Source organism: Enterobacter sp. UPMP2060, from assembly GCF_053709655.1.
Genome location: NZ_JBSKJQ010000012.1, coordinates 1 through 57,052 on the forward strand (window position 1 = coordinate 1; position 57,052 = coordinate 57,052).

Here is a 57,052-nt window from a genome sequence, read left to right on the forward strand (position 1 = left end):
ATTACATCACAAAAAACCAACCGGAACTCACAATATTCTTAAAGCATTCATATCACCAACAATATATAAAGAGCATTACGAAAAATATAACCAAATAAAGCCAAAGCATCCAGCGCGACATGCTACAATTAATTAAAACAAACAAGTTATTACATATATTAAGGAGAATCACAATTTAAACAACCAGGACAAAAAATTAAAAACAAATTACAAAATGGCACAACAAAAATATGAGTATCGAAATTATTTCGCAATCAGCCTGATGGCATATCAAAAAATCAACACCAGGAATACAATGTTAAAAATCAAGTTACCAATAAAATATTTATTTATAAAAAACTCTCACATGGAAAAATCATCGAGAAACTATATTTTTTTATAAATTCTATTAAAGCCGTATATTTTCCATATATCCCAGTAAAAACACCTAACATGAAAAATAATGATTTGACATTTATGGTTTTAACATAAAAATTGAAAGAAGATAAAACCCGTATACATTTACCTAAGATTTTATATCTTTTGGTGCCGAAGGCCGGACTCGAACCGGCACGTATTTCTACGGTTGATTTTGAATCAACTGCGTCTACCGATTTCGCCACTTCGGCACTGAAGGGGATGCGGAAACGTTGTGGATTATACCTGTCGCGCGCCGCCATGCAAGCGACGACGCGCTAAACCCGCGCTAAGTGCCCAAAAAACCAGCGCTATCGTCAGTCCAGCTCAGACACCGCCAGCCGAATCACCCCCGCCGCCTTCTGCTCCGGCAGCGCCAGCACCTTCGCCCACATCTCCTGCACCATATCGCAGGAGAGCTTCTCTTTGCCCGCCGCCTTCTCCGGCATCTGCAGCAGCTGAATGTCCTCGCCGTACTTATCGGCAAGTGCCTTCATAATCGGCCGCACGTCCTCGACGGCCGCCTCGCGTTCGGCCGGGGTCACGGTGTGGCGGTTTTTGCCGTAGGCCGCGCGCATCATGTCGGCATCGGCCTGCATGCGCCGCGTCATCAGGTCTTTATCCAGCATGCGCATCGGGTTCACGCCGCCCTTCACTGTCGGGTAGAGGAAGCGGAAGCAGGCGTCGTCGCTCACCTTCTGGATGGCGGCGGTCTGCTCCATGTTGATGGTCATGTAGTTCACCACGTTGGCGTCCGGGGCGTTTTGCAGGCGCGACATCTGCAGATGCAGGAGCTGCGGCTGGATGGTGTCGATAATCTGCTGCTCCGGCTCGCCCGCTTTTTGCAGGGCGGCCATCTGGTCGAGGATGCGCTGATGCAGCGCGGGCTCCTGCTCCTTAATCACCTGCCAGGCGGGCATCGCGTTGAGGGCGTTATCCATCTGCTGTTCAGGGGCGCGCTGCCTGTCGAAAAACACCCAGAACGCCACGGCGGCGGCCACCACAACAACCATCACGGTACGGGTCCACATTTTATTCATCTCGCATCCTTATCCTTGAGTTGTGCCGGTTTACACCGGCACGCCGCTGTGGAAGCGAAACTCGTTGTCCGGTGTCGAGATAAGTGTGGCTTCAATTTCGCCAAAAAGCTGTATGCGCGGTGAGATATCGTCATCGCTCACCTGCCGGGCAAGCGTCAGGTAGTCCTGATAGTGGCGCGCTTCCGAGCGCAGCAGCGAGAGATAGAACTTCTGCAGGTCGTCGTCGAGGAACGGGGCCAGCGCGGCGAAGCGTTCGCAGGAGCGGGCTTCGATGTAGGCGCCGCAGATGAGCTTGTCGATCAGCGTCAGCGGTTCGTGAGTGCGCACTTCCTTCAGCATCCCTTTGGCGTAGCGGCTGGCGGTGATTTTGACGTACGGAATGTCGCGGGCCAGCATCGCCTCGCGCACCTGCCAGAAGTGGTGCAGCTCCTCTTTAATCAGCAGCACCATGCTGTCGATGAGCGCCTGGCCCCACGGATCGTCGGTTTTGGGCATCACGCTTTTGCCAATCTGCTTATGCAGGGCGATGAAGTCCGGCTCCGGGCCGTCGCGGAAGGTGAACTGTTCGTAGGGTTTGAGCCAGTCTAGCAGCGCGTCGGCACCGCTTTCGTCGGCGACGTATTTACGCACCAGCAGCAGCGCGGTCTGGGCGGCCTTGAGCTCGCACACCATGTGGTCGGTCAGCAGCAGCGGCAGGTTCGCCGGGTCGCGGGCTTTATCAATCCATGCTTGCGGGGTCGGGCACTGGAGGAAGTTGAGTACGGGGGCGAGTATCTGCGGGTAATCCATGGTTCTGCCTTGAAAAAGCGGTGGCGCGCGCCACCGCCTGAAACGCTTAGTGACGCACGCCGTCGTCGTCTTCGTCGACGTAATCTTCGTCGTCGCCTTCTTCGCCGTCTTCACCGTTCGGATCTTCGAAGTAGGTTCCCCAGCCGTCGTATTCCACTTCAAACTTCTCGGCCAGGTTCATCAGCTGTTCTACCTGCGCGTCGATCAGCTCCGCCTTCAGCGCGCCTTCGCTCAGGATGTCGCAGCAGATGACGGTGTCACCCTCTTCCACTTCCAGCTCTTCCGGCTCGGTCACTTCGTAACCCAGCTTGAAGGCTTCCACGGCCAGCTTTTCCAGCGCGTCGAAATCATCCGCAGAGAAATGGTGCTCGATGGTGTACAGCGCGTCCGGATCGCTACCGTCTTCCAGCAGTTCTTCAATAATCAGACGCGTCTCTTCGCGTTGCTCTTCCAAGTGTTCCGGGTTTGCCATGGCTCAATCCTCTTTAAAGTGCGGCAGATACTTCTATTTTCACACACGGACGGGTTTGCCTCCACCTTTGTAAGAAAGATTTGTGAAACGGGGTTGCAAATGAATAATTACACATATAAAGTGAATTTTAATTCAATAAGTGGCGTTCGCCATGCGAGGATAAAATGTCCGATTTATACAAGAAACACTTTCTGAAATTGCTCGACTTTACCCCTGCACAGTTCACTTCTCTGCTGACCCTTGCCGCACAGCTCAAAGCCGATAAAAAAAATGGCAAGGAAGTACAGAAGCTTACCGGTAAAAACATTGCGCTCATCTTCGAAAAAGACTCGACCCGTACACGTTGCTCTTTCGAAGTTGCCGCATTTGACCAGGGCGCGCGCGTCACGTATTTAGGGCCGAGCGGCAGCCAGATTGGGCATAAAGAGTCAATTAAGGATACCGCGCGGGTTCTCGGGCGGATGTACGACGGCATTCAGTATCGCGGCCACGGCCAGGAAGTGGTCGAAACGCTGGCGCAGTACGCGGGCGTGCCGGTGTGGAACGGGCTGACCAACGAGTTCCACCCGACGCAGCTGCTGGCGGACCTGCTGACCATGCAGGAGCACCTGCCTGGCAAGGCGTTTAACGAGATGACGCTGGTCTACGCGGGCGACGCGCGCAACAACATGGGCAACTCGATGCTGGAAGCAGCGGCGCTGACCGGGCTGGATCTGCGCCTGGTGGCCCCGAAAGCCTGCTGGCCGGAAGAGAGCCTGGTGGCGGAGTGCAGCGCGCTGGCGGAGAAGCACGGCGGGAAGATCACCCTGACGGAAGACGTGGCGGCGGGCGTGAAGGGCGCGGACTTTATCTATACCGACGTGTGGGTGTCGATGGGCGAAGCCAAAGAGAAGTGGGCGGAGCGGATTGCGCTGCTGCGCGGGTATCAGGTGAATGCGCAGATGATGGCGCTGACCGGCAACCCGAACGTGAAGTTCCTGCACTGTCTGCCGGCGTTCCATGACGACCAGACCACGCTCGGCAAGCATATGGCGAAAGAGTTCGATCTGCACGGCGGGATGGAAGTGACGGACGAGGTGTTTGAGTCGGCGGCGAGCATCGTGTTCGACCAGGCGGAAAACCGGATGCATACGATTAAGGCGGTGATGGTGGCGACGCTTGGGGAGTGATGGACTCTTCTGCGGTCTGATGCCCTCACCCCGGCCCTCTCCCACAGGGAGAGGGAGTAAACCCGATTAGCTAATCAGCATCTTCACAACAACCTTGCGCACCTTCGCAGGCGTCCCCACCGCGCACAGCGGCTTGTGCACTTCGCCCGGCCAGAACACCACAAAATCCCCTTCGCTCAGCACCACGGTTTTCTCCTGCTCGCCTTCCGGCAGGAACGCGATGTCTTTGTCCGCCAGCCAGTCGGTGTCGGGCGCGCCGTGCGGCAGGGTGCTGAAGGTCATCCCTTCCTGGCCCTTCATAATTATCTGGATGTCCAGATAGCGCGCGTGGTACTCGGCGCGGCGCTCGGCGAACGGCTGGGTCATATCTTCCGAGACCAGATAGAACAGGCTGCTGCCGTTGATGTCGTGTTTCCCGAGCGGCGTGGCGTCAGTGACGTGGGCTTTAACGTGCTCAATCGCCTGGCGCAGCGCGTCAGGCAGCCAGTGCTGCAGATGGTGGATGTTGCCGATAATCATGTGAAATCCCTCAACGTAAAACAACGTTTCATTTTTATCTTTTATACGAGAGTTAAGACTGCCATACCAGCCCTTTTTCGAAGAGGTTTGCGCGAGCGCATGTTTATCGGGAAAGGTGTTAATTCACTGTTAATCCTGTCCAGGCAATTATGCAGGGGTTATGCATAACCTCGATCAACGCTTATCGGACGACTCTTCTAACCTCTTGATCATGCTCTCTAATTAACAAAACCCGTTGCCGTCTCACACTTTACTGTTTTGATAATTTGCTCTAAAAAACCATAATTATTTATTGATTTTCCTTAAGTCTAAAATAGTTAATTACGTTAATTGCATAGCCATTCTTGCTCATGATGTTTTTCATTTAAAATCAGATACATAACAATGTATTTCAAAAGATTAAAATCTACAAAATAATAACAACCTCGAATAATGCCAGCGGATCCTGCTTAGCTATTCACCCCTCAATAATATGAAATCAATCATTATCTGACGCGAATCATGCAAATGAAAACAAACCCCTTAATATCCAGTTTCGCGTGAGCGATATCACAATACGGATTATTTAACTGCCTAGTATGAATCACGAAATCAATTGAGCTTAGCCGCCATGAAATTAAACACATCACATGGCGCATGCCCTTTTTATTCTGAAAAACAGTTAAAGGAATAATTATGGAAAAGCATTACGTCGGTTCTGAAATTGGTCAATTGCGTAGCGTTATGCTGCATCGTCCTAATTTAAGTCTGAAACGTTTAACGCCATCAAACTGTCAGGAGCTGCTTTTCGATGACGTGCTCTCGGTTGAGCGGGCGGGTGAGGAGCATGACATCTTCGCCAACACGCTGCGCGAGCAGGGTGTGGAAGTCCTGCTATTGACCGACCTTCTGACACAAACCCTTGATATTGCAGAAGCGAAAGCCTGGCTTCTGGATACCCAAATCTCTGACTATCGCCTCGGCCCGACCTTTGCCGGCGACGTCCGCGGCTGGCTGGCGGATATGCCGCACCGCGAACTGGCGCGCAGATTAAGCGGCGGATTAACCTACGGCGAAATTCCGGCGGCCATTAAAAATATGGTGGTGGATACCCACACGGCGAATGATTTTATTATGAAGCCGCTGCCGAACCATTTATTTACCCGCGATACCTCGTGCTGGATTTATAACGGCGTCTCTATTAACCCCATGGCGAAACCGGCCCGTCAGCGTGAAACGAATAACCTGCGGGCAATATATCGCTGGCATCCGGCGTTTGCCGACGGCGATTTTATTAAGTATTTCGGCGACGAGAATATTAATTACGACCACGCCACGCTAGAAGGCGGCGACGTACTGGTGATTGGCCGCGGGGCGGTATTAATCGGCATGTCCGAGCGCACGACGCCGCAGGGCGTGGAGTTCCTCGCCAACAGCCTGTTCAAACACCGTCAGGCCGAGCGCGTGATCGCCGTTGAGCTGCCAAAACACCGCTCCTGCATGCACCTCGACACCGTGATGACCCACATCGACGTGGACACCTTCTCCGTCTACCCGGAAGTGGTGCGCAAGGACGCCCAGTGCTGGACGCTCACCCCAGACGGACGCGGCGGCCTGTTGCGCACCCAGGAAACCGACCTGCTGCACGCCATCGAGAAAGCGCTCGGCATTAACCAGGTGCGCCTGATCACCACCGGCGGCGACGCCTTTGAAGCCGAACGCGAGCAGTGGAACGACGCCAACAACGTGCTGACCATTCGCCCGGGCGTGGTGATTGGCTACGAGCGCAACGTCTGGACCAACGAGAAGTACGACAAAGCGGGTATCACCGTGCTGCCCATCCCGGGCGACGAGCTCGGACGCGGTCGCGGCGGCGCGCGCTGCATGAGCTGCCCGCTGGAACGCGACGGAATTTAAAGGAGCCATCATGGAACGAAAACCCACTCTGGTTGTGGCCCTTGGCGGCAACGCGCTGCTCAAGCGCGGCGAGCCGCTGGAAGCCGAAATCCAGCGTCAGAACATCGAGCAGGCCGCCCGCACCATCGCCGGATTAACAGAACAGTGGCGCGTGGTGCTGGTGCACGGCAACGGGCCGCAGGTCGGGCTGCTGGCGCTGCAGAACAGCGCCTACGACAAAGTCACACCCTACCCGCTGGACGTTCTCGGCGCCGAAAGCCAGGGAATGATCGGCTACATGCTCCAGCAGGCGCTGAAAAACAATCTGCCGCAGCGCGAGGTCAGCGTCCTGCTCACGCAGGTGGAGGTGGACGCCGCCGACCCGGCCTTCAGCAACCCCACCAAATACATCGGCCCGGTGTACAGCGAAGCCCAGGCGAAAGCGCTCGCTGCGGAAAAAGGCTGGGTGTTCAAGGCCGACGGCAGCTACGTCCGCCGCGTGGTGCCGTCACCGCAGCCGAAGCGCATCGTCGAGAGCGACGCCATCACGGCGCTGATCCAGCGCGATCACCTGGTGATCTGCAACGGCGGCGGCGGCGTGCCGGTAGTGGAGAACGCCAACGGCTATCGCGGCATTGAGGCGGTGATCGACAAAGACCTCTCCGCCGCCCTGCTGGCGCGCCAGATCGAGGCCGACGCCCTGCTGATCCTGACCGATGCCGACGCGGTGTACCTCGACTGGGGCAAGCCGAGCCAGCGCCCGCTGGCGCAGGTGACGCCGGAGCTGCTCAGAGGCATGCAGTTCGACGCCGGATCGATGGGGCCGAAAGTGGCCGCCTGCCGCGAGTTTGTTGAAGCCTGCAACGGCATTGCCGGGATCGGCGCGCTGGCCGACGGCGCGGAGATCCTGGCGGGCGAGAAAGGCACGTTGATTCGTAATTGAGCACACTCTCCCCTCACCCTAACCCTCTCCCCAAAGGGGAGAGGGGACTTGAAACACCCTCTCCCCTTTGGGGAGAGGGCTGGGGTGAGGGGTAAGGTTTTAGACACTAATTTTAAAAAGGATTTACCCATGACCATCAACCTGAAAAACCGCAACTTCCTGAAACTGCTGGACTACACCCCGGCGGAGATCCAGTACCTGATCGACCTCGCCATCGAGCTGAAGGCCGCCAAAAAAGCCGGACGTGAAAAGCAAACCCTGGTCGGGAAAAACATCGCCCTGATTTTTGAAAAAACCTCCACCCGCACCCGCTGCGCATTCGAAGTGGGCGCGTTCGACCAGGGCGCGCAGGTGACCTATCTCGGCCCAAGCGGCTCGCAGATCGGCCATAAAGAGTCGATGAAAGACACCGCCCGCGTGCTGGGCCGCATGTATGACGGCATCGAATACCGCGGCTACGGCCAGGCCATCGTCGAAGAGCTGGGCGAATACGCGGGCGTGCCGGTGTGGAACGGCCTGACCGACGAGTTCCACCCAACGCAGATCCTCGCCGACCTGATGACCATGCTGGAGCACGCGCCGGGCAAAACCCTGCCGGAGCTGAGCTTTGCCTACCTGGGCGACGCGCGCAACAACATGGGTAACTCGCTGATGGTCGGCGCGGCCAAGATGGGGATGGATATCCGCCTCGTCGCACCGAAATCCTTCTGGCCGGAAGCCGGGCTGGTTGAGCAGTGCCGCGCCATCGCGAAAGAGACGGGCGCGCGCATCACCCTCACCGACGACGTGGAAGAAGGCGTGCAGGGGACCGATTTCCTCTACACCGACGTGTGGGTCTCCATGGGCGAACCGAAGGAGGCCTGGGCCGAGCGCGTCAGCCTGATGAAGCCGTATCAAATCAACGCGGACGTGATGAAAGCCACCGGCAACCCGAACGTCAAGTTTATGCACTGCCTGCCGGCGTTCCACAACGAACACACCAAAGTGGGCCGCGAGATCGAGATGGCCTACGGCCTGAAGGGGCTGGAGGTGACGGAAGAGGTCTTCGAATCACCGAACTCCATCGTCTTCGACGAAGCAGAGAACCGCATGCACACCATTAAAGCGGTCATGGTGGCGACACTCGGCGACTAATCACCGCCCGGCGCGCCGCGGGGTGCGCCGGGTTTAAGGAGAACATCATGGGCAAGTTTAAGTTTCCCTCCGCTTACACCATTCTCTTTTTCCTGATTGCCGTTGTGGCGGCGCTGAGCTGGGTCGTCCCCGCCGGTCAGTACCAGATGGCGATGAACGAGACCCTCGGTAAAGAAGTCCCGATTGCCGGAACTTACGCGCACGTGGCGGCGCATCCGCAGGGGCTGGTTTCCGTCCTGATGGCGCCCATCGCCGGGCTGTACGATCCGGTCTCCGGCCAGGCCGGGGCGATCGACGTCGCGCTGTTTATCCTGATCATCGGCGGTTTTCTCGGGATCGTCACCAAAACCGGGGCGATTGACGCCGGGATCGAACGCGTAACCACCCGGCTGCGCGGACGCGAGGAGTGGATGATCCCGATCCTGATGGCGCTGTTTGCCGCGGGCGGCACCATTTACGGCATGGCCGAAGAGTCTCTGCCGTTCTACACCCTGCTGGTGCCGGTGATGCTGGCCGCCCGGTTCGATCCGGTTGTCGCCGCCTCTACCGTGCTGCTCGGGGCGGGGATCGGCACGCTCGGCTCTACCATTAACCCGTTTGCCACGGTGATCGCCGCCAACGCCGCCGGGATCCCCTTCACTAACGGCATCGCCCTGCGCGTGGCGCTGCTGGTCATCGGCTGGATCATCTGCGTGGCGTGGGTGATGCGTTACGCCCGTAAGGTGCGCCAGGATCCGTCGCTGTCGATCGTCGCAGACAAACAGGAAGAGAACCGCGCCCACTTCCTCGGCGACAAGGGCGAACAGTCGCTGGAATTTACCCCGGTGCGCAAAATCATCCTGGTGATTTTCGCCCTCGCCTTCGCGGTGATGATCTACGGCGTGGCGGTGCTGGGCTGGTGGATGGCGGAGATCTCGGCGGTGTTTCTCGCCAGCTCGATTATCGTCGGCCTGATTGCCCGCATGAGCGAAGAGGAGCTGACGTCGACGTTTATCAACGGCGCGCGAGATTTGCTGGGCGTCGCGCTGATTATCGGCATCGCGCGCGGTATCGTAGTCATCATGGATAAGGGCATGATTACCCACACCATTTTGCACAGCGCGGAAGGGCTGGTCAGCGGGTTGTCCACGGTAGCGTTTATCAACGTGATGTACTGGCTGGAGGTCGTGCTGTCGTTTCTTGTGCCTTCTTCATCCGGCCTGGCCGTTCTGACGATGCCGATCATGGCGCCGCTTGCCGATTTCGCTAACGTCAACCGCGACCTGGTGGTGACGGCTTACCAGTCGGCCTCCGGCATCGTTAACCTCGTCACGCCCACTTCTGCCGTCGTGATGGGCGGGCTGGCTATCGCCCGCGTGCCCTACGTGCGCTATCTGAAATGGGTGGCGCCGCTGCTGGGCATTTTAACGGTGGTGATTATGGTGGCGTTAAGTCTGGGTGCCTTGTTGTGATTTGCCGGATGGCGCTGCGCTTATCCGGCCTACGGATCGGTGCGGTGCCACCGGTTATTTCAGGAACTGATATGGGAACTATGATGGATTACGAAGAGTACTCTCCCAAAGAGCAACTACAGCTGACGGTCTGCCAGCGCCTGATCGCAGAAAAGAGCTATCTCTCTCAGGAGGAGATCCGCCGGGATTTGCAGGAGCGTGGTTTTGAGACCATCAGCCAGTCCACCGTTTCACGTCTGCTTAAATTGCTCGGCGTCATAAAAATTCGAAATGCCAAAGGGCTAAAGATTTATTCGCTGAATCCCCAGCTGCGCCCTGCCCCCGACGCCGCGCGTACCGTGTCCGAAATGGTGGTCAGCGTCGAGCACAATAGCGAGTTTATCCTTGTTCATACCGTCGCCGGATATGGCCGCGCGGTGGCGCGTATTCTGGATTATCACCAGCTACCGGAAATTTTAGGCGTGGTGGCCGGCAGCAGTATCGTCTGGGTCGCTCCCCGGGTCGTGAAGCGCACCGCCCTGGTGCATAAGCAAATTAATTATTTACTCAGAACGCATTAATATTCATAAAGAACCGTTTGCATTGAGTAAAGCGTGCATTAAATCGCTTGATCCGAAAAGCGAGCTGCGTATAATGCCCGACAATTTGCCGGGAGGAAGCATGGTCAAGCGTGTACGACATAACGTCTTACCGCGTCTGAAATCAGACGCTGGCCTGCCGTTTTTCTTCCCGTTGCTAAACCTATTCCCAGAGCCCCTCATTTGAGGGGCTTTTTTTTGCCCGGCGTCAGGAGATAAACATGAATCCGCTTTATCAAAAACACATCATTTCCATAAGCGACCTCAGCCGCGAAGAGCTGGAACTGGTTCTGGAAACCGCGGCAAAACTGAAGGCCAATCCGCAACCGGAGCTGCTGAAGCACAAGGTGATTGCGAGCTGCTTCTTCGAAGCCTCGACCCGCACCCGCCTCTCCTTTGAAACCTCCATGCACCGCCTGGGCGCGAGCGTGGTGGGCTTCTCGGACAGCAGCAACACGTCGCTGGGTAAAAAAGGCGAAACCCTGGCGGACACCATTTCAGTTATCAGCACCTACGTCGACGCGATTGTGATGCGTCATCCGCAGGAGGGCGCGGCGCGCCTGGCGACCGAGTTTTCCGGCGGCATTCCGGTGCTGAACGCCGGTGACGGTGCCAACCAGCACCCAACGCAGACCCTGCTGGATCTGTTCACCATTCAGGAGACGCAGGGCAAGCTCGAGAACCTGAATATCGCCATGGTCGGCGACCTGAAATATGGCCGCACCGTCCACTCCCTGACCCAGGCGCTGGCGAAATTTAACGGCAACCGCTTCTTCTTCATCGCCCCGGACGCGCTGGCGATGCCGCAGTACATTCTCGACATGCTGGACGAAAAAGGCATTCAGTGGAGCCTGCACGCCAGCATCGAAGAGGTGATGAGCCACGTGGATATTCTGTACATGACCCGCGTTCAGAAAGAGCGTCTGGATCCGTCCGAATACGCCAACGTGAAGGCACAGTTCGTGCTGCGCGCCAGCGACCTCGAGGGCGCGCGCGACAACATGAAGGTACTGCATCCACTGCCGCGCATCGATGAGATCACCACAGACGTGGATAAGACGCCGCACGCCTGGTACTTCCAGCAGGCCGGAAACGGCATCTTCGCCCGCCAGGCGTTACTGGCACTGGTTCTGAATCGCGAATTGGCACTGTAAGGGGAAACGACCATGACACACGATAACAAACTCCAGGTTGAAGCCATCAAGCGTGGCACCGTGATTGACCACATCCCTGCGCAGGTGGGCTTTAAGCTGCTGACGCTGTTCAAACTGACCGAAACCGACCAGCGCATCACCATCGGCCTGAACCTGCCGTCGGGCGAGATGGGCCGCAAGGACCTGATCAAAATCGAGAACACCTTCCTGACCGACGAGCAGGTCAACCAGCTGTCGCTGTACGCGCCGGACGCCACCGTCAACCGCATCGACGAGTATGAAGTGGTCGGCAAATCCCGTCCGAGCCTGCCGGATCGCATTGAAAGCGTGCTGGTCTGCCCGAACAGCAACTGCATCAGTCATGCTGAGCCGGTTTCTTCCAGCTTTGCAGTGAAAAAACGCGCCGATGACATCGCGCTCAAATGCAAATACTGCGAAAAAGAGTTTTCTCATTATGTGGTGCTGGCCAACTAATTGAGGTTGGTAATGAAATCCCGGCTGTTATAATGGCCGGGAACATTCTTAACGCTGTAATTCTGGAGAAAACATGAGCAAAGTACTCGCGACGGAAAATGCACCAGCGGCTATCGGCCCTTACGTTCAGGGCGTTGATCTGGGTAGCATGATCATCACTTCCGGTCAGATCCCGGTGAACCCAAAAACCGGCGCGGTGCCGGAAGACGTCGCGGCACAGGCCCGTCAGTCGCTGGAAAACGTGCAGGCTATCGTTGAATCTGCCGGTCTGAAAGTGGGCGATATCGTGAAAACCACCGTTTTCGTGAAGGATCTGAACGATTTCGCGACCGTTAACGCCACTTACGAAGCGTTCTTCACCGAGCACAACGCCACCTTCCCGGCGCGCTCCTGCGTGGAAGTGGCCCGTCTGCCAAAAGACGTGAAAATTGAAATCGAAGCGATTGCGGTACGTCGCTAATTCGCTTTGGCGATAAAAAAGGCAGCCCAGGCTGCCTTTTTTGTTGCTTGCTACTGATTCCGCGTCGCCCTGAGCAGCGTCTCCAGCGGATAGACCGCCGCAATCACCACTTCGTCCTGAACCTTCGCCGCGTTATCCAGCTCGCTCTGAATCGACGCTATTTCTTTATCATCCAGCGTGCCCTGGCGCGCCACCAGATCCGTCAGCCTCAGGCCAATGGAGGCCAGCTTATCCACCTCCTGTATCACCGGCTTCATCGCCTTAAGCTGATAGCTGTTTTCGCTTAGCGCCAGCGCGTCGCTGGTGTTGCTCTGCCAGCGGTTAAAGACGTGGCGCAGCGCGTCGGCGCTTTCCGCGTCTTCCGCATCGCTCACCAGGCGGTCCGCCCATTTGTTCATCTGGCGCACGGTGGCGCTTTCGGCGTTCAGCGCATCGGCGAAGCGGTTGAGCGGTTCGAACTGATGATAATTTCCCGCCTGAAACTTCAGGTGCTGGCGGGTGTAATACTGCGCGGGCTCTACCGCCTGAGCGAGGATCTGCAGCGGCAGCGTGTCGGCATTACCGGCAAGGCGCGTGAACTGCACCTGCTGCTGGGTATGCTGCTGCAGCCCGACAGACACCGTCGACCAGCTGTCCATCGCCTGCAGGCGGGTGTACATGTTGTCGACGTCGTTGACGTCCTGCGCGGACCACAGCCGCTCCGCCACCGCAAAGGTGCGCGGCCACAGTCGGATATCCAGCACCGGCGCCACCACGTTTTCCGCCCACAGCGCGGCTTCCCCGCCGAGCAGGTTGGCCTGATTCGCCACGTCCGGCACGACCGGCGGAATGCCTTTCGGCACCGCGTCCAGACGCGTGCCGCTGATTGGGTAACGCGTATTCCCCACCAGGAAATAGCCGGTGAGTTTGTCGTTATCAACGGAAACCACCGGGCGCGTCTCGCCCATCCAGGTGTCGACGGTGAACGTCACCTGGCTGTCATCGCGCCATTCAATATCCTGCACCGCGCGGCGCGATTTCCCGGCAAAATCAATAAACCCGCGCCAGCCTGAATCCCCTTTCACCAGCGTAAAGCTCCCCTCCACCGGCTTGCCCTTCAGGCGCGGCATGGAGAAGGCCCAGCTCTGGACGCTGTCGCTGTCTGCAATCACATCCACGCCGTTCAGCCCCTGCGGGACAATTTCGTTGCGGTAGTGATAGGCGGTGGACTGGGGCTGGTCGAGATAGAAGCCCGTCGAGAGAATGCCCTTGTAGCCGTTCTGCGCCACCTGCCCCAGCGCGTCCTGCCCCTGCCAGGACTGGATCAGAATGCTTTTCGGCAGGTCGGGATGGTAGATCTCATCCCAGCCGACCATCTGCCGGTGATGCTTCTCAAGGATTGTTTCCAGCCTGCGGTTGAAATACGCCTGCAGCGCGTGGCTGTCCGCCAGCCTGTTGTCGCGCATGAAGTTCTGGATCGCGGCATTCGCTTTCCACTGGCTATCGTCCACCTCATCGCCGCCGATATGCAGATACGGATCGGGGAAGATCGCCGCCAGTTCGCTGACCATCGCGTCAGCAAAGGCGTAGGTTGCCTCTTTAGTGGGATCTAACACCGGCTTCAGCACGCCCCAGCGGCGCTCCATGGCGTACGGCCCCGGGGCGCTCATCAGCTCCGGATAGGCTACGGCAATCGCCGAGGCGTGGCCCGGCATGTCGATCTCCGGCACCACGCGGATACCGCGTTCGGCGGCGTAACGCACCACCTCGCGCATCTGTTCCGGCGTGTAGTACAGCCCGTCGCTGGCAAGCTGCGTCAGCTTAGGGTAGCGCTTCGAGCTGAAGCGCCAGCCCTGATCGTCGGTCAGGTGCCAGTGCAGGACGTTGAGCTTCGCCGCGGCCATGCCGTCGATCTGGCGCTTGATATCCGGCAGCGGAATAAAGTGACGAGCCGAGTCGAGCAGCAGCCCGCGCCACGGGAAGCGCGGCGAATCTTCAATGGTGACCCACGGCAGCGAGGTGTTTTCCGCCCCGTTCTGCATCAGCTGGAGCAGGGTTTCCATGGCGCGCAGCGCGCCGAAGCGGGTGTTGGCGGAGATATCGACGCCGTTAGCATCCACCGTGAGCTTATAGCTTTCATCGCTGTCCGGCAGCGGCAGCGGCTTGACCTTTTTGGTAATCGCGATACGGATGGTCGGTTTATCTGGTTTTTCAGCCTGAGGCTGCAGCGTCCAGCCGGTTTGCAGGGCAATGCGCTGGCGCAGGCGGTTGACGGCGTCACCGAGATCGTCCCCGCTGACGCTAATGGATACGTTGTTGTTGAGCACCAGCGCGCCCTGGGTCGTCGGGCGTTCGACCTTCGCAGGCCAGGGCATCAAAGGGAGATCGCCTGCCGGGGCGGCAAACGCAGAGGCGCCGAGCATCAGCCCGGCGGTTAAGAGACTGTACCGTAACATGAATGTTCCTTATCGACGGGCCAAATAAAGGCAAAACATTCTGTTAACATGCGCTCAATTTGTCGTCAAGCGAATGCGCCGACGGAGATCACAGGTTGTTGAATTTGGGAGGAAAGCCAGCCCCCTCACCCCGGCCCTCTCCCCAAAGGGGCGAGGGTGAAAGGCGGCACCAAGCGGTCCCCTCTCCCTTTCAGGGAGAGGGTTAGGGTGAGGGTAAAAAATTACTGCCACCCATACCGACGCGCATAGAATCCTTTCACCATCTGCGTCAGCACCATATAGCCCGCGAGGATCGCCACCAGCCACGGGAAGTAGCTCAGCGGCAGCGCCTGCAGCTGCAGGTAGCCTGCCAGCGGCGAGAACGGCAGCGCGATGCCGAGCGCCATCACAATGCCCGTCATCACAATCAGCGGCCACGCGGCGCGGCTCTGGATGAACGGAATGCGGCGGGTACGGATCATATGCACAATCAGCGTCTGCGACAGCAGACCTACCACGAACCAGCCGGACTGGAACAGCGTCTGGTGTTCCGGGGTGTTGGCGTGGAACACAAACCACATCAGGCAGAAGGTCAGGATGTCGAAGATGGAGCTGATAGGCCCAAAGAACAGCATAAAGCGCCCGAGATCCGCCGGGTTCCAGTGCTGCGGCTTCTGGATCTGCTCGTCGTCGACGTTATCAAACGGGATCGCTACCTGAGACACGTCGTACATCAGGTTCTGGATCAGCAGATGCAGCGGCAGCATCGGCAGGAACGGCAGAAACGCGCTCGCCACCAGCACGCTGAAGACGTTACCGAAGTTGGAGCTGGCGGTCATCTTGATGTACTTGAGCATATTGGCGAAGGTGCGGCGCCCTTCGATCACGCCCTCCTCCAGCACCATCAGGCTCTTTTCCAGCAGGATAATATCCGCCGCTTCGCGGGCGATATCCACCGCGCCATCGACGGAGATACCGATGTCCGCCGCACGCAGCGCGGGCGCGTCGTTGATGCCGTCGCCCATAAAGCCCACCACGTGCCCTTCGCGCTTGAGCAGGGTGACGATCCGCTCTTTGTGCATCGGCGTCAGGCGGGCAAACAGCGTGGTACGTCGGGCAAGCTTCGCCAGCTCATCGTCGGACAGGTGCTCAATATCGCTCCCCACTACCACGTCGCCCGCGTCCAGCCCTACTTCATGGCACACTTTGGCCGCCACCAGCTCGCTATCGCCGGTGAGAATTTTGACGGTAATACCGCTCGCCTTCAGCGCTTTCAGCGCCGGCGCGGTGGTCTCTTTCGGCGGATCGAGGAAGGCGATGTAACCCTCGAGGATCAGATCGGATTCGTCGATACGCTGATAGTCCCCCTCGCGCGCGGGCAGGAACTTGCTCGCGACCGCCACCACGCGCAGCCCCTGACGGTTCAGGTTGTCGGTGACGCGCCTGATGCGGCGCAGCATGGTGTCGTCCAGCGGCACGATGTCGCCGTTATAGCGAACCTGCGTCGACACGTTGAGGATCTCCTGCAGCGCCCCTTTGCAGATCAGCTGATGCACGTCCGTCTGCTCGCTCACCACCACCGACATGCGGCGGCGCTCGAAGTCGAACGGGATCTCATCCACCTTCTGCCAGCGGCCGGAGAGCGTGCGGGCGGATTCCTCGTCCACCCCTTCCAGCACCGCGACGTCGAGCAGGTTTTTCAGCCCGGTCTGGTAATGGCTGTTCAGCCACGCGCTGTGCAGGACGCGCTCGCTGGTTTTGCCGGAGATATCGGTGTGGTTCTCCAGCACGATTTTGTCCTGCGTCAGGGTGCCGGTTTTATCGGTGCAGAGGATGTCCATCGCGCCAAAGTTTTGAATGGCGTCGAGGTGTTTAACGATCACTTTCTGTTTAGAGAGCTTCACTGCCCCGCGCGCCAGCGTGGAGGTGACGATCATCGGCAGCATTTCCGGCGTCAGGCCAACGGCCACGGAGAGCGCGAACAGCGCCGCTTCCCACCAGTCGCCTTTGGTGTAGCCGTTGATCAGCAGCACGATCGGCGTCATCACCATCATAAAGCGGATCAGCAGCATGCTGACGCGGCCAATTCCTTTCTGAAAGGCGTTGGGCTCGCTCTCCTGCTCGCTGACGCGCCCTGCAAGCTGACCAAACCAGGTGTCGCCCCCGGTGGCGGTGACAATCGCCTGCGCCGTACCGCTGACGACCGTGGTGCCCATAAAGCACAGGGTGTCACATTCAAGCGGGTTCATCTGCTGCGGGTCGCGGCTGCGCGCCACCTTTTCAACGGGCAGCGATTCCCCGGTCAGGGAGGCCTGCGCCACGAACAGATCGCGCGCCTGGATAATGCGTAAATCCGCCGGGATCATGTCCCCCGCGGCCAGCTTCACCAGATCGCCCGGCACCAGCTGGTCGATAGGCAGCTCCACCCAGGCGTTTTCGCCGAGATCGTTAATCACGCGCGAGACGGTCGCGGTGTTGCTGACCATCGCCTTCAGGGCATCCGCCGCTTTGGTGGAGCGGGCTTCCTGAATAAAGTTCAGCAGCGTGGAGATACCCACCATCAGGGCAATTACGCCTGCGGCAAACAGATCTTCCGTCGCGTAGGAGATGAGGCCGAGCACGGTCAGCAGCAGGTTGAACGGGTTGCGGTAGCAGAGCCACAGGTGCACCCACCACGGAGACGGCTTTTGCGCCGGGATCTGGTTATCGCCGTGCACGGCGCGGATTTTTTCCACTTCGGCCGCGTTTAGCCCTTCCGGGTGTCCGCCGAACGCGCGCCAGACTTCGTTTTCATCCATCGCCGCCACGTTCAGGCAGCGTTCGGTCAGGGACGCGGGGATCGCCGCCCCCGCCATGTTTTTGGCGTTTGGCAGCGGGTCGCGCTGAACAAGACGGTGTGGCAGGTGGCGGCTCAGCAGGGCCTGCAGCTGCCGGGTGATATTTTTAAACATAGTCATTCCTCCGCATCCGCCTGGGCGGACGCAGCAATTCCTTCAGGCGTGGCAAAGCCGTACCTGAGAGGCACTCAATTTTTCAAGCAGGAACGTTTAAGACGTTGCTGCCTCACGCCGGTGAGACAGCAAAAGCTGGCTTACCGGAAAGAACGCATTCTCCCGTTCAGGAGAGGTGTGGGATCGGGATCCATGAAGCCTCCGGTAAGTAAAAAAACAGGGTGTCGCCGCGCAGTATAAGGATTTAAGCGTACCCTTTATGACGATTCGGGCGGTATTATACCCCCCTGCAAATAAACCGAACGTAAACCAGACTTTGCCCATAGCGAAATCGCGCTATAGCATTAGGCTCAATTCACTACATTGTCGTTGTTACAGGGAATACAGCATGCAGAACCGCCTAACGATTAAAGACATCGCGCGTTTAAGCGGCGTGGGGAAATCGACCGTCTCACGCGTGCTGAACAACGAAAGCGGCGTCAGCGAACGCACCCGCGAGCGCGTTGAGGCGGTCATGAATCAGCACGGTTTTTCCCCTTCCCGCTCCGCGCGCGCCATGCGCGGGCAGAGTGACAAAGTCGTCGCCATCATTGTTTCTCGTCTGGACTCTCTGTCTGAAAATCTCGCCGTGCAGACCATGCTGCCCGCCTTCTATGAGCAGGGGTATGATCCGATCATGATGGAGAGCCAGTTCTCTGTGCAGCTGGTTGAAGAGCATCTGGGGATGCTCCAGCGGCGCAACATTGATGGCGTGGTGCTGTTCGGTTTTACCGGCATTAAGGACGAGATGCTGAAACCCTGGCAGCCTTCGCTGGTGCTGCTGGCGCGCGATGCACACGGTTTTGCCTCCGTCTGCTATGACGACGAGGGCGCGATCATTACCCTGATGCAGCGCCTGTTTGACGAGGGCCATCGTCACATCAGCTTCCTCGGCGTCCCGCACGCGGACGTCACCACCGGCAAGCGTCGCCATGAGGCGTATCTGGCCTTTTGCAAAAAGCACAACCTCTCCGCCGTGGCCTCCCTGCCGGGGCTGGGCATGAAGCAGGGCTACGAGCAGGTCGCCAGCGTTCTGACGCCGCAGACCACGGCGCTGGTGTGCGCCACGGATACCCTGGCGCTGGGTGCCAGCAAATATCTGCAGGAGCAGCGTATCGATAACCTGCAGGTGGCGAGCGTCGGCAGCACGCCGCTGATGAAGTTCCTGCACCCGGAGATCATCACCGTCGATCCGGGCTACGCCGAGTCCGGCAGACAGGCCGCCGCGCAGCTGATCGAGCAGATAAACGGGCGTTCAGAGCCTCGTCAGATCGTCATTCCCGCTCACCTTTCGTAACCCCTCTAAAACAGATTATTGTGATCTTCGCCTGATTTCGGGAACGTTCCCATTTTCGCCGTCACGCTGAAGGAGTAGGCTTGCGCTCAGGTCATTACACCCCCTCACCATCTGTCATGAGGTTTCATGATGAGTAAAGTCAAACAAGCAGATATCGATCGGCTGATCGTCCTGGTCGGCGGACGCGAAAACATCGCCACCGTCAGCCATTGCATTACCCGCCTGCGCTTCGTGCTGAACGATCCGGCCAAAGCCAACCCGAAGGCCATTGAAGAACTTTCCATGGTCAAAGGCTGCTTCACCAACGCCGGGCAGTTCCAGGTCGTTATTGGTACCGAAGTGGGCGATTACTATCAGGCTCTGCTGGCGACAACCGGGCACTCTTCTGCCGATAAAGAGCAGGCGAAGAAGGCCGCGCGCCAGAATATGAAGTGGCACGAGCAGCTGATTTCCCACTTCGCGGAAATTTTCTTCCCGCTGCTGCCCGCGCTGATCAGCGGGGGCTTAATCTTAGGCTTCCGTAACGTCATCGGCGATGTGCCGATGAGCGACGGCAAAACCCTGGCGCAGATGTATCCGGCGCTGAAAACCGTTTACGATTTCCTGTGGCTGATTGGCGAGGCGATCTTCTTCTATCTGCCGGTCGGGATTTGCTGGTCCGCGGTGCGCAAAATGGGCGGCACGCCGATTCTCGGTATCGTGCTGGGCGTCACGCTGGTCTCTCCACAGTTAATGAACGCTTACTTACTTGGTCAGCAGGTGCCTGAGGTGTGGAACTTCGGCCTGTTTACTATCGCCAAAGTGGGCTATCAGGCGCAGGTCATTCCGGCCCTGCTGGCGGGTCTGGCGCTGGGCTTTATTGAAACGCGCCTGAAGCGCATCGTGCCCGATTACCTCTATCTGGTGGTGGTGCCGGTCTGCTCGCTGATCCTGGCGGTGTTCCTGGCGCACGCCTTTATCGGTCCGTTTGGCCGCATGATCGGCGACGGCGTAGCCTTCGCGGTGCGTCACCTGATGACCGGCAGCTTCGCGCCGATTGGAGCCGCGCTGTTTGGCTTCCTGTACGCCCCGCTGGTGATCACCGGCGTGCACCAGACCACGCTGGCCATTGATATGCAGATGATCCAGAGCCTCGGCGGCACGCCGGTCTGGCCGATTATCGCCCTGTCTAACATTGCACAGGCGTCGGCGGTCACTGGCATCATCATCGTCAGCCGCAAGCACAACGAGCGTGAGATCTCCGTTCCGGCAGCCATCTCTGCTTACCTCGGCGTCACCGAACCGGCGATGTACGGTATCAACCTGAAATACCGCTTCCCGATGCTCTGCGCGATGATCGGTTCCGGTCTGGCGGGCCTGGTGTGTGGTCTGAACGGCGTGATGGCGAACGGGATTGGCGTCGGCGGCCTGCCGGGCATCCTCTCCATCCAGCCCGCTTACTGGCAGGTGTTTGCCCTGGCGATGGCCATCGCGATTATCGTCCCTATGGCGCTCACCACCGTGGTTTACCAGCGTAAGTTCCGTCAGGGCTCGCTGCAGATTGTTTAACTTCTTCTTTCGGGGCGCAGTTGCGCCCCTTCGCATTTGCAGGAACGCACTATGAATACCCTTCCTCACTGGTGGCAGAACGGCGTCATCTATCAGATTTACCCAAAGAGCTTCCAGGATACCACCGGCAGCGGCACCGGCGATCTGCGCGGCGTGACGCAGCGTCTGGACTACCTGAAAACCCTCGGCATCGACGCCATCTGGCTGACGCCGTTTTATATCTCCCCGCAGGTGGATAACGGCTACGACGTGGCGAATTACACCGCCATCGACCCGGCTTACGGCACGCTGAATGATTTCGACGAGCTGGTTGCCCGGGCGCACGAGCGCGGCATCCGCATCGTGCTGGATATGGTGTTTAACCACACCTCCACGCAGCACGCCTGGTTCCGCGAGTCGCTGAACAAAGCGAGCCCGTACCGCCAGTTCTACATCTGGCGCGACGGCACGCCGGAGCAGCTTCCCAACAACTGGCGCTCCAAGTTTGGCGGCAACGCCTGGCGCTGGCACGCCGAGAGCGAGCAGTATTACCTGCATCTGTTCGCCCCGGAGCAGGCGGATCTCAACTGGGAGAACCCAGAAGTGCGCGCCGAGCTGAAAAAGGTGTGCGAGTTCTGGGCCGATCGCGGCGTCGACGGCCTGCGTCTCGACGTGATTAACCTGATTTCGAAAGATCAGGATTTCCCGGACGACAACACCGGAGACGGCCGCCGCTTCTACACCGACGGGCCGCGCATTCACGAATATCTGCAGGAGATGAGCCGCGACGTCTTCACCCCGCGCAACCTGATGACGGTGGGCGAGATGTCCTCGACCTCGCTGGAGAACTGCCAGCAGTACGCCTCGCTCGACGGACGCGAGCTGTCGATGACCTTTAACTTCCACCACCTGAAGGTGGACTACCCCGGCGGCGAAAAATGGACGAAGGCGAAGCCGGACTTCGTGGCGCTGAAAACCCTCTTCCGCCACTGGCAGCAGGGGATGCACAACAGGGCGTGGAACGCGCTGTTCTGGTGTAACCACGATCAGCCGCGCATCGTGTCGCGCTTTGGTGACGAAGGGGAATACCGCGTACAGGCCGCGAAGATGCTCGGCATGGTGCTGCACGGCATGCAGGGCACGCCGTATATCTACCAGGGCGAGGAGCTGGGGATGACCAACCCGCACTTCAGCCGCATCACCGACTATCGCGACGTGGAAAGCCTGAACATGTTCGCAGAACTGCGCGCCAACGGCCGCGAACCGGAGGAATTACTGGCGATTCTGGCGAGTAAGTCCCGCGATAACGGGCGAACCCCAATGCAGTGGGACGCTTCGCACAATGCGGGCTTTACCGAGGGCGAGCCGTGGATTGGCGTCTGCGACAATTACGAGACGGTGAACGCCCGCGCCGCGCTCGACGACCCGGATTCGGTGTTCTACACCTACCGGTCGCTGATCGGCCTGCGTAAAACCCTGCCGGTGCTGACGTGGGGAGATTATGAGGATCTTCTGCCGGAACATCCTTCTCTTTGGTGCTACCGTCGTCAGTGGCAGGGGCAGACGCTGATGGTGGTGGCAAACCTGAGTAATATACCGCAGGAATGGCAGACAGACGCCCTCAGCGATAAGTCGCAGGTGCTGATGGTGGTGGCAAACCTGAGTAATATACCGCAGGAATGGCAGACAGACGCCCTCAGCGATAAGTCGCAGGTGCTGATGAGTAACTACCCGGCACCGCAAACAACGTCGCTGCGTCCGTTTGAAGCCGTCTGGTGGTTGCAGCAGTAACTCTCTCTACCGGGTGCGGCTCAGCACCCGGCTTACTTTACTGTTTTTGTTGAGTAAATAATCAGATTTTTCTCTCGCGCCTTTACAATCGCTGAAGCGCCCGTCGTTTGTACTCTCGTCTTTTTACTTTGTTCTGCATCAAATAAATCGCAAACATGTTTGATGCAAATCACTATATGTAGCACTTAAAATGCACACCGACCCAACATCTTGTATTTATCGTCTACTATTCCAACAACAAGACGGCGCTTACGCTGGCCGGAATTGTGGATAACACGAGCTGGGAACGCGGGAAGTCTTTGGCCCGGCGGGGAATATGCCCGGTTATGACTTCTCCACCTCTGTGGATAACCTGTTTTCAAAAAATGGAGTGATCATGACACCGCATGTGATGAAACGTGATGGCTGTAAAGTGCCGTTTAAATCAGAGCGCATCCAGGAAGCCATTCTGCGTGCAGCTAAAGCAGCGGGAGTCGATGACGCAGATTACTGCGCCACCGTCGCAGAAGTCGTTAGCAGCCAGATGAACGAACGCAGCCAGGTCGATATCAGTGAGATCCAGACCGCGGTTGAGAACCAGCTGATGGCGGGGCCCTACAAGCAGCTGGCGCGCGCCTACATTGAGTACCGTCACGATCGTGACGTGCAGCGTGAGAAGCGCGGTCGTCTGAACCAGGAGATCCGTGGCCTGGTGGAGCAGACCAACTCCGCCCTGCTCAATGAAAACGCCAACAAAGACAGTAAAGTGATCCCGACTCAGCGCGACCTGCTGGCCGGTATCGTTGCCAAACACTATGCCCGTCAGCATCTGCTGCCGCGCGACGTGGTCTCGGCGCACGAGCGCGGTGAAATTCACTACCACGATCTCGACTATTCGCCGTTCTTCCCGATGTTCAACTGCATGCTGATCGACCTGAAAGGCATGCTGACCCACGGTTTTAAAATGGGTAACGCCGAGATTGAACCGCCTAAATCAATCTCCACGGCCACCGCCGTCACCGCGCAGATTATCGCTCAGGTCGCCAGCCATATTTACGGCGGCACCACGATTAACCGCATTGATGAAGTGCTGGCCCCGTTCGTGACGGCAAGCTTCAACAAGCATCGTAAAACGGCCGAAGAGTGGCAGATCCCGGACGCCGACGGCTATGCGCACTCCCGCACCGAGAAAGAGTGCTACGACGCCTTCCAGTCGCTGGAGTATGAAGTGAACACGCTGCATACCGCCAACGGCCAGACGCCGTTTGTAACCTTCGGGTTTGGTCTGGGCACCAGCTGGGAATCGCGCCTGATCCAGCAGTCCATTCTGCGCAACCGCATTTCCGGCCTCGGCAAAAACCGCAAAACGGCGGTGTTTCCGAAACTGGTGTTCGCCATTCGCGACGGCCTGAACCACAAGTTTGGCGATCCGAACTACGACATCAAACAGCTGGCGCTGGAGTGCGCGAGCAAACGCATGTATCCGGACATCCTGAACTACGATCAGGTCGTCAAAGTGACCGGTTCGTTTAAAACGCCAATGGGCTGCCGCAGCTTCCTCGGCGTGTACGAAGATGAAAACGGCGAGCAGATCCACGACGGGCGCAACAACCTGGGCGTCATCAGCCTGAACCTGCCGCGCATCGCGCTGGAGGCGAAAGGCAATGAAGCGGAATTCTGGACGCTGCTGGACGAGCGCCTGCAGCTGGCGCGTAAGGCGCTGATGACCCGCATCGCGCGCCTTGAAGGGGTCAAGGCCCGCGTCGCGCCGATCCTCTATATGGAAGGAGCCTGCGGCGTACGTCTGAAAGCGGACGATGACGTGTCGGAGATCTTCAAAAACGGTCGCGCATCCATTTCGCTGGGCTATATCGGTATTCACGAGACCATCAACGCCCTGGCGGGCGATACGCATATGTACGACAGCGAGGCCCTGCGTGAGAAAGGCATCGCGATTGTTCAGCGCCTGCGCGACGCGGTAGACCAGTGGAAAGAGGAAACCGGCTACGGGTTTAGCCTCTACAGCACGCCGAGCGAGAACCTGTGCGACCGCTTCTGCCGTCTGGACACCGCCGAATTCGGGATTGTGGAAGGCGTGACCGACAAAGGGTATTACACCAACAGCTTCCACCTCGACGTGGAGAAAAAGGTGAACCCGTACGACAAGATCGACTTCGAAGCGGCCTATCCGCCGATCGCCAGCGGCGGCTTCATCTGCTACGGCGAGTACCCGAACATTCAGCACAACCTGAAGGCGCTGGAAGACGTGTGGGATTATAGCTATCAGCACGTGCCGTATTACGGGACCAACACGCCAATCGACGAGTGCTACGAGTGCGGCTTTACCGGTGAGTTCGAGTGTACGAGCAAAGGCTTTACCTGCCCGAAATGCGGCAACCACGATGCGGCTCGCGTCTCCGTGACCCGTCGCGTGTGCGGCTATCTCGGCAGCCCGGACGCGCGTCCGTTTAACGCCGGCAAGCAGGAAGAGGTGAAGCGTCGCGTGAAGCATTTGGGGAATGGGCAGATCGGGTAAGTTCTGCGCAGGGTTCTCCCCCTCACCCTACCCCTCTCCCTCAAGGGAGAGGGAACTCTTCCCCCTCTCCCTGTGGGAGAGGGTCGGGGTGAGGACATCAGCGCGCACAAATTCTCTGGACATTTTCTATGCGATATCATCAATACTACCCCGTCGACATCGTCAACGGCCCCGGCACCCGCTGCACCCTGTTCGTTTCAGGCTGCGTCCACGAATGCCCCGGCTGCTATAACAAAAGCACCTGGCGCTTAAATTCCGGCATGCCGTTCACCGCCGAAATGGAAGACCGGATCGTCAACGACCTGAACGACTCGCGCATCAAACGCCAGGGGATTTCGCTCTCCGGCGGCGATCCGCTGCACCCGCAAAACGTGCCGGAGATCCTGAAGCTGGTGAAGCGCATTCGGGCAGAGTGTACGGGAAAAGATATCTGGGTCTGGACAGGCTACAGGCTGGATGAGCTGAACGCGCAGCAAAGAGAAGTAGTGGATCTGATTAACGTCCTGGTCGACGGCAAGTTCGTGCAGGATTTAAAAGACCCGGCCCTGATCTGGCGCGGCAGCAGCAATCAGGTTGTGCATCATTTGCGATGAACAAAGGCGGATGTTATCCGTCCGCCCTTACCTCAAAACCGACTCAAACTCTCCATCGCCACCGCCTTAAACCCGGCAAAATCTCCGCAGCCACACAGCCGCGACATCGCCCGTTCACGGAGGAAAGTGACGAAAATATCGTAGATCGCCATCGCCTCTTCGTATTCGCTTTTGCTGATGGCGAGCAGGAAGATGACGTGCGCGGTTTCATCTCCCCACTGAACGCCGTGCGGGGCGAGCACGGTATAGACCACCGTTTTCTGCGCTAAAAGGCCGAGGGAGTGCGGCAGCGCGATGCCGTCGCCGAGCATGGTGCTGACGATGGCTTCACGCTCGACGACAGAATCCAGGAACTCCGCGCCGACAAACCCCTCGCCTTCAAGCTGCGCGCACAGTTCACGGAACAGCGTTTGCTGGTCAACGGGCTTGTCGATAATGCGGAAATGGGCCGCGTCGAAGTATTTATCCAGCATCCACGGGCGGGTGCGGTCCACCAGCACCAGCTTGCCGATCTGTTCTAACTGGTAATCGGTCGGGAACGGGGCGATCATCACCACCGGTTTAGATTTTTCGCTCACGCGGGCGGTGGAAATGACAAAGTCCTCGCCGATGGAATCCGCCAGCTCGTACTCGCGCAGGGTGAGCGTGCGGGCCACCTCAATCTGCGGGTACTTGCGCTGGAGCACCGCCTCGATCATGCGGACCATAGCATTCCCGGCGTCGCATACCAGCAGCACCCGCGGCTGGCGCTGGTAGCCGATGTTGTAATGGCGCTCCAGCCCGACGCCGATATGCAGCACCAGGAAGCCGATCTCGTTTTCGCTGATCACATACGGCGTGTATTTTCCCCAGCTCGACACCGCCGCGAGGGTCATATCCCACGCCATCGGGTAGTGCTGCTTGATGTTATCCAGCAGCGGATTGGGGATCATGATTTGATACCGCACCCGGGTGATCATGGTTTTGATGTGCGTGAGCAGGTCCGCGTGCAGCTGCGCGTCGCTGAGCAGGTTGTAGTTATAGTGGGTGTTGATGTAGCGCAGGATGTAGTTGACCAGCGCTTCGTCGTCATCCGCGTTAATTGCGCTCGGGGCAATCTCCTGAATCTGCCGCGCCGCAATGTGCACGCACAGCCAGCTCTCCTCCGAAGGTGAAAGCGCTTTGCCCGCCAGCTGCTGGATAGTGACGGCGATATTCTTCGCCGCCTCGCGCACGTTCTCTTCCACGTCTTCGGCGTGGAATTCCGGCAGCGGATAGCCCTCGCTGATGCGCCGCACCGACACCGCGCAGTACAGGCGCAGGAACAGCTCGCCTTCATCGGTCAGACGGATGTGATGACGCGTCAGCGCCTCGTGCAGCACGGGCACCATCTGCTCCGCCACGCCTGCATTCAGCGCCACGTCGGTCACCAGCGGGTTCAGGCTGTCCTGCTGCGCAAGCTCCCAGAGCAGATCGGTCAGGCAGGCGCGGGTCGACATCTCGCTGCCAAACAGCTTCATCCCGTGGCGCGGGCGCGTTTCCAGCGTCAGGTTATAGCGGTGGAACCACTCGCGGACTTCGGTCATGTCGCTCTGCAGCGTGGCGCGGCTGACGAACCACTCGTCCGCCAGATCCTCCAGCTTAAGAGAAAATGCCGAAGTCAGAAAACGCACCACCAGATAGTGCACGCGCTCCGGCCCGGTCCGGGGAATACGCAGCGCGCGTGGGTGGGATGCCTGCAGCTGCTGGTAGCGCTGGGCATCATCAATTTTGAGCTGGTAGCCATTGCCCCGGCTCAATATAAACTGCGCGCCGTGGCCTGCCAGCAGCGCGTTCAGGGCGGTGATATCGGCACGGACGGTTCGCGTGGAGACCGACAGCCGCTGCGCCAGCTCGTCCTGCGGCAGCGTCTCGTTTTGCAACAGATCGAAAAGTTGCGCTAAACGTTGGTTCGGAAATCGCACGGGTTTGTCCTCTTACAGCTTAAGGTGAAATGACCATCTGGGATGGGCTGCCGACCGGGGTATAGTCTGGCTCGAAGCTGAGCTTACCGTCCTGACCGACGCGGAAACGGGTAATGTTGTCGCTGCGCTGGTTCATGACGTACAGCCAGCGTCCCTGCTTATCGAGCGTCAGGGTGCGCGGGTAGTCGCCGCGCGTCCACACGTCGTCCTGATGCGTCAGCGTGCCCTCTGCTGTTACGGTAAAGTGCCCGATGCTGTTATGCAAACGGTTAGCCACATACAGCTGTTTACCATCGGCGCTTAATGCGAGCCCGGCAGCAAAGCTGGTGCCTTTGTAACCTTCCGGCAGGGCTGAAAGCGTTTTGCCCTCTTTCAGGGTGCCGTTGGCGCTCACGGTATAATGGGTGAGCGTAGACGCCTCTTCGTTAATCAGCCACAGGGCATCGCCTTTTGGCGTAAAGACAAAGTGGCGCGGCCCGGCGCCTTTTGAGGAGGCGCTGATAAACGGCGGATCGTTCGGCGTCAGCTTCCCTGTTCGATCGTCAAAACGGTACTGGTAGAGGCGATCCAGCCCAAGATCGGTAGAAAACACGTATTTCCCGCTCGGATCGGCGGCGATCATGTGCGCGTGGGGGCCGTTATGATCGCTGATGGCAAAGCTTCCTTCGACAGCCGCTTCCGGCTTCGCCGCGCCCGGTTCGCCCTGATCCTGACGTTTATCCGTAGCCTCACCCAGGCTGCCGTCTGCGTTGACTGGCAAAACGGCGATCGATCCGCTGACATAGTTAGCCACCAGCAGATGTCGACCGTTCGGCGTCAGCGACAGGTAAACCGGCCCCGCGCCGCCGGAGGCCACCTGATTCAGCTCGCTCAGCGCGCCGTTATCCCCCACCCGCAGCGCCTGCACCACGCCCTGCTCCACTTCACTTGCCAGATAGAGCGTTTTGCCGTCGTGCGAGACGGCCAGCTGCGCGGCGTTCGGCAGCCTGCTCACCAGCGTTTTATTCGCCAGCACGCCGCTTTGCGGGTCAACGGTAAAGCGGTACAGCCCTTCGCCGTTGGGGTTGTAGGTGCCCACCCAGGCGTACTGCGGCTGGGCGATAGCGGCGGTGGCGAGCATTGAGAGTGAAGCAACAAGCAGGGTACGGGTGTGCATGGTGGCTCCTTTATATTTGTGCGGTTTGTTTTCCCTCACCCCGGCCCTCTCCCAAAGGGAGAGGGGGTAAAAGTTCCCTCTCCCTTTGGGAGAGGGTTAGGGTGAGGGCAGATACTACTTCACTAGCTTCTTCGTCATCGCAAGCAGCGTACGCACGTCTTCCGGGCGCGTGTCGCCGCTGGCTTTGTCGATAATCGAGCTGTAGATATGCGGGATGATTTTGCTCACGCCCGCGTCGAGGGCGATCTGCAGGATCTCCTCATAGTTTTCCAGATCGATACCTCCGGTCGGCTCCAGCCAGAAGTCGTGACGGGCGCAGGCTTCCGCCACCGCGTTGTACTCATCACGGTACTTGAGGCCGCCCATCGGGAAGTATTTGATGGAGCTGCCGCCGAAATCCTTCAGCAGGGCAATCGCGGTTTCAACCGGTACGATGCCGTCCGGTGCGTTGCTGCTCAGCGGTCCGGTAGAGATTTTCACCATGCCCACGATGCCGGTCGGAGAGACCAGGCCGTTGACCACCGACTCATTCTGCCCCAGCAGCGCGCGGCTGGTGGCCACGCCGGTGAAGACCTGGTTGACGTGCTGCGGCTGCACCTGACGGGAGATCTCGCTCACCATCGCCGACTGGTTCGGATCCCCCGCGCCGAGGCCGACGGAGAGTGCGTTATCGATCAGCGCGGCATATTCACGCATATCGGCAACGGCGCTCGCCACGTCCGGGTAATTTTTGGAGAGCACGCCCACCAGCACGTGACCTTCCGCCGCCTCGTAAATGGCGCTGGCGTTGGCTTTCGATCCTGCCAGCACGTTCAGGCAGACGCGGTCACGGTAAAAGTTGGGGGTCAGTTTCATGCTTTTTTCTCCTGTCCTAATACTTCGCTAATGCGGCGATACACGATGTTCAGCTGGTCAGCATTCACGCTGCGCACGTCCGCCTCGATAATCCCTTCGTTGGCCTTGTAGCCACGGAAGTAAATGGCGTACTCCCCCTGCTTGAGCTTCGCCACCAGATCGCCCGTGCCGACGCCCGTTGCGGCTTCGTCAAACTTAATCTCGGTGCGCGCGATATCGCGACCGGCGCTGTCCCAGACCACGCGCGCGGTCACGCCGTTCAGGGTATTGAGCGCCTCGATAAACGGCGTCATCTTCGCCACCATCTCGGCCCCGCTCTCTTTGGTCGCGGTCAGGTAGTGTTCGATGGCGCAGGTCAGGCCAAGAATGCCCTCTTTGCCCACCTTCATCGCGCGGCCAATGCCCGCGGTCTGGCGCTTCACCCACTCAACGTACTGGGTTTTGCCGATCACCAGCCCGCTGGTTGGGCCTTCAATCGCCTTCGCGCCGCTGTAGATCACCAGATCGGCACCGGATCGGTAGTACGCGTGCAGATCTTCTTCCGCCGCCGCATCGACGATCAGCGGGAGATCGTGCTTGCGCGCCACCACCGCCGCCTGCTCGACGCTGAGCATGCTTTTCTGCACGCAGTGGTGCGATTTGATGTAGAGGATCGCAGCCGTGCGCGGGGTGATCGCCGCCGCCAGCTGTTCGGCGGAGCATTCGTTGGCGTAGCCCGCCTCCACCAGCTTGCCGCCGCCCAGCGCCACCATGGTGCCCACCGGCGCGCCAAAGTTCACGTTGTGGCCTTTCGGCAGGACGATTTCGTTGTTCTCAATCGGGGTCACGTGCAGGTTTTCCAGCAGCCAGTCGCTGTCTTTGACCAGCACCGCCGCCACGGACTGGGCAATGCCCGCAGACGCGCAGGAAACCACCGTCGCGCCTTCCACATCCAGCAGCTTCGCGATGTATTCCCCGGTTTTGTTGACCAGATCCTTCATCTCGAAATAGTGATTCATGCCGTCCATCGCCACCTGCACCACTTCCGGGCGCGGCGTGGAGACGCCCAGCGCCGTCATGCGGCCAGAGGTGTTGATAACCTGCTTTAAATGGTACTTCTCATAAATCGAAGGCATGTTCCGTGCTCCCTTGTTCGGTCATGTAGCCCTTGCCCGCGCGGATCGCGGCAAGCGGCACCAGAATGTGTTCAGCCTGCAGGCTGTCGTTTTCGGCGTCCGTCAGCACCGTCGGCTGGCGTTTAATCGTGAACAGCGTCAGGTCGGCGTCGAGACCCGGCTGGATGCGGCCCTTGCGCGCCAGGCGCAGGCCGTCGGCGGCGTTCGCGGTGACGCAGTCAATCACCTGCGGCAAGGACATGCCGATGGCGAGAAACTTCGACATCACGCTTGCCAGCGAGCCGACCGGCCCGTTGATGCGGTTGCGGCAGTAGATATCCGAGCTGATGGTGTGCGGCAGAATGCCCATCGCGATGGCGCGTTTCGCCACCTCAAAGCTGAAGCTCGCCGTACCGTGGCCGACGTCCAGGCGCACGCCGCGTTTCAGGGCGGAGGTGATGGAGGCGCGCAGCTCGCCGGAGGGCGTCAGAATGCGGTTGGGTTTGCCGTTATAGCAGTGGGTGATGATGTCGCCGGAACTCAGCAGCTCGGCGATTTCGTCGAGGTTCGGCGGGTTGTTGCCGATGTGCACCATCAGCGGCAGGTCGCCGTTCTCTTTCTGAATGGCTTTAGCGCGCTCCAGCGGCGTAATGCCGTTTTCACCGACCACGCTGCTGCTCATGCGCGCCTTCAGGCCGACGATAAAATCAGGGTGGCGCTTCACCGCCTGCTTCACCGCGTCGGCGTCAATATTCGCCATGTTGGCCAGTTCGTTCTGGGCAATCAGCCCCACCCGGGAGATGTTCAGCAGGGCAAACACCTCGGTGGAGGCTTTACGGGTGATTTCGTAGAAATCGTCCACATCGTCGGCACCGGTACTGCCCGCGTCCACCACGGAGGTGACGCCGGTGGCAATGCCCACGCTGTCCGGCTCGTCGTGGTAAATCGGGGAGTTCGGGTAGCAGTGAACGTGGGAGTCAATCCAGCCTGCGCTGACGAACACGTCGCCGTTCAGCTCAACCGTTTTATGCGCGGGGGCGTCAATCTTGCCCAGCGCCGCGATCTTCCCGTCCTGAATGGCGATATCGGTCAGGGTATCGTCGGCAAGGCGCGCACGGCGCAGGAGTAAATCAAACATGAGGATCTCCTGATAAGGCGGGCGCCTGAGCGCCCGCGGGTATTAAAGGGCGACCGGGAACAGCCAGCCCAACAGCATTGCGCCGAGGATCGCGCCACCGGTGATCGGCTTCTGCCAGATGTAGAACACCAGCGCACCCAGCAGGGAGCCGACGCCGATAGGAATGGAGGCGGTCATGGCGCTGAGGATAATCAACGGCCCGAGGAAGCGGCCGGAGGCGTTACCCGCGCCCATCATCACGTCTGCACCGTAGGTGGAGTTGCTCTGGTTGATGGTGAACTTACGCGCCAGGATGATGACGTAGCCAATCGCCAGACCAATCACCAGGCCGGTAATCAGCGCGGCAATGAAGTTGGTCACCGGGAACATGATGCCCGCGCCCAGCAGCAGCGCCGGAACGCCGAGGCCCACGCCGGTCTGGATGGCGCCGCCGATGTCGAGAATACCCACCAGCGACCCTTCGATAATGCGGGCGAACAGGAAGCTCGCGCCGAACGCCGCCACCGCGCCGTAAACCCCGGTATCGATCCCCGCTTTCAGCATCGCCACGAAGGCCACTTCGTTAAACGCGCCGATGCCGTAGAGGTAGTACATGTGCGTCCCGGCGAAGACGCCGGAGGAGAGCAGGCCAACGAAGATCGGGAACGACCAGTCGGCATACCAAAAACCTTTATTCTGTTCCATTTAGAGGCTCCTGTTATTTACCGCTGAGCGAGTTGTGGATCATGTCGAGCCAGTTCGGCACGGTCAGATGGAAGGATTCGATCATCTTCATGTCGAAGCCGCGGAAGAAGCCGCTCAGCACGAAGAGCAGGACGATCGCCGCCATCATCACTTTGGTGACGTGGTTCCAGCCGCTCTCTTCCACGCCTTTACCGATCAGGATCCCCAGCACCAGGCCCGGTACGGCGTTCCCCATAATCAGCTGCGCCGCGCCGCCAAAGATGGTGGCCCAGAAGCCCGATTTTTTACCCGCGTCGATAGCTGCCAGCCAGAAGATCACCGGCATCACGGTGTTCACCAGCAGGTTTGCCGCCGGTACCAGAACCTTCACGGCGGTGACCTGAAGCGCTGCCGGCACGGAGGAGGCGGTCAGGTTCAGGAAGGTGACGACGAGCATGCCAATCACGCCGCAGGCAATCGCCATTTTGCGCGGGTCGTGCAGCGTTTCGCCGACGTTACGGTTTTTGATCATCAGCGCAGCAGCACCCCAGTTCGGGATGATGCGGTGGTCAACGTCCTGTGTGAAAGCCCCTGCGGCCACGGAAGAGGCCCAGGCGTTAAAGAAGAAACCTAACCCAAAGGAGAAGTGGGACGCCGGATCCCCTTCGCAGGAGTTCAGTTCCCCCAACGTACGAAACGCGCCCATACCCTGAGTGGTAGGCGCATGAAACATGCGTGCAGCCCCGGCTCCGACACCGACGCCAACCAGGCCGCCAATGATGAGCGATTTTATTAATATAATTAAGAACATCAGTCTGCCCTTTTATGAATAATCAGCGTTGCGTGACGAAATCCACCTGGTCAAGATTGATAGCGGTCACGTTGACGGTCACATCCAGCTCCACGCTGTAGGTGCGTCTTTCCCGGCGCAGAAAGAAGAACAGAAACGCTTCTTTTCGCACCGCTTCTTGCGCCTGAACGACCTGCACATCCTGTGGCTCAATACGCAGTAAGATATGCGGTGAGGCTTTCATCACCGCGGCCTGAACGTGGTTGAGCGCGTCGGCAAAGGCGCGCGCTTTGGCGTCGCCTTTGCCCTTCACTCTCACCGTGGTTGTGAACTGTTCTTTCATGCTTATGCGCCGTATTTCTTCTGCCACGCCTGCACCAGACGCTCGCCCAGCTCTTCTTTATCCATAAAGCCGAAGCCCAGCACGTTGCAGCCTTCGTTGATGGCGGTCACGCCCTCTTCCACGGAACGCATGCCGTATTTGGCCTTGTAGCCATATTTGGTTTGGGCAGTGATGGCACCCGCGCCGCCGCTGCCGCAGAAGGAGATGCCGAAGGTGGCGTTTTCCGCTTTCATCACGTCGCCGAGCTTCATGTCCGCCGCCATGCCCGGTACAACCACCGCGCGTCCACCTGCTTTTTCCACACCGGCAGCCACTTTCTGACCTTTACCCAGGCGATCGCCAATCACGACTGTAATCTGTTCCATGTGTTGCTCCTTAAAGGTTGTCTTTCGCGACTTCAAAGTGAACGGAGAGCAGCCAGGCTTCTTCATCAGGAAGATTGCCAAACTGCGCGACCACTTCACGGGCAAGCCGCATTGAATCCGGTGAAATTTCGTCAAACAGCTCTGCTTCAACCTCCGGCAGCGGCTCGCCGGTCACGGACCGGTGCGCCATTGCGCGCACGTGGGAGGTGAGCATCTGCTCCTGTACCGCATTGGGGATGATGTTGTTCCGGGCCAGCAGGGCATAAACCTGCTGCAGCATGGTGTTCGCGAGCTGTTCTGTTTGCTCTGCCTGTTCCCCAACGTCGTTCATTACCGCTCCGTTAATCACTGGTCTTACCCCGTTAATGGCTCTGGAATAAAACTAACGTTGGGGGGGAATTGTTTGTAGCGAGTTGTTTTCCACTTCGAAGTGGAAAGGCGAGCCGCAGCAGTGATCTGTGCCACATAAATGCGGTGAATCTGAATTAATCCCGGTATTTGCGTGATGAATATCACGTATTCCAGCGGCAAAACGCGCGCCGGGGAAACGAAACGTTCAGGCGCGGTGACGCAAAAATGTGATGGCGATAGGGTTTACTTATTACCGCATAAAAAAAAACGGGGGCCGCTGGCCCCCGCTGGTTGTTTGTCAGATGCGCGATCGGTTAACGGTATTTCTTGTGATAGGTGTTACGGGTCGTCACAAACTGCTCGGCCGCCGCCTGGGCTTCCTTCACTTTGCCTTCGTTAGCCAGCTTCAGCGCGCCGTCGATCTGGCCGACCAGCACGTCAAAGCCGTGGCGGTAGTCTTTCATCTCTGCGCTGTCTGCCGCTTTGCTTTCCAGCTTCGGAGGCGTCGCTTTTTGTGCGTCGAGCGCCGCTTCACGCATTTTGGTCAGCGCGTCTTTCATTTCAGCCGCATTGTCGGTTTTCTGCACCACCTTCAGGTTTTGACCGAGGATGCCCATGTCGTCTTCAAGATCGGCAGCAAACGCAGAAGAGCCAAGAACCAGCGTTGAAGCCGCGACGATCGCTAACAGATGTTTACGCATTGCTCACTTCCTTTTTTATTATTAAAACGCCTTTACGGGTATTACTGACCGGCGATTTTCATTTCCGGCAGAAGTACAGAACCACACTGTATATTGCTACGTGTTTCAATATCGTTACCGACCGTAACGATATTGCGCCACATGTCCTTCAGGTTGCCGGCGATAGTAATTTCGCTCACCGGATACTGAATTTCGCCGTTTTCCACCCAGAAGCCCGCCGCACCGCGCGAGTAGTCTCCGGTAATGCCGCTTACGCCCTGGCCCATCAGCTCGGTGACCACCAGACCGGTGCCCATCTCTTTCAGCATCTGCTCAAAGTTCAGGCCCTGTCCGGCAATGCGCCAGTTGTGGATGCCGCCAGCGTGTCCGGTGCTTTTCAGCCCCAGCTTGCGCGCGGAGTAGTTGGTCAGCAGCCACTGGGTCAGAATACCGTCTTTGATGATATCGCGACGTTCGGTGCGCACGCCTTCGCTGTCGAACGGCGTGGAGGCCAGCCCTTTCAGCAGGTGCGGATGTTCTTCAATGGTGAGCCATTCCGGCAGGATCTGCTTGCCCAGCGAGTCGAGCAGGAAGGTCGATTTACGGTAAACCGAGCCGCCTGCGATAGCGCCCACCAGATGGCCAAACAGACCGGTCGCCACTTCGTTGGCAAAAATAACCGGGGCCTTCATGGTGGAGAGTTTGCGCGGCGACAGGCGTGACAGCGTGCGTTCGGCACACTCTTTACCCACCCACTCAGGAGACTGCAAATCCCCCAGCGCGCGGCCAATGGTATAGGCGTAGTCACGCTCCATGTCACCGTTCTCTTCGGCGATCACGCAGCTGGAGAGCGAATGACGGGTAGAGCAGTAGCCCTGCAGCATGCCGTGGCTGTTGCCGAAGACTTTGATGCCGTAATGGCTGTTGAAGCTGCCGCCTTCGGTATTGGTGATGCGCTTATCGGCCTGCAGGGAAGCCTGCTCGGCGCGCGCGGCGAGCTCGATCGCTTCGTCCGGGGTCACTTCCGCCGGGTGGAAAAGATCGAGATCCGGCGCGTCAAACGCCAGCAGGTCTTTATCCGCCACGCCTGCGTAAGGATCCGGAGAGGTATAACGGGCGATATCCAGCGCCGCCTGCACCGTACGGGCAATGGCATCCGGGCTGAGATCGGTGGAAGACGCGCTGCCTTTGCGATTCTGGTGATACACCGTGATCCCAAGCGCGCCATCGCTGTTGAATTCTACGTTCTCCACTTCACCGTAGCGGGTACTTACGCTGATGCCGGTGGTTTTGCTGACCGCCACTTCGGCGCCATCTGATTTTTCTGAAGCAAGCATCAGCGCGGTGGAGACGGCTTCTTCAAGAATCTTACGCTGCGCTTCAACTTGTGAGGTTACTTTCATCGCAAATGCCATACTGTAAGAGAGAGTTATCTGAAGTCTAACAGAGAACCGTTTTTCAGTGCGCGTCTTAACTGGTAACATTAGCCTCTTTTTTTAAGGAGCCTGACATGACTAAGCAGCCCGAAGACTGGCTCGACGACGTTCCCGGTGATGACATCGAAGACGAAGATGATGAGATCATCTGGGTCAGTAAAAGTGAAATTAAACGTGACGCCGAAGAGTTAAAACAGCTTGGCGCAGAAATGGTAGAACTGGGTAAAAACGCGCTGGACAAGATCCCGCTCGACCAGGATCTGCGTGATGCCATTGAACTGGCACAGAAAATCAAGAAAGAAGGCCGTCGTCGCCAGCTTCAGCTTATCGGGAAAATGCTGCGTCAGCGCGACGTCGATCCGATCCGCCAGGCGCTGGACAAGCTGAAAAACCGCCACAACCAGCAGGTTGCGTTTTTCCATAAGCTTGAGCAGATCCGCGATCGCCTGATTGAACAGGGTGATGATGCCGTACCGGAAGTGCTGAACCTGTGGCCGGATGCCGACCGCCAGCAGCTGCGTTCCTTGATCCGCAACGCGCAGAAAGAGAAAGAAGGGAATAAGCCGCCGAAGTCTGCGCGCCTGATTTTCCAGTATCTGCGCGAGCTGTCTGAGAACGAAGAGTAATCAGTTCCCCTCACCCCGACCCTCTCCCCGGAGGGGCGAGGGAGGAAAGAATGTAGGCCCGGTAAGCGCAAGCGCTACCGGGCTTTTTTTACTCTGCGGCTGCCGCTTCCGCTTTCTTCGCCAGACCGTCCAGCAGCTTCTGATGGATCCCACCAAAACCGCCGTTGCTCATCACCAGAATGTGATCGCCAGGCTGAGCGGCTTTCACCACCATATCCGCGAGCGCATCCACATCCGCGCTCCAGTGCGCGGGCTGAATGCAGGCATCGGCCACTTCGGCCACCTGCCACGGAATATGCTGCGGCTGCAGCAGGAAGACCTCATCGGCACGTCCTAACGACGGCGCGAGATCATCTTTGCAGATACCCATCTTCATGGTGTTCGAGCGCGGTTCCAGCACCGCCAGAATGCGGGCTGTGCCGCCGACCTTGCCGCGCAGGGCGGCAAGCGTTGCCAAAATGGCCGTCGGGTGGTGTGCAAAATCGTCATATACGGTCACGCCGTGGGCTTCACCGCGCAGTTCCAGACGGCGACGGGCGTTAATGAACGAGCCCAGCGCATTGGCCGCATCCGCAGGCAGAACGCCAACGTGACGCGCCGCAGCAATAGCCATCAGGCCGTTGTGCATGTTGTGCTCGCCCACCAGGCCCCACTTCACCTCACCCACTTTTTCACCGTCGAGCAGCACTTCCCACTCGGAGGCATCGGCGTTGAGTTTCTTCGCCTGCCAGTGGCCCTGCTCGCCCACCAGCTCCTGCTCGCTCCAGCAGCCCATCGCCATCGTCTGCTTCAGGTTGATGTCGTTCTCCGGCAGGATGATGCGCCCCTGGCCCGGAACAATGCGCACCAGGTGGTGGAACTGTTTCTGGATCGCTTTCAGGTCGTCAAAAATATCCGCGTGGTCGAACTCAAGGTTGTTGAGGATCAGCGTGCGCGGGCAGTAATGCACGAACTTGGAGCGTTTGTCGAAGAACGCGCAGTCGTATTCGTCGGCTTCGATCACGAAGAACGGGCTGTCACCCAGACGCGCAGAAACGTCGAAATTACCCGGTACGCCGCCAATCACGAAGCCCGGCTTGTAGCCGCAGGCTTCGAGGATCCAGGTCGCCATGCCCGCGGTCGTGGTTTTGCCATGAGTACCGGCAACGGCAACCACCCAGCGGTCGCGCAGGACGAAGTCATGCAGCCACTGCGGGCCGGACATGAACGGAATATTGCGTTCCAGAACCGCCTCGACGCACGGATTGCCGCGGGTCATGGCGTTGCCGATGATCACCAGGTCCGGCTCGGGATCCAGCTGGCTGGCATCGTAGCCCTGAATTAACGAGATGCCCTGTTTCTCCAGAAGTGTGCTCATTGGCGGATACACATTGGCGTCCGAACCTGTCACTTCATGGCCCAGCGAGCGCGCCAGCATTGCCAGTCCGCCCATGAAAGTGCCACAAATCCCCAATATATGAATGCGCATACGTCACTATCCTTCTTCAATGTGGCGCACATTTTACTCACATGTTAGCGGCTGTGAAACGCATTTCAGGTAAATCCGTATGTTGCTGGCGCGATTCACCTCTGCGCTAATATTTGAATGTTTGTTAAGATTGTTGGGCTTTAGTCGTTTTAGTGAACATACAATCGCTCTACTCACAAAGATGCAGGGAAAGTGTTATGAAAACGTTAGGTGAATTTATTGTCGAAAAGCAGCACGAGTTCTCTCATGCTACCGGTGAACTCACTGCTTTGCTGTCGGCAATAAAGCTGGGCGCTAAGATCATCCACCGCGATATCAACAAGGCCGGTCTGGTCGATATCCTGGGTGCCAGCGGTGCCGAGAACGTTCAGGGCGAGGTTCAACAGAAGCTCGATCTGTTCGCAAATGAAAAATTGAAAGCTGCACTGCGCGCGCGCGACATCGTTGCGGGTATCGCCTCTGAAGAAGAAGATGAAATTGTTGTTTTCGAAGGGTGTGAACACGCTAAATACGTTGTTCTGATGGATCCGCTCGACGGTTCCTCAAACATCGACGTTAACGTTTCTGTCGGTACCATTTTCTCCATCTACCGCCGCGTCACGCCTGTTGGCACGCCGGTGACCGAAGAAGATTTCCTGCAGCCGGGCATTAACCAGGTTGCTGCCGGTTACGTCGTTTATGGCTCCTCCACCATGCTGGTGTACACCACCGGCTGCGGGGTTCACGCCTTTACGTACGATCCTTCACTGGGCGTTTTCTGCCTGAGCCAGGAACGTATGCGCTTCCCGGAGAAGGGCAACACCTACTCCATCAACGAAGGCAACTACATCCGCTTCCCGAACGGCGTGAAGAAGTACATTAAATTCTGCCAGGAAGAAGATAAAGCGACCCAGCGTCCGTACACGTCCCGCTATATTGGCTCTCTGGTCGCGGATTTCCACCGTAACCTGCTGAAAGGCGGTATCTACCTCTACCCAAGCACCGCCAGCCACCCGGACGGGAAGCTGCGCCTGCTATACGAGTGCAACCCGATGGCGTTCCTCGCCGAACAGGCGGGCGGCAAGGCAAGCGATGGTAAAGAGCGTATTCTGGATATCGTGCCGGAAAGCCTTCACCAGCGCCGTTCATTCTTCGTCGGCAACAACCACATGGTTGAAGACGTTGAACGTTTTATCCGTGAGTATCCGGACGCGTAATGCCTCTCTACAGGGGAGCCGTTCTGGCTCCCCTGGTCATTTATATGTTTTACCGTATAAGTGTTTATAAAAAACATGCTTTAATATTCACCACTGCTCCTGCATTATTTCCATAACAGTTTGACAGATATTTCGTGGAGCAGAATCGCAATGAACAATTATTCCCGTGCTAATACCGGCATTGATTTAAATCTTATCCCTGTATTTATTGAAATCGTCCGCTGCGGCAGCATGGCTAAAGCCTCTTTGCGTCTGGAGATGTCACGTCCGGCTGTGAGTCTGGCCCTAAAGCGTTTTAATCAACTCTTTGATGAACCGTTATTTTTCCGCAAAGGTTTATATCTTGAACCGACGGAAAAAGCGTTAGCCTTAACCAGCTCACTGGAAATATTAATGGGTGAAATTCACGATAATATTGCGGCAGTTAATTCCGGAAAAAATAAAACCCCGGCACAGAACGTACCGGGGTTGGGTAATATTATGCAGCGGTCTGAGTCGTCACTTTGAATGATGACATGGCTTCCATCAGCTGACGCGACTGCTCTTCAAGAGAGCGGGTCGCGGCGGAGGATTGCTGCACCAGCGCCGCATTCTGCTGCGCGGTTTCGTCCATCTGATTCACCGCAATATTCACCTGCTCAATGCCGCGGCTCTGCTCCTGAGACGCGGTCGCAATCTCACGCATCAGTTTGGTCATGCGCAGCACTTCAGTTGCGATTTCGTCCATCGTTTCGCCGGCCTGCTGTGCCAGCTCGCTGCCCTCGTTAACGTGGGTCTGCGAATCACTGATAAGCGATCGGATCTCTTTCGCCGCGTCGGCGCTGCGGCTGGCGAGGTTTCGCACTTCGCCCGCGACGACGGCAAACCCGCGCCCCTGCTCGCCCGCGCGCGCCGCTTCCACGGAGGCGTTAAGCGCCAGAATATTGGTCTGGAAGGCAATACCGTCGATCACGCTCAGGATGTCGGCGATGCGCGCCGAGCTGCCCGAGATATCGCGCATTTTTTCAATGACGTAGCAGACCATTTCGCTGCCGTGATCGGCCGTGTCGGACACCGACTTCGCCAGCTGGTGCGCCTGCTCGGCGTTATCGGCGTTGAGCTTCACCGTCGCGGTGATCTGTTCCATGCTGGCCGCCGTCTGCTCCAGCGACGTAGCGGTGGATTCCGTACGCTCGGCAAGATCGCGGTTTCCCAGCGTCAGTTCGCGGCTACCGGTGTCAATTTGCGAGCTGGCATCGCGTACCCGCATAACCGAGTTCATCAGCGACTGTCGCATCTCCTCTATCACCGCGTTGAGGCGGTTAAACTCCTGGCTCGCGGGGGCATTCAGCGTATGGGTTAAATCCCCCGCCGCCACGTTCTCCAGCTGAGCGATCGATGCAGAGAGCGGCTTGAGCAGCATATGGCGCAGCACCAGCCACGCGAGCACGATAATGCCCGCCGTCAGCAGCGCTGCGACGATAATCAGGATCAGTACGCGGGTTTTACTCGCCTGCACGGCGCTCACTTCCGCCTGACCACGCGCTTCGCTCCATTTCTGAAACGCCTGCATGTCGTTATCAAACTGCTTCGCCACCGGAATCAGCGTCTTCTCCAGAAGATCGTAGTACCCGTCCGCGCTCTGGTCATTCAGGGTTTTCAGCATCGGGTTGATCCCCTGCTGGCTATACGTCGCCAGGCTGGCCGCCACTTTATCGAGCAGCTGTTGCCCCTGCTCGTCAGCCACGCCGCCGTCGATCACGCCTTTCAGCGTTTTCTGGGCCAGGGCAACTTCCTGATTGATGTTTTTTACCGCTTTGGCCGCATCGTCCAGCATGCCGATTTCCATCATGCGGACGGCCTGGCCCGCCTCATTGCGCGCGCGCAGGATCAGCGTATAGCCTGAATTAAGCTGCACCATCTGCTCACCCTGAAGGTGATTAATACGCTGCAGTGAAGAAGAACTCTGTGTGAGGGCATAAATGCCAATGCCGCTGACAATCAGCAGCAGAAGGGTCATAACGGCCAGTAAAGAGAGCAAGCCGGTACGAATCGATAGCGTTTTAAGCATGATATTATTTCCGGTAGCGAGATATTTCTGGGCATAAAAAAAGAGTATCGGCCGCTACCGGAAAATGTTTAGACTTTAAGCAAATTCAGCGTGTTATCGCTCTGTTACCGATGTGTTTACGCGGGTAACAGGCGAGCTTTGGCGGTTCTCCCAGAGCACCGTCAGGCCACGCTGCAGGGCAATAAAAATAAACAGCAGAATGCCGATGGCGATCTTCGTCCACCAGGAGCTGAGCGTGCCGTCAAAGTTGATATAGGTTTGTATCAGCCCCTGGATCGCCACGCCGAACAGCGTACCCAGCACCGTCCCCACCCCGCCGCTGAGCAGCGTGCCGCCAATGACCACAGAAGCAATCGCATCCAGCTCAACGCCCACGCCTGCAAGGGCATAACCCGCCTGGGTATACACCGAGAAGACGATCCCCGCCAGCGTCGCCAGGCCGGTCGAGAGCATATAGATGCGGATGGTGGTACTGCGGGTGGAGATCCCCATCAGGTTTGCCGACGTGGCGTTACCGCCGATGGCGTAAACCTGATTGCCAAACCGGGTACGGTGGGCGAGGAAGATGCCAATCACCACTACGCCCAGCATCAGCAGCCCCATCGCGCTCAGGCGGCCGCCGCCGGGAATTTTCCACGCCAGGCTGGAGAGCGTGTCGTACACCGGATGGTTGATCGGAATCGACTCTTCCGACACCAGATAGCTCACCCCGCGCAGGAAGAACATTCCCGCGAGGGTAATGATAAACGCCGGGATTTTTAACGCGTCGATCAGCAGCCCCATAAAGGCGCCAAACGCGCAGCCCATCGCCAGCACCAGCGGAAACGCCACCAGCGGAGAGATCCCCCAGAAGCCGATTGCCTTCGCGAGGAACACACCCGTAAACGCGATCACCGAGCCAACGGAGAGATCGATCCCGCCGGAGAGGATCACAAAGGTCATTCCGACGGCGATGATGCCTAAAAAGGCGTTATCGGTCAGGATATTGCAAATCACGCGCGTCGACGCAAAACCGGGGAATTGGGTGAGGCAGTAGAGATACCCCAGCACAAACACGCCCAGCGTGATCATCAACGGTAAATTACGTTTTATCATGGCCACGGATCCCCTTAATGATGCTGACAAAGCGCGGCGACTGGACGATCAGCACGCAGAGCACGACCACCGCTTTCACCACCTGGTTGAGTTCCGGCTGGAACCCCGAAAGCAGGATCCCGGTGTTCATTCCCTGAATGATCAGCGCGCCAATCACCGAGAGCAGCAGGTTAAAGCGCCCGCCCATCAGCGATCCACCGCCGATCACCACCGCGAGGATCGCGTCCAGCTCCAGCCAGAGCCCCGCGTTGTTGGCATCGGCCCCGCGAATATCAGCGGCGACGATGACCCCGGCGATGGCGGCGCAGACGCCGCTCAGCACGTAGGTCAGCATCACCATCAGACGGGTGTTGACCCCGGCGTTGCGCGCGGCGCGGATGTTGATCCCGACGGCTTCAATGAACATGCCCAGCGCCGTTTTGCGGGTGAAAAGCCAGAAGACAACGAGCGTGACCAGGGCAACGATCACCGGCGTCGGGAAGAACAGAAGGTTGCCGCTCCCGATCCACGCCAGGCTCGGCGAGTTAAAGGTGACAATCTGCCCGGAGGTAATCAGCTGCGCCACGCCGCGCCCGGCCACCATTAAGATAAGGGTGGCGACAAAGGGCTGAATTTTCAGCACCGCCACCAGAATGCCGTTCCATAATCCGGCCAGCACGCCGGTGCCTAAGGCCGCCAGCAGTACCACCGGCAGGCTGTGTCCGGACACGGTCATGGAGGCGGCCGTGGCCCCGGCGATAGCCATCACCGCGCCGACGGAGAGGTCAATCCCGCCGGTGGCGATGACCAGCGTCATCCCGATGGCCAGCAGCGCCACGGGCGCGGCACGGTTTAGAATGTCTATCGGGCTGCCAAACAGGCGGCCATCCTGCACGATAATCTGGAAGAAATGCGGCGCGACCAGGCTATCAACCAGCAGCACCACCAGCAGCGCTGCGATTTGCGGCGTGCCGGTTGGCCAGCTGAAGCGGCGCTTAGACTCACCGGTTTGCGAAAGCGAACGGGGCATCACGATTTACTCCTTATGCCGCGATGGCATTCATGATCGCCGGAACGGACAGCTTATCCAGCGGGATCTCTGCCACCTGTTTGCGATCGCGCATGATGATGACGCGATCGGCATAGCCCACCAGCTCTTCCAGCTCGGACGAAATAACCAGCAGCGCCAGACCGTCCGCGCACAGGGTTTCGATAAGCCGGATAATTTCGGCGTGCGCCCCCACGTCAATGCCGCGGGTCGGTTCGTCGAGGATCAGGAACTGGGGTTTGGTCAGCAGCCAGCGGGAGAGCAGCACCTTCTGCTGGTTGCCGCCGGAGAGGAACTCGATAGGCTGTTCCGCGCTCGGGGTACGAATACCCAGCTGACGGATAAAGCGCTCGGCAATGGCGTTTTGCTCTTTACGGGGGATCGGGCGCAGCCAGCCGCGCTGGGCCTGCAGCGCCAGAATGATATTTTCCCGCACCGAAGCCGCGGCAATAATGCCGTCCGTTTTCCGATCTTCCGGGCAGAAGCCGACGCCCAGACAGGAGGCCTGATGCGGGGATCGCAGGGTTTGCGGTTTGCCCTTGATCAGCGCGGTGCCGCTGTCGGCCGGCTTGATTCCGAATATCACCTCGGCGGTTTCGGTCCGGCCGGAGCCCAGCAGGCCCGCCAGCCCGACAATTTCGCCAGGGCGGACTTCCAGATTAAACGGCGAGATCACCCCTTTCTTACCGTAATCGCTGAACGCGGCGACCGGTTTCTCGCTCAGCAGCGTTCGCCCGGCGCGCTGAAGGGCGTTGGTTTCCAGCTCGCGGCCCAGCATCATTTTCACCAGTTCGATCTGCGGCAGCTCGCGGGTTTCGCGGCAGCCGACAAAGCTGCCGTTGCGCAGCACCGTGATGCGATCGCTTACCTCATATACCTGATCGAGGAAGTGGGTAACGAAGATCAGGCTGACGCCCTGATCGCGCAGCTGGCGCATCAGGGTGAAGAGCATCTCCACTTCCTGGGTATCGAGGCTGGCGGTGGGTTCGTCGAGGATCAGCACCTTTGCCGAGAGATCGATCGCGCGACAGATGGCGACAATCTGCTGCATCGCCACGGAAAAGCGGTTCAGCGGCTCGCGGACGTCAAGGGAGAAACCGTACGATTCCATCAGCTTTGTCGCCCGCGCCTCCATCTCTTTGCGGCGCAGCAGGCCAAAACGTCGCGGCTCACGGCCAATAAACAGATTATCCGCCACCGACATATTCGGCAGCAGGTTCACTTCCTGGTACACCGTCCCGATCCCCAGCTGCTGGGCATGGGCGGTATTTTTCGGCGAAATGGCGTTGCCTTCCAGCCAGATGGTGCCGCGATCGGCATGATAAACGCCGGTCAGGGATTTAATCAGCGTCGATTTTCCCGCGCCGTTCTCGCCCAGCAGCGCCATGATCTCACCGCGCCGCAGGCTGAAATCAACGTTATCCAGCGCCTTTACGCCGGGGAAGAATTTGCTTAAGCCCTCTGTGCGGAGGATTTCCTGGTGTTGTTCAGTGGTCATGGTTTTCCCCCTCACCCTGACCCTCTCCCCGGAGGGGAGAGGGGATTGATCGTGCCAATTGTTAATATCCAGCTCCGCCCTGCCTTTCTCCCTCTCCCCTCCGGGGAGAGGGCTGGGGTGAGGGGCGCGGGTCTTAGTAGCCCATATTTTTCTTCTTCTCTAACTCTTCTTTCGCCGTATCAGGCAGGTAGAGCGTGGACTTGGTGACCGTCACCTTCTCAGGCATCGTGCCGTCTTTCTTGAATTTCTCCAGCGCGTCGAATGCCGGGCCCGCCATGTTAGGCGTCAGCTCCACGCTGGCATTCGCTTCACCGTCAATCATCGCTTTGTAGATGTCCGGCACGCCGTCGATAGAGCCGGTGAGGATATCTTTGCCCGGCTTCAGGCCCGCTTCTTTAATCGCCTGAATCGCACCGATCACCATGTCATCGTTGTGGGCGTAAACCATGCAGATGTTCTTGCCGTTGTTTTCAGCCTTAATGAAGCTCTCCATGACCTCTTTACCTTTACTGCGCGTAAAGTCGCCGGACTGAGAGCGGATAATCTTGATGTTTGGCGCTTTAGCGATGGCCTCAGCAAAGCCTTTTTTACGGTCAATGGCCACGCTCGCGCCCACGGTGCCCTGCAGCTCAACGACGTTACACGGCTTGCCGTCAACCTGCTTCACCAGCCAGTCGCCAATCAATTGCCCTTCCAGCACGTTGTTGGCGGTCACGGTGGTCATATAGAGGGATTTGTCTTTAACGTCGATGGAACGGTCGAGCAGGAAGACCGGGATCTCAGCGTCTTTCGCTTCCTTCAAGACGGGTTCCCAGCCGGTCGCCACGACGGGTGCAATAAAGATGGCATCCACGCCCTGGGCGATAAAGGAGCGCACGGCTTTGATCTGATTCTCTTGTTTTTGCTGACCATCGGCGATTTTCAGGGTAATGCCGCGTTTCTGAGCCTCGCTTTTGGCAACGTTGGTTTCTGCCGCTCGCCAGCCAGATTCAGAGCCGACCTGCGAAAAACCTACGGTTAAGGGAGCGGCCATCGCCATAGACGACATGGCTGCCGAAACTGCTGTGACAAGAAGTAAGCGCTTCCACATATGAGCGTCCTCGTAGGGGTGTTTATTGTTGGTTAAAAGATGTTCTGCGAAATGACTATAGCCCATGAAATATGTAACGAATTGCGTTACATCACACTTCAGAAAAGTGAATAAAACGTTAATCACAAGTTTGTAATCGCTTTCATTTCACCATGAAAAATGCGGCTGAGTTTATGGATTTTTCTGTCATGGAAAGGGTCTGAAAAGTGGGAAAAGCGGGGAGAGAAAGCGAAAACAGGCGGAGACATTCAGCGCGAGTTGGCTATAATACCTGCCACTTGTTTACCATCCATTTTAAAGGACACCGACATGAGCTTACTCAACGTCCCAGCGGGTAAAGAACTGCCAGAAGACATCTACGTAGTTATCGAAATCCCGGCTAACGCAGATCCGATCAAATACGAAGTGGACAAAGAGAGCGGCGCCCTGTTCGTAGACCGTTTCATGTCTACCGCGATGTTCTATCCGTGCAACTACGGTTACATCAACCACACCCTGTCTCTGGACGGTGACCCGGTTGACGTGCTGGTCCCAACGCCATACCCACTGGAGCCAGGCTCCGTCATTCGCTGCCGTCCAGTTGGCGTGCTGAAAATGACCGACGAATCCGGTGAAGATGCGAAGCTGGTTGCGGTACCGCACACCAAGCTGAGCAAAGAATACGATCACATCAAAGATGTGAACGACCTGCCAGAGCTGCTGAAAGCGCAGATCACTCACTTCTTCGAGCACTACAAAGACCTCGAAAAAGGCAAGTGGGTTAAAGTTGACGGCTGGGACAACGCAGAAGCGGCGAAAGCAGAAATCATCGCCTCTTTCGAACGCGCTGCTAAGAAGTAATTCTTACCGCTGTTAATGAAGGCCCCGCGAGTCGGGGCTTTTTTATGCCTTTAAAAAACACATGAACTCCTGACCGTCGCGATCGTGAGCGTTATACATGCTAAGTTTCTTTCTTCAAAGCATAAAGATGGGCTACATAAAGGCGTTTGACTGTTACGGTAAAGACAGTAAATGGCAGTATCTCTGCATCATGACATTCCAGCTTGCCTGGTTTTTGTTTTACTTATGGATCCCTTATCGAAGCGATTATGTGATTCTGCTGTTTTTACTGTTTTTCCTGCCCGTCATTTCAAGCAATACGCGGTGCATAAACTACTATGGCCGTTCACGCGCCTTGTGTTTTTTATGGCTTATTGCCCCGTACATCATGCTGTTCGTTCCTCTGTTTTTAACCCGACGCCGGGATACAGAAGAGAGTTGAAGAAATAAAAAAACAACGCCACCTCACGGTGGCGTTGTTTTTTTCAGTACTGGTCTCTGTCTAACCAGTTACCGCTTACAATCCGCGTTAACCCTTCGACCGGACGCTGGTAGACGTACATCCACGCACTTCCGTACGGAGTCTGGATCAACTGGCGTGCGTATTCACCGCCCCTGGTGCGCAAGGCATCAAGTTCGGCAAGCGTCGCGTTATCAATACGATAGACTTCACCCTGTACTGTTCCTTCGCCCGGAACCGCGCCTGGATAGTGGCCCAGGCTGTACAACTGGTAGTTCTCGATATTGTAATTCCCCAGCAGCAGGGCATTGGTCATCCAGTGACTGTTGCCTTGCTTGGTTCGTAAACTGCCGTAGACAAATATTCGCATTGCTAAAACTCAAACTGATAGAGCAGATCAAGTGCCTGGTCTACGCCGGACACTGCTTCCAGATATAGCTTGGGCATCAGGCGATAGCGTAACGTGAGAGTTGCCAGTGAGTCAAAGATCCCCACACCATATTTTACCTGCAGACCCGGCAGTACATAGCCGCTGACCACCACCTGCGAGGAGTCGCCCACGCCCTGGGTGTCCAGCGCCAGATTGCTTACGCCGAACGTCTCGCCGATTTTACCCACAACCTGCCCACTTTGTGCAACCCCCAGACCCACTAACATCGAGGTCATCGCCGCACTGTCGCTTTGTCCGCTGTTCAGACCTTGTCCACGCAGCAGATAAGAGAGCGCTTCCTGCTGCGACATCGCCGGGTCAGAGAAGATCTCCGCCTTCGGTTCGTCGGCGGAACCGGTGACGCGAACGCCAGCAATGACGTCGTCTTCCGTCGCTTCCGGGTTACGAATCGCCTCGATGTTCAGCAGGGGCTGATCCGGTGGACCGGAGAACAGCAGCTCGCCTTTGCGCACAATCAGATCCTGACCATAGGCGTGGAAACGTCCTTCAGGAATAGTGATCTGCCCGTTCAGGCCAAGCCCCTGTTTATCCTGCGCCACTTTCAGATCGCCCGTCAGCCTCGCCTTCAGCCCAAACGCATTCAACCGCACGTTATTCCCCACGTGCACGATGAGGTTACTATTGATCGGTATGCCCGCGCTCTTCTGTTCGACAGGTTTCAGATTTTCATTGAGCATCACTTCATCACTTGAGACGCCGACCGCGCTTTCCGGCACGTCGTGAACCACGATGCGCGCCCACGGCACGTCGACGCGCCCGTCAAGCGTAAAGAGGCTTGGCGTGGCTTCAAAGACCACATCAGGCGAAACGTCCAGGCGCACCATTGGCGGTACGGTGATGCGTACCCGGCTGCCCTTCGCGGCAATACGGGCGCGCCAGTTGTCGAGCTGGCTCCAGTCCGCGTCGCCGCTCAGGTTGATTTGCCCTTGCTGCGTCAATACCGAGCCGCTCAGCGTCGAGCTCATACCGTTGAAGTTCATCGCGATCTGGCTGGGCTGCATGTCAAACGGCATGAAGTTACCGTCGATATCCACGCCGCTGAGCCGCATCTGACCGAACAGCTGCGGGCTTTGCACGTTACCGGCCAGGCGCAGGTTAGCGTTCAGCATGCCCTCCGCTTTTTCCCCGCGCGCGAAAATCGGGTTCACCATCGCCAGGTTGAAGTTACGGACGTTGACGTTGCCGCCCAGATTACGCCGTCCCTGCGGATCGGTAATCTGGACCTGCCCGTCCAGCTGACCGTTGTTGGTCAGGCGGATCGTCCACCCCAGCTGCGCGCGATTGTTATGCAGATCGGCACTCAGGTTCAGGGTGTCGAACGCCACCGGCAGCGGCGCGTCGTTGACCTCCTGCGTCACCTTCACGTTACGCCCGGACAGCGTGACGCTGCCCTGCGGCAGCCCCTCTTTGGTGGTGTCCCAGGCCACATCGGCTTTCCCGCTGAAGACGCCGCTGGCCTGGGTCGTGTCCGGCATAAACGGCTTCAGCATCGCCAGATCGAAGCGGTTGAGGTTGATCTGCGCGCGCCCTTCCGCACCCGCATCGATGGTCTGCGGCACGCACAGCTCCGCATTCGGGTTGGTCCAGCAGTGTGGCCCAATGCTTATCTTCTGCTCAGCGTTGCGGTAGTCGAGGGCAATGGCGCGCGAGAGCGCCAGCGGCCCGACCGGCGTATTGAAGCGCGTGTTATCCAGCGTCCCTTTCCAGCGTTCTTCCTTGCGGTCAAAGCTGCCGGTAAGGTGAAGCTGGCCGGAGACCGGCTCGCCCTGCACGCGCAGCTGGAGGTCGTGCTGCTTCTCGTTCCCTTTGGCGTCCAGGGTGACCAGGTTAATGTTCACGTCCGGCTGAGAAATGCGCTCCACGCGCAGGTTCAGGCTACCGCCGATCTGATCGGTGGATTTCACATCCCCTTCCACGCGGACGCGGGCAACGCTCAGCTCCTGCCAGCGCAGGTTATTGGCGGTAATGTCCGCCAGCAGCTGCGGTGCCTCCACCGTACCGCGCACTTTCACGAGGCCCTTCGCCGTGCCGCCCAGACCCGGCAGGGCGTTGTCGAGATTCGGCGCGTCGATGGTGGCGTCCAGATTGAGATCTTTCACCCCCAGCTCGCCTTTGATATCCGCCGTGTTGCGGCCCAGCGCCACGTGCAGCCCCGGGATAACCCACTGCAGATAGCTGTTGCCTTTCACCGAGCCTTCAACGTTAACCTTGTTCTGCTTCACGTTCCCGGTGAGCTTGATTTCCGGCACGTCCATCTGCCACGTACCGCCGTACAGGCTGCCGCGGGTTTTAATCAGGCCATCCAGCTTCGAAGGCCAGTCCGGTACCTCTTTGGCGGTGTTAATGCCCGTCAGCTTCAGCTCGCCGCGCCAGCTGATCGCCTGCTGCCAGTCGAGCAGCGCGGTCAGCTCGGTTTTGCCTTCCAGCGCCGCGACGGTCAGCTTGTCGAGGTTGACCTGCTGTTCGTTGCCCTTCGCATCCAGCGTGATATTCGCAGGCGGCACGCCCTGGCCCTTCACCGCGGTGCGGAACGAGAGCGTGTAGTCGGTCATCTTGCCGCTCAGCTTCAGCTTCAGATCATCGGCCTGGAACTGCTTTTCGCCGGTGAACGGCCAGTAAAGCTGCTTGCTGACAACCTCCAGATTGAGCGGCAGCCCGGCTTCCGCCAGCTGCGTTTGCGCGCGCAGGACCATGTCCACCGGGCCGGAGAGATTCACCCCGACATCCAGCTTATCGCGCAGCGCACCGCCCACTTTGACCTTCACGTTTTCGCCTTTCAGCGGATCGATGTTGAGGGCACTGTTAAGCGTGATGTCCACCGGCCAGTTATCGCGCAGCAGGGCATTCCCTGACGCATTCACCGAGCCCTGGCTGGTGTCGATATCCAGCGCGTCGAGCTTCATGTTGCCGTCAATGCTGCTGACTTTCAGCAGCATGTTATAGACCGTCAGATCGGTATCGCCGGTCAGGCGCAGCTGCTCGCCTTTGAACTCCTCGATATTAAGGTTCAGCGGCAGATGAACGTCGGTCATTTCCGGCAGGACAGGCTTCGAGAAGAGATCTTTCAGCGTTTCGCCCAGCGGCTTTTCTTCCGGCTGCGGGTTCTGGATCTTCGGCTCGACGATCTCTTCCTGCGCCACGTCGGCCACCTTCGGCAGCGCGATCAGCAAGCCCTGCAGGGACGTCGGCGTCAGGGTGAGGTTTTTCTCCTGCCAGCGCAGGCCGGAGGTGAAATCCATCACGGACACGGTAGTGTCGTCGATTTTGATATTGACGTTATCAAGCGCGACCCGATAGAGCGCGATCGGGTACGGCGTGGAGAGATTCAGCGGGCCGCTGTCCTCTTCCTCGACCGGCGCAGACTTCGGCATTTTTTTCGAATCTATCGCCACGTTGACGTCTTTAAGCGACAGATCGTTGACGCAGAGCTTGCTGTCGCGCAGGCAGCCCAGCTTCACCGCCAGGTGGAACTCCCCGGCGTTCACCGCCACGCCCGGCTGCTCGTAGCGGATATTCTTCAGACGCAGATCGCGCCAGCCGCCCGTTACCTGGCCAATCTCCAGCCCCGGCACCCAGCGGTTCGCAGCGTTAAACAGCAGATGCAGCCCGGTCGTCGTTCCCACCAGAAACGCCACCGTACCGAGCAGCAGCACGATAAAAATCAGCACCCCGAGGCTTATTTTCTTCCATAAACTCATAATTCAGGCCCCAGACCGATGTAAAACTGTAATCCGTGCTCTTCTTTGTCGCCGACAGGCAGGGCGAAGTCGAGCTTGATGGGCCCGACGGGTGACTGCCAGCGTACGCCCACGCCCGCGCCGGTTTTGAAGTCGCTGCGGCGGATATCGTTCACCGCTTCGCCACCGTCAACAAACATGGCGCCCCACCACTTTCCGCTGACGTTGTACTGATACTCCAGCGATCCCGTCGCCAGTTTTGACGCACCGGTCAGTTGGCCTTTCTCGTTCTCAGGTGAGATCGATTTGTACTTATACCCACGAATGCTGCGGTCGCCCCCGGCGAAGAAGCGCAGATCCGGCGGAACGCGCTCGAAGTCTCCCGTTTCAATCCAGCCGAGATTGCCGCGCATCACAAAGCGGTGTTTGTCGTACAGCGTGCGGATCCAGACGTTTTGCGCCTGAATCACCGAGAAATCCACGTCGGAGCCCCAGGCGGAGTTGGAATAATCGATGGAGTAGCGCTGTGAGTCGCCCCAGGTCGGCATCAGGCCGCCGCGCGAGCGGGTACGGCTGATCATCACGCCCGGATAAAGCAGCATGGTGGTATTGGTGACGTTGGCCTGGGTAAAGTGGTCCAGGCTCCAGCGCAGGTTAATGGCGCGCTGCCAGCCGCTGGAGAGATCCCAGAAGCGGGAGACCGCAAGCGTCGTCGAGTCCTGCTTGGTGTCGTTCAAGTCGGTGCGCTTAAAACCGCCCTGCACAAGGTAATATTGCTCAAGCGGGTTTTTCAGCAGCGGCATTTTATAGCTGAAATCCAGCTGCTGCTCGGGCGCAGAGAGGCTCAGGCTGGTGGTCAGGCTGTGACCGTACGAGTTCATCCACGGCTTTTTCCACGAGGTTCTCACGCGTGGTCCAACATCCGTCGAGTAGCCAACACCGGTCTCAATGGTGTTCTCGGTGCGCGGCGAGACAACGCCATGCAGCGGCAACACCTTCGTTTTGCGAGACTTATCAAATTCCGGTGCGACAACCACGGAGTTAAACCAGCCGGTAGCGGAAAGACGACGGTTCAGTTCCGCCAGGTCCCTCGACTGGTAGTAATCCCCTTTTTTGAACGGCACGAGGTTTTGCAGATACTCTTCACGAATTTGCGACCCTTCAAACGTCACATCGCCAAAGCGATAGCGTTCTCCGCTGTCATAATCGATATCCCAGAAGGCCTGACGCCGATCCAGCGCAATCCCCAGCTGGCTTTTATTGAACTGGCTGTCGAAGTAGCCCTTACGCAGGGAAACGTTCGTCAGCTCTTTTTTGAAATGATCGTAGTCACCGTGGTTAAGCACGGTACCGATTTTCGGCCGCGTGCTGAGCAGGTCCAGGTAATCCCGGTCGGTACGCGCCCCGCCGCGCAGAATGACGTTCGTGCCGCCAATCAGTACCGGCTCACCCGGCGAAACGCGGGCAATAAGAACCTGGCGCCCCTTCTTTGGCGGCGGGCGGAGATCGAAATCAATGGTGGGTTCGTAATACCCCAGCGCTTTCAGCCCTTCACGGATGGCGTCATCGACGCGCGCGCGAAAACGCCGGTCCGGCGTCACCTCATCACTCTGGATGGTCGACAACTGCGCACGCACGTTTTTTTCCAGCGCCCCGGATAACCCCTCAACCTGCAAACGGACATTCGCCGCGCTGGCAATCCCGCTTGTCAGCAATACACTGACTAAACATAACTGGCGGATTTTTGTCACGTTTTCTCCTGAATATCCCTGTTTCCACCCTGGAAGCAAATGAAGTACCGCTCCGCGGCAAAATACGGCCTGTTGGCCAAAAACCCAAATCACGGGTTGAAAACGGGTGTAACACCCAAATATTTCTTATGATTAAATCTAGACTCATTCAGCGCATTTATTGTGTTCAATTAAACGCTTCGTGACAACCTTAACCGAAACATCGCACCCCGGGAGGCCCCATCGTGAGTTTATTCGACAAAAAGCATCTGGTTTCACAAACTGATGCATTACCGGGACGCAACACCCCTATGCCTGTGGCGACCTTACACGCCGTCAATAACCATTCCATGACCAACGTGCCGGAGGGAATGGAAATCGCCCTGTTCGCCATGGGCTGCTTCTGGGGCGTTGAGCGCCTCTTCTGGCAGCTGCCCGGCGTTTACAGCACGGCGGCTGGCTACACGGGCGGCTACACGCCGAATCCTACCTATCGCGAAGTCTGCTCCGGCGAAACCGGGCATGCGGAAGCGGTACGCGTGGTCTATGACCCTGCAGTCATTAGCTACGAACAGCTCCTGCAGGTCTTCTGGGAAAACCACGACCCGGCGCAGGGCATGCGTCAGGGCAACGACCACGGCACACAGTACCGTTCGGCTATTTATCCGCTCACGCCCGAGCAGGATGCCGCCGCGCGCGCCAGCCTTGAGCGTTTCCAGCAGGCCATGCGTGAAGCGGGCGATACGCGCGAGGTGACGACGGAAATCACCACCGCGAAACCGTTCTACTATGCCGAGGACGATCACCAGCAGTATCTGCATAAAAACCCGTACGGCTACTGCGGTATCGGGGGCATCGGCGTCTGCCTGCCGCCACAGCTGGCCTGATTATCGACCCAGCGCCACGCGAGCCGCGTGGCGCTCAAAGAAGCGACAGCGTTGTCTCACAGCTTAACATTCATCCACCAGCCGCCCCCGCCGGCCATCTTCGCCAAATTGTGACCTCTGGCAGATTTACATCTCTTTACGCTATACTACCCGCTGAAATAATCGGCTCAACGCTACGAGCTGATTTTCAATGTGTTTTCACACAAATGGTATCAACTCCCCTTCTGAGGATCTGGCGAGAAGCCGGATAAACTATGTTAAACAGTATTTTAGTAATACTTTGTCTGATTGCCGTCAGCGCGTTTTTCTCGATATCTGAGATCTCGCTGGCCGCGTCCCGTAAAATCAAACTGAAGCTGCTTGCCGATGAAGGCAACATCAATGCTACCCGCATCCTGAAAATGCAGGAAAACCCCGGGATGTTCTTCACCGTGGTGCAGATTGGCCTCAACGCGGTCGCCATTCTCGGCGGTATCGTGGGTGATGCGGCGTTTTCCCCGGCGTTTTACAGTCTGTTTGTTAAATACATGTCCGTTGAACTGGCCGAACAGCTGAGCTTTATCCTCTCCTTCTCGCTGGTAACCGGCCTGTTCATCCTCTTTGCAGACCTGACCCCGAAACGCATCGGTATGATTGCGCCAGAAGCTGTGGCTTTGCGTATCATCAACCCGATGCGCTTCTGTCTGTACGTGTTTCGTCCGCTGGTATGGTTCTTCAACGGTCTGGCGAACGTGATTTTCCGCATATTTAAGCTGCCAATGGTGCGTAAAGACGACATCACCTCTGACGACATTTATGCGGTGGTGGAAGCCGGCGCGCTGGCCGGGGTGCTGCGCAAGCAGGAGCACGAGCTGATTGAGAACGTGTTCGAACTGGAATCCCGTACCGTGCCGTCTTCCATGACGGGCCGTGAAAACATTATCTGGTTCGATTTACATGAAGATGAGCAGAGCCTGAAGAACAAAGTAGCGCAGCATCCGCACTCTAAGTTCCTGGTCTGTAATGAAGATATCGACCACATCATCGGTTACGTCGACTCCAAAGACCTGCTGAACCGCGTGCTGGCAAACCAGAGCCTGGCGCTTAACAGCGGCGTGCAGATCCGCAATACCCTGATTGTGCCGGACACCCTGACGCTCTCAGAAGCGCTGGAAAGTTTCAAAACCGCCGGGGAAGACTTCGCGGTTATCATGAACGAATACGCGCTGGTGGTGGGTATTATCACCCTGAACGACGTGATGACCACACTGATGGGCGACCTGGTTGGCCAGGGGCTGGAAGAGCAGATTGTTCAGCGTGACGATAATTCATGGCTGATTGATGGCGGCACACCGATTGAAGACGTGATGCGCGTGCTGGATATCGACGAGTTCCCGCAGTCCGGTAACTACGAGACCATTGGCGGCTTTATGATGTTTATGCTGCGTAAGATCCCGAAACGTACCGACTCGGTGAAGTTCTCCGGCTACAAGTTTGAAGTGGTGGATATTGATAACTACCGCATCGACCAGCTGCTGGTAACGCGTATCGACAACAAACCGACCGTACTGGTACCGAAGCTGCCGGACGCGGAAGAGAAGGTGTCGGCGTAAAGCGCCAGCCTCTACAAACATCAACGGCTCCCATTGGGAGCCGTTTTTTTTAACTACTGCATAGCACGTTGGTTAAGCCATCTCAGTCTGCAGACGCATAACCTGACGGTTGACTTCGGACATCACAGACAGGTGCTGTTTGTCCTTCACTTTTGGGACAAGGATCTTGCCCTTATCAAACTCAAAAGCGCCAACATCCTTGATATACAACCGTCCACGGAACAGGATCTTCACGTACTTCGCCACCTGAAGCGGGTTGTAGCGTTGGAAAATTTTCATTCTTGTATCTCCTGCGAATCATACGCTCTTGCGGTGCCACAATCGGCCCGACTGTCCTGAGCGCAAATTTTAATGCCCAATGACTATAGACCAGAACTACGGTGTTACCCAGTGTGCATAAGTTTATTTACCGTTTGATTACAATTATTCAGAATAATCTTTGCAAAGCGTGACCGGGCGCAGTATAAGCCGTCGTTTTTTCATGGATATGTGCGTTCGCCCGCAAACTGGCATCGGGATTGCGGGAAAACCCCATTGATCGCACTTATGATTAAAAGCGCAAGACCAAGTGGTCGGATCACCTGCAAACAATAAGGAAACGCCATGACCCTACGTAATATCCTTGCAGCAGCCTGCCTGCTGCTGCCACTGTGGGCTTCCGCTCACAACATTGAAAAAGGACAACGTGTACCGCCAGTCGGCATTGCTGACCGGGGAGAATTGATTCTCGACAATGATAAGTTTAGCTACAAAGCCTGGAATAGCGCGCAGCTCGCGGGCAAAGTGAGAGTTGTACAACATATTGCCGGTCGTACATCCGCAAAAGAGAAAAATGCTACCCTGGTGGAAGCGATCAAGGCCGCAAAATTCCCTCACGACCGCTACCAGACGACCACCATTGTTAACACCGACGACGCCATTCCGGGCTCCGGGATGTTTGTGCGCTCAAGCCTTGAGAGCAATAAAAAGCTCTATCCGTGGTCGCAGTTTA

51 protein-coding genes, 1 tRNA gene and 1 pseudogene (1 of these 53 cut by a window edge) are annotated in these 57,052 nt (G+C 57.8%); 23 read left to right on the plus strand and 30 right to left on the minus strand.

Annotated elements, in window-relative coordinates; genetic code table 11:
* Window positions 1-523: 523 nt before the first annotated feature.
* The 4 genes from ACWKXN_RS18785 to rraB form a co-directional block, all read right to left on the minus strand.
* A tRNA-Leu gene (locus ACWKXN_RS18785) sits at window positions 524-608 on the minus strand.
* A 105-nt stretch (window positions 609-713) separates the two neighbouring features.
* The gene (locus ACWKXN_RS18790; protein ID WP_454544134.1) at window positions 714-1,436 is read right to left on the minus strand and encodes a topoisomerase II; all 723 of its coding nucleotides are present in this window, start codon (window positions 1,434-1,436) and stop codon (window positions 714-716) included.
* A gap of 30 nt (window positions 1,437-1,466) precedes the next feature.
* Window positions 1,467-2,225, minus strand: coding sequence for a tRNA isopentenyl-2-thiomethyl-A-37 hydroxylase MiaE (miaE, locus tag ACWKXN_RS18795; RefSeq protein WP_047059075.1), 759 nt, complete (start codon window positions 2,223-2,225; stop codon window positions 1,467-1,469).
* 46 nt (window positions 2,226-2,271) lie between these two features.
* Window positions 2,272-2,697, minus strand: a complete 426-nt coding sequence (gene rraB, locus ACWKXN_RS18800) for a ribonuclease E inhibitor RraB (RefSeq protein WP_029739283.1) — start codon at window positions 2,695-2,697, stop codon at window positions 2,272-2,274.
* Window positions 2,698-2,796: 99 nt separating this feature from the next.
* Between rraB and argL the strand changes: the two genes are divergently transcribed.
* Together argL and argF (ACWKXN_RS18810) are read left to right on the plus strand one after the other, a co-directional pair.
* The gene (argL, locus tag ACWKXN_RS18805) at window positions 2,797-2,892 is read left to right on the plus strand and encodes a putative translational regulatory protein ArgL (RefSeq protein WP_213328991.1); all 96 of its coding nucleotides are present in this window, start codon (window positions 2,797-2,799) and stop codon (window positions 2,890-2,892) included.
* On the plus strand, window positions 2,862-3,866 hold the full coding sequence (gene argF / locus ACWKXN_RS18810) for an ornithine carbamoyltransferase (RefSeq protein WP_454544135.1): 1,005 nt from the start codon (window positions 2,862-2,864) through the stop codon (window positions 3,864-3,866). The genes argL and argF (ACWKXN_RS18810) overlap by 31 nt, the downstream gene beginning before the upstream one ends.
* Before the next feature lie 66 nt (window positions 3,867-3,932).
* Here argF (ACWKXN_RS18810) and ACWKXN_RS18815 read toward each other — a convergent pair whose 3' ends face one another.
* A complete protein-coding gene (locus tag ACWKXN_RS18815; RefSeq protein ID WP_454544136.1) occupies window positions 3,933-4,385 on the minus strand; it encodes a YhcH/YjgK/YiaL family protein in 453 nt (150 codons plus the stop codon).
* A 675-nt stretch (window positions 4,386-5,060) separates the two neighbouring features.
* On the opposite strand from ACWKXN_RS18815, the gene arcA reads away from it, so the two are divergent.
* From arcA to ACWKXN_RS18840, 5 genes are all read left to right on the plus strand, one after another.
* Window positions 5,061-6,281, plus strand: a complete 1,221-nt coding sequence (arcA, locus tag ACWKXN_RS18820) for an arginine deiminase (RefSeq protein WP_029739276.1) — start codon at window positions 5,061-5,063, stop codon at window positions 6,279-6,281.
* A 10-nt stretch (window positions 6,282-6,291) separates the two neighbouring features.
* Window positions 6,292-7,203 carry a carbamate kinase gene (arcC, locus tag ACWKXN_RS18825; RefSeq protein WP_454544137.1) on the plus strand — a complete coding sequence of 304 codons (912 nt, stop codon included), beginning with the start codon at window positions 6,292-6,294 and terminating at the stop codon, window positions 7,201-7,203.
* Between the two features lie 129 nt (window positions 7,204-7,332).
* Window positions 7,333-8,337: an ornithine carbamoyltransferase gene (argF, locus tag ACWKXN_RS18830; protein WP_032647051.1), complete on the plus strand. Its 1,005-nt coding sequence runs from the start codon at window positions 7,333-7,335 to the stop codon at window positions 8,335-8,337.
* 47 nt (window positions 8,338-8,384) lie between these two features.
* Window positions 8,385-9,788, plus strand: a complete 1,404-nt coding sequence (locus tag ACWKXN_RS18835; protein ID WP_454544138.1) for a YfcC family protein — start codon at window positions 8,385-8,387, stop codon at window positions 9,786-9,788.
* An 80-nt stretch (window positions 9,789-9,868) separates the two neighbouring features.
* Window positions 9,869-10,348 (plus strand): arginine repressor, encoded by a 480-nt coding sequence (locus ACWKXN_RS18840; RefSeq protein ID WP_029739272.1) that lies wholly within the window; start codon window positions 9,869-9,871, stop codon window positions 10,346-10,348.
* A 3-nt stretch (window positions 10,349-10,351) separates the two neighbouring features.
* On the opposite strand, the pseudogene ACWKXN_RS18845 reads toward ACWKXN_RS18840, so the two are convergent.
* Window positions 10,352-10,469 (minus strand): annotated as a pseudogene (locus ACWKXN_RS18845) (hypothetical protein).
* Between ACWKXN_RS18845 and ACWKXN_RS18850 the strand changes: the two are divergent.
* From ACWKXN_RS18850 to ridA, 4 genes are all read left to right on the plus strand, one after another.
* A complete protein-coding gene (locus tag ACWKXN_RS18850) occupies window positions 10,449-10,553 on the plus strand; it encodes a pyrBI operon leader peptide (RefSeq protein ID WP_022646880.1) in 105 nt (34 codons plus the stop codon). The pseudogene ACWKXN_RS18845 and the gene ACWKXN_RS18850 sit on opposite strands and share 21 nt — an antisense overlap.
* Before the next feature lie 34 nt (window positions 10,554-10,587).
* Complete coding sequence (gene pyrB / locus ACWKXN_RS18855) at window positions 10,588-11,520, plus strand: aspartate carbamoyltransferase (RefSeq protein WP_454544139.1); 933 nt, start codon at window positions 10,588-10,590, stop codon at window positions 11,518-11,520.
* 12 nt (window positions 11,521-11,532) lie between these two features.
* Entirely contained in the window at window positions 11,533-11,994 is a 462-nt protein-coding gene (gene pyrI / locus ACWKXN_RS18860; RefSeq protein ID WP_023310197.1) for an aspartate carbamoyltransferase regulatory subunit, read from the plus strand.
* A gap of 73 nt (window positions 11,995-12,067) precedes the next feature.
* Window positions 12,068-12,454: a 2-iminobutanoate/2-iminopropanoate deaminase gene (ridA, locus tag ACWKXN_RS18865; protein WP_008501391.1), complete on the plus strand. Its 387-nt coding sequence runs from the start codon at window positions 12,068-12,070 to the stop codon at window positions 12,452-12,454.
* Between the two features lie 50 nt (window positions 12,455-12,504).
* Here the strand turns inward: ridA and ACWKXN_RS18870 are convergent, their stop codons facing one another.
* Window positions 12,505-14,889 (minus strand): beta-N-acetylhexosaminidase, encoded by a 2,385-nt coding sequence (locus ACWKXN_RS18870; RefSeq protein ID WP_454544140.1) that lies wholly within the window; start codon window positions 14,887-14,889, stop codon window positions 12,505-12,507.
* A gap of 221 nt (window positions 14,890-15,110) precedes the next feature.
* Window positions 15,111-17,819 (minus strand): magnesium-translocating P-type ATPase, encoded by a 2,709-nt coding sequence (mgtA, locus tag ACWKXN_RS18875; RefSeq protein WP_096150050.1) that lies wholly within the window; start codon window positions 17,817-17,819, stop codon window positions 15,111-15,113.
* A 388-nt stretch (window positions 17,820-18,207) separates the two neighbouring features.
* Between mgtA and treR the strand changes: the two genes are divergently transcribed.
* The 5 genes from treR to nrdG all read left to right on the plus strand — a co-directional run bounded on the left by treR (window position 18,208) and on the right by nrdG (window position 25,581).
* Entirely contained in the window at window positions 18,208-19,155 is a 948-nt protein-coding gene (gene treR / locus ACWKXN_RS18880) for a trehalose operon repressor TreR (protein WP_023310194.1), read from the plus strand.
* Between the two features lie 129 nt (window positions 19,156-19,284).
* Window positions 19,285-20,703: a PTS trehalose transporter subunit IIBC gene (treB, locus tag ACWKXN_RS18885; RefSeq protein WP_029739268.1), complete on the plus strand. Its 1,419-nt coding sequence runs from the start codon at window positions 19,285-19,287 to the stop codon at window positions 20,701-20,703.
* Window positions 20,704-20,754: 51 nt separating this feature from the next.
* Window positions 20,755-22,473, plus strand: a complete 1,719-nt coding sequence (treC, locus tag ACWKXN_RS18890; RefSeq protein WP_454544141.1) for an alpha,alpha-phosphotrehalase — start codon at window positions 20,755-20,757, stop codon at window positions 22,471-22,473.
* Between the two features lie 376 nt (window positions 22,474-22,849).
* The gene (gene nrdD, locus ACWKXN_RS18895; RefSeq protein ID WP_032662478.1) at window positions 22,850-24,988 is read left to right on the plus strand and encodes an anaerobic ribonucleoside-triphosphate reductase; all 2,139 of its coding nucleotides are present in this window, start codon (window positions 22,850-22,852) and stop codon (window positions 24,986-24,988) included.
* A 128-nt stretch (window positions 24,989-25,116) separates the two neighbouring features.
* On the plus strand, window positions 25,117-25,581 hold the full coding sequence (nrdG, locus tag ACWKXN_RS18900) for an anaerobic ribonucleoside-triphosphate reductase-activating protein (protein ID WP_319876475.1): 465 nt from the start codon (window positions 25,117-25,119) through the stop codon (window positions 25,579-25,581).
* Between the two features lie 32 nt (window positions 25,582-25,613).
* Here the strand turns inward: nrdG and ACWKXN_RS18905 are convergent, their stop codons facing one another.
* The 12 genes from ACWKXN_RS18905 to pmbA form a co-directional block, all read right to left on the minus strand.
* A complete protein-coding gene (locus ACWKXN_RS18905; protein WP_454544142.1) occupies window positions 25,614-27,524 on the minus strand; it encodes a BglG family transcription antiterminator in 1,911 nt (636 codons plus the stop codon).
* A gap of 19 nt (window positions 27,525-27,543) precedes the next feature.
* The gene (locus ACWKXN_RS18910) at window positions 27,544-28,680 is read right to left on the minus strand and encodes a lactonase family protein (RefSeq protein WP_454544143.1); all 1,137 of its coding nucleotides are present in this window, start codon (window positions 28,678-28,680) and stop codon (window positions 27,544-27,546) included.
* 114 nt (window positions 28,681-28,794) lie between these two features.
* The gene (gene dagF, locus ACWKXN_RS18915) at window positions 28,795-29,535 is read right to left on the minus strand and encodes a 2-dehydro-3-deoxy-phosphogluconate aldolase (protein ID WP_045888481.1); all 741 of its coding nucleotides are present in this window, start codon (window positions 29,533-29,535) and stop codon (window positions 28,795-28,797) included.
* A complete protein-coding gene (locus tag ACWKXN_RS18920) occupies window positions 29,532-30,650 on the minus strand; it encodes a DgaE family pyridoxal phosphate-dependent ammonia lyase (protein WP_446490154.1) in 1,119 nt (372 codons plus the stop codon). Before ACWKXN_RS18920 ends, dagF begins: the two co-directional genes overlap by 4 nt.
* Window positions 30,634-31,767 carry an amidohydrolase/deacetylase family metallohydrolase gene (locus tag ACWKXN_RS18925; RefSeq protein WP_211438507.1) on the minus strand — a complete coding sequence of 378 codons (1,134 nt, stop codon included), beginning with the start codon at window positions 31,765-31,767 and terminating at the stop codon, window positions 30,634-30,636. The genes ACWKXN_RS18920 and ACWKXN_RS18925 overlap by 17 nt, the downstream gene beginning before the upstream one ends.
* Window positions 31,768-31,809: 42 nt before the next feature.
* Window positions 31,810-32,451, minus strand: a complete 642-nt coding sequence (locus ACWKXN_RS18930) for a DUF4310 family protein (protein WP_023310183.1) — start codon at window positions 32,449-32,451, stop codon at window positions 31,810-31,812.
* Between the two features lie 13 nt (window positions 32,452-32,464).
* Entirely contained in the window at window positions 32,465-33,241 is a 777-nt protein-coding gene (locus tag ACWKXN_RS18935) for a DUF4311 domain-containing protein (protein ID WP_023310182.1), read from the minus strand.
* Window positions 33,242-33,263: 22 nt separating this feature from the next.
* Entirely contained in the window at window positions 33,264-33,563 is a 300-nt protein-coding gene (locus ACWKXN_RS18940; RefSeq protein WP_006810338.1) for a DUF4312 family protein, read from the minus strand.
* Window positions 33,564-33,565: 2 nt separating this feature from the next.
* A complete protein-coding gene (locus ACWKXN_RS18945) occupies window positions 33,566-33,928 on the minus strand; it encodes an SFCGS family glycine-rich protein (protein WP_023293430.1) in 363 nt (120 codons plus the stop codon).
* Window positions 33,929-33,938: 10 nt separating this feature from the next.
* Window positions 33,939-34,277: a glycine dehydrogenase gene (locus ACWKXN_RS18950; RefSeq protein WP_025911967.1), complete on the minus strand. Its 339-nt coding sequence runs from the start codon at window positions 34,275-34,277 to the stop codon at window positions 33,939-33,941.
* Between the two features lie 316 nt (window positions 34,278-34,593).
* A complete protein-coding gene (cybC, locus tag ACWKXN_RS18955; protein ID WP_008501412.1) occupies window positions 34,594-34,980 on the minus strand; it encodes a cytochrome b562 in 387 nt (128 codons plus the stop codon).
* A 41-nt stretch (window positions 34,981-35,021) separates the two neighbouring features.
* A complete protein-coding gene (pmbA, locus tag ACWKXN_RS18960; protein WP_023310180.1) occupies window positions 35,022-36,374 on the minus strand; it encodes a metalloprotease PmbA in 1,353 nt (450 codons plus the stop codon).
* Window positions 36,375-36,469: 95 nt separating this feature from the next.
* On the opposite strand from pmbA, the gene yjgA reads away from it, so the two are divergent.
* Window positions 36,470-37,021 (plus strand): ribosome biogenesis factor YjgA, encoded by a 552-nt coding sequence (gene yjgA, locus ACWKXN_RS18965; protein ID WP_029739257.1) that lies wholly within the window; start codon window positions 36,470-36,472, stop codon window positions 37,019-37,021.
* Between the two features lie 88 nt (window positions 37,022-37,109).
* Here the strand turns inward: yjgA and mpl are convergent, their stop codons facing one another.
* Window positions 37,110-38,489, minus strand: coding sequence for a UDP-N-acetylmuramate:L-alanyl-gamma-D-glutamyl-meso-diaminopimelate ligase (gene mpl / locus ACWKXN_RS18970; protein WP_029739256.1), 1,380 nt, complete (start codon window positions 38,487-38,489; stop codon window positions 37,110-37,112).
* 197 nt (window positions 38,490-38,686) lie between these two features.
* Between mpl and fbp the strand changes: the two genes are divergently transcribed.
* Together fbp and ACWKXN_RS18980 are read left to right on the plus strand one after the other, a co-directional pair.
* Window positions 38,687-39,685 (plus strand): class 1 fructose-bisphosphatase, encoded by a 999-nt coding sequence (fbp, locus tag ACWKXN_RS18975; protein WP_023310178.1) that lies wholly within the window; start codon window positions 38,687-38,689, stop codon window positions 39,683-39,685.
* A gap of 150 nt (window positions 39,686-39,835) precedes the next feature.
* Window positions 39,836-40,192 carry a helix-turn-helix domain-containing protein gene (locus ACWKXN_RS18980; RefSeq protein ID WP_033144492.1) on the plus strand — a complete coding sequence of 119 codons (357 nt, stop codon included), beginning with the start codon at window positions 39,836-39,838 and terminating at the stop codon, window positions 40,190-40,192.
* Here ACWKXN_RS18980 and ACWKXN_RS18985 read toward each other — a convergent pair.
* The 5 genes from ACWKXN_RS18985 to ytfQ form a co-directional block, all read right to left on the minus strand.
* The gene (locus ACWKXN_RS18985; protein WP_033144491.1) at window positions 40,164-41,735 is read right to left on the minus strand and encodes a methyl-accepting chemotaxis protein; all 1,572 of its coding nucleotides are present in this window, start codon (window positions 41,733-41,735) and stop codon (window positions 40,164-40,166) included. The two genes, ACWKXN_RS18980 and ACWKXN_RS18985, sit on opposite strands and share 29 nt — an antisense overlap.
* A gap of 93 nt (window positions 41,736-41,828) precedes the next feature.
* Entirely contained in the window at window positions 41,829-42,830 is a 1,002-nt protein-coding gene (gene yjfF, locus ACWKXN_RS18990) for a galactofuranose ABC transporter, permease protein YjfF (protein ID WP_023293434.1), read from the minus strand.
* Window positions 42,817-43,842 (minus strand): galactofuranose ABC transporter, ATP-binding protein YtfT, encoded by a 1,026-nt coding sequence (ytfT, locus tag ACWKXN_RS18995; protein WP_165356711.1) that lies wholly within the window; start codon window positions 43,840-43,842, stop codon window positions 42,817-42,819. The genes yjfF and ytfT overlap by 14 nt, the downstream gene beginning before the upstream one ends.
* A 10-nt stretch (window positions 43,843-43,852) precedes the next feature.
* The gene (gene ytfR / locus ACWKXN_RS19000; RefSeq protein ID WP_029741733.1) at window positions 43,853-45,355 is read right to left on the minus strand and encodes a galactofuranose ABC transporter, ATP-binding protein YtfR; all 1,503 of its coding nucleotides are present in this window, start codon (window positions 45,353-45,355) and stop codon (window positions 43,853-43,855) included.
* A 133-nt stretch (window positions 45,356-45,488) separates the two neighbouring features.
* On the minus strand, window positions 45,489-46,445 hold the full coding sequence (ytfQ, locus tag ACWKXN_RS19005) for a galactofuranose ABC transporter substrate-binding protein YtfQ (RefSeq protein ID WP_014882271.1): 957 nt from the start codon (window positions 46,443-46,445) through the stop codon (window positions 45,489-45,491).
* A 309-nt stretch (window positions 46,446-46,754) separates the two neighbouring features.
* Between ytfQ and ppa the strand changes: the two genes are divergently transcribed.
* Window positions 46,755-47,285, plus strand: coding sequence for an inorganic diphosphatase (gene ppa / locus ACWKXN_RS19010; RefSeq protein ID WP_010427397.1), 531 nt, complete (start codon window positions 46,755-46,757; stop codon window positions 47,283-47,285).
* A gap of 464 nt (window positions 47,286-47,749) precedes the next feature.
* Here the strand turns inward: ppa and ACWKXN_RS19015 are convergent, their stop codons facing one another.
* From ACWKXN_RS19015 to tamA, 3 genes are read right to left on the minus strand one after another with little or no spacing between them, the layout of a single operon-like run.
* A complete protein-coding gene (locus ACWKXN_RS19015) occupies window positions 47,750-48,094 on the minus strand; it encodes a gamma-glutamylcyclotransferase family protein (protein WP_014830431.1) in 345 nt (114 codons plus the stop codon).
* Between the two features lie 2 nt (window positions 48,095-48,096).
* Window positions 48,097-51,873, minus strand: a complete 3,777-nt coding sequence (gene tamB / locus ACWKXN_RS19020) for an autotransporter assembly complex protein TamB (protein WP_454544144.1) — start codon at window positions 51,871-51,873, stop codon at window positions 48,097-48,099.
* Window positions 51,870-53,603 carry an autotransporter assembly complex protein TamA gene (tamA, locus tag ACWKXN_RS19025; RefSeq protein ID WP_454544145.1) on the minus strand — a complete coding sequence of 578 codons (1,734 nt, stop codon included), beginning with the start codon at window positions 53,601-53,603 and terminating at the stop codon, window positions 51,870-51,872. The genes tamB and tamA overlap by 4 nt, the downstream gene beginning before the upstream one ends.
* 224 nt (window positions 53,604-53,827) lie before the next feature.
* Here tamA and msrA point away from each other — a divergent pair, with 224 nt between their 5' ends.
* A complete protein-coding gene (msrA, locus tag ACWKXN_RS19030) occupies window positions 53,828-54,469 on the plus strand; it encodes a peptide-methionine (S)-S-oxide reductase MsrA (RefSeq protein WP_029741954.1) in 642 nt (213 codons plus the stop codon).
* A 254-nt stretch (window positions 54,470-54,723) separates the two neighbouring features.
* Entirely contained in the window at window positions 54,724-56,061 is a 1,338-nt protein-coding gene (locus ACWKXN_RS19035) for a hemolysin family protein (RefSeq protein ID WP_032662457.1), read from the plus strand.
* 72 nt (window positions 56,062-56,133) lie between these two features.
* Here the strand turns inward: ACWKXN_RS19035 and ACWKXN_RS19040 are convergent, their stop codons facing one another.
* Window positions 56,134-56,340: a DUF1107 domain-containing protein gene (locus ACWKXN_RS19040; protein WP_008501430.1), complete on the minus strand. Its 207-nt coding sequence runs from the start codon at window positions 56,338-56,340 to the stop codon at window positions 56,134-56,136.
* A 324-nt stretch (window positions 56,341-56,664) separates the two neighbouring features.
* Between ACWKXN_RS19040 and ACWKXN_RS19045 the strand changes: the two genes are divergently transcribed.
* Window positions 56,665-57,052, plus strand: partial view of a YtfJ family protein gene (locus tag ACWKXN_RS19045; protein WP_047059492.1) — the 5' portion only. The gene runs 170 nt beyond the window's last position; the window shows 388 of its 558 coding nt (coding positions 1-388); the start codon lies at window positions 56,665-56,667; the stop codon falls past the right edge of the window.

What these genes read in the sequence shown, in the direction of transcription:
- pyrB (WP_454544139.1), top strand. Translation starts at nt 10,588, where the DNA reads ATGAATCCGCTTTATCAAAAACACATCATTTCCATAAGCGACCTCAGC.
- argL (WP_213328991.1), top strand. Translation starts at nt 2,797, where the DNA reads ATGAATAATTACACATATAAAGTGAATTTTAATTCAATAAGTGGCGTT.
- treC (WP_454544141.1), top strand. Translation starts at nt 20,755, where the DNA reads ATGAATACCCTTCCTCACTGGTGGCAGAACGGCGTCATCTATCAGATT.
- ACWKXN_RS18870 (WP_454544140.1), bottom strand. Translation starts at nt 14,889, where the DNA reads ATGTTACGGTACAGTCTCTTAACCGCCGGGCTGATGCTCGGCGCCTCT.
- ACWKXN_RS18935 (WP_023310182.1), bottom strand. Translation starts at nt 33,241, where the DNA reads ATGTTCTTAATTATATTAATAAAATCGCTCATCATTGGCGGCCTGGTT.
- mgtA (WP_096150050.1), bottom strand. Translation starts at nt 17,819, where the DNA reads ATGTTTAAAAATATCACCCGGCAGCTGCAGGCCCTGCTGAGCCGCCAC.
- ACWKXN_RS19035 (WP_032662457.1), top strand. Translation starts at nt 54,724, where the DNA reads ATGTTAAACAGTATTTTAGTAATACTTTGTCTGATTGCCGTCAGCGCG.
- ridA (WP_008501391.1), top strand. Translation starts at nt 12,068, where the DNA reads ATGAGCAAAGTACTCGCGACGGAAAATGCACCAGCGGCTATCGGCCCT.
- argF (WP_032647051.1), top strand. Translation starts at nt 7,333, where the DNA reads ATGACCATCAACCTGAAAAACCGCAACTTCCTGAAACTGCTGGACTAC.
- ACWKXN_RS18930 (WP_023310183.1), bottom strand. Translation starts at nt 32,451, where the DNA reads ATGGAACAGAATAAAGGTTTTTGGTATGCCGACTGGTCGTTCCCGATC.
- arcC (WP_454544137.1), top strand. Translation starts at nt 6,292, where the DNA reads ATGGAACGAAAACCCACTCTGGTTGTGGCCCTTGGCGGCAACGCGCTG.
- ACWKXN_RS19040 (WP_008501430.1), bottom strand. Translation starts at nt 56,340, where the DNA reads ATGAAAATTTTCCAACGCTACAACCCGCTTCAGGTGGCGAAGTACGTG.
- ACWKXN_RS18980 (WP_033144492.1), top strand. Translation starts at nt 39,836, where the DNA reads ATGAACAATTATTCCCGTGCTAATACCGGCATTGATTTAAATCTTATC.
- ACWKXN_RS18840 (WP_029739272.1), top strand. Translation starts at nt 9,869, where the DNA reads ATGATGGATTACGAAGAGTACTCTCCCAAAGAGCAACTACAGCTGACG.
- ACWKXN_RS18790 (WP_454544134.1), bottom strand. Translation starts at nt 1,436, where the DNA reads ATGAATAAAATGTGGACCCGTACCGTGATGGTTGTTGTGGTGGCCGCC.
- tamB (WP_454544144.1), bottom strand. Translation starts at nt 51,873, where the DNA reads ATGAGTTTATGGAAGAAAATAAGCCTCGGGGTGCTGATTTTTATCGTG.
- treB (WP_029739268.1), top strand. Translation starts at nt 19,285, where the DNA reads ATGAGTAAAGTCAAACAAGCAGATATCGATCGGCTGATCGTCCTGGTC.
- ACWKXN_RS18850 (WP_022646880.1), top strand. Translation starts at nt 10,449, where the DNA reads ATGGTCAAGCGTGTACGACATAACGTCTTACCGCGTCTGAAATCAGAC.
- dagF (WP_045888481.1), bottom strand. Translation starts at nt 29,535, where the DNA reads ATGAAACTGACCCCCAACTTTTACCGTGACCGCGTCTGCCTGAACGTG.
- fbp (WP_023310178.1), top strand. Translation starts at nt 38,687, where the DNA reads ATGAAAACGTTAGGTGAATTTATTGTCGAAAAGCAGCACGAGTTCTCT.
- ACWKXN_RS18920 (WP_446490154.1), bottom strand. Translation starts at nt 30,650, where the DNA reads ATGCCTTCGATTTATGAGAAGTACCATTTAAAGCAGGTTATCAACACC.
- miaE (WP_047059075.1), bottom strand. Translation starts at nt 2,225, where the DNA reads ATGGATTACCCGCAGATACTCGCCCCCGTACTCAACTTCCTCCAGTGC.
- ACWKXN_RS18925 (WP_211438507.1), bottom strand. Translation starts at nt 31,767, where the DNA reads ATGTTTGATTTACTCCTGCGCCGTGCGCGCCTTGCCGACGATACCCTG.
- argF (WP_454544135.1), top strand. Translation starts at nt 2,862, where the DNA reads ATGTCCGATTTATACAAGAAACACTTTCTGAAATTGCTCGACTTTACC.
- nrdD (WP_032662478.1), top strand. Translation starts at nt 22,850, where the DNA reads ATGACACCGCATGTGATGAAACGTGATGGCTGTAAAGTGCCGTTTAAA.
- cybC (WP_008501412.1), bottom strand. Translation starts at nt 34,980, where the DNA reads ATGCGTAAACATCTGTTAGCGATCGTCGCGGCTTCAACGCTGGTTCTT.
- mpl (WP_029739256.1), bottom strand. Translation starts at nt 38,489, where the DNA reads ATGCGCATTCATATATTGGGGATTTGTGGCACTTTCATGGGCGGACTG.
- ACWKXN_RS18835 (WP_454544138.1), top strand. Translation starts at nt 8,385, where the DNA reads ATGGGCAAGTTTAAGTTTCCCTCCGCTTACACCATTCTCTTTTTCCTG.
- nrdG (WP_319876475.1), top strand. Translation starts at nt 25,117, where the DNA reads ATGCGATATCATCAATACTACCCCGTCGACATCGTCAACGGCCCCGGC.
- ACWKXN_RS18815 (WP_454544136.1), bottom strand. Translation starts at nt 4,385, where the DNA reads ATGATTATCGGCAACATCCACCATCTGCAGCACTGGCTGCCTGACGCG.
- pmbA (WP_023310180.1), bottom strand. Translation starts at nt 36,374, where the DNA reads ATGGCATTTGCGATGAAAGTAACCTCACAAGTTGAAGCGCAGCGTAAG.
- ACWKXN_RS18910 (WP_454544143.1), bottom strand. Translation starts at nt 28,680, where the DNA reads ATGCACACCCGTACCCTGCTTGTTGCTTCACTCTCAATGCTCGCCACC.
- ACWKXN_RS18940 (WP_006810338.1), bottom strand. Translation starts at nt 33,563, where the DNA reads ATGAAAGAACAGTTCACAACCACGGTGAGAGTGAAGGGCAAAGGCGAC.
- ACWKXN_RS18985 (WP_033144491.1), bottom strand. Translation starts at nt 41,735, where the DNA reads ATGCTTAAAACGCTATCGATTCGTACCGGCTTGCTCTCTTTACTGGCC.
- rraB (WP_029739283.1), bottom strand. Translation starts at nt 2,697, where the DNA reads ATGGCAAACCCGGAACACTTGGAAGAGCAACGCGAAGAGACGCGTCTG.
- yjfF (WP_023293434.1), bottom strand. Translation starts at nt 42,830, where the DNA reads ATGATAAAACGTAATTTACCGTTGATGATCACGCTGGGCGTGTTTGTG.
- ytfQ (WP_014882271.1), bottom strand. Translation starts at nt 46,445, where the DNA reads ATGTGGAAGCGCTTACTTCTTGTCACAGCAGTTTCGGCAGCCATGTCG.
- ppa (WP_010427397.1), top strand. Translation starts at nt 46,755, where the DNA reads ATGAGCTTACTCAACGTCCCAGCGGGTAAAGAACTGCCAGAAGACATC.
- arcA (WP_029739276.1), top strand. Translation starts at nt 5,061, where the DNA reads ATGGAAAAGCATTACGTCGGTTCTGAAATTGGTCAATTGCGTAGCGTT.
- ACWKXN_RS18945 (WP_023293430.1), bottom strand. Translation starts at nt 33,928, where the DNA reads ATGGAACAGATTACAGTCGTGATTGGCGATCGCCTGGGTAAAGGTCAG.
- ytfR (WP_029741733.1), bottom strand. Translation starts at nt 45,355, where the DNA reads ATGACCACTGAACAACACCAGGAAATCCTCCGCACAGAGGGCTTAAGC.
- treR (WP_023310194.1), top strand. Translation starts at nt 18,208, where the DNA reads ATGCAGAACCGCCTAACGATTAAAGACATCGCGCGTTTAAGCGGCGTG.
- yjgA (WP_029739257.1), top strand. Translation starts at nt 36,470, where the DNA reads ATGACTAAGCAGCCCGAAGACTGGCTCGACGACGTTCCCGGTGATGAC.
- ACWKXN_RS19015 (WP_014830431.1), bottom strand. Translation starts at nt 48,094, where the DNA reads ATGCGAATATTTGTCTACGGCAGTTTACGAACCAAGCAAGGCAACAGT.
- pyrI (WP_023310197.1), top strand. Translation starts at nt 11,533, where the DNA reads ATGACACACGATAACAAACTCCAGGTTGAAGCCATCAAGCGTGGCACC.